Below are 53,913 nucleotides of genomic sequence, written 5' to 3' on the forward strand. Positions count from 1 at the left end.
CGCCCCGACCGACGCCGCGCCTGCGGCCCCCGCAACCGCCGCCGCGCCCGCCGCGCCGGCCGCTCAGTAAGAGAGACGCGAGAGCCCAGACCCATGGCCACCGCTGCTGTTCACGATTCACACGACCATAAGCCGGGCTTCTTCACCCGCTGGTTCCTGTCGACCAACCACAAGGACATCGGGATTCTGTACCTGGTGTTCGCCATCTTCACCGGCCTTGTCGGCGGCGCCCTGTCGGGCCTGATCCGCTGGGAACTGGCCGAGCCGGGCATCCAGCTGTTCAAGGAAGGCACGATCATCCAGCAACTGGGGATCGTCGAGGCGTCCAAGCATGGCTACAACGTCACGGTCACGGCCCACGCCCTGATCATGGTGTTCTTCGTCGTTATGCCCGCGACGATGGGCGGTTTCGGCAACTACTTCATCCCGATCATGATCGGGGCGCCGGACATGGCCTTCCCGCGCCTGAACAACATCTCGTTCTGGCTGATCTTCTTCGCCTTCGTGCTGCTGGTGCTGTCGATGTTCGTCGACGGCGGGCCGGGCCGCGGCTTCGGCGGGGGATGGACCTCCTATCCGCCGCTGTCGACCATGGGCCACACGGGACCGTCGTTCGACCTGGCGATCTTCTCGCTGCACGTCGCGGGCGCCTCGTCGATCCTGGGCGCGATCAACTTCATCACCACCATCTTCAACATGCGCGCGCCGGGCATGACCCTGCACCGCATGCCGCTGTTCGCCTGGGGCGTGCTGATCACGGCCTTCCTGCTGCTGCTGTCGCTGCCGGTTCTGGCGGGCGCCATCACCATGTTGCTGACCGACCGTAACTTCGGCACGTCGTTCTTCGATCCGGCCGGCGGCGGCGACCCGGTGATGTACCAGCACCTGTTCTGGTTCTTCGGCCACCCCGAAGTGTACATCATGATCCTGCCGGGCTTCGGCATGATCTCGCACATCGTCTCGACCTTCTCGAAGAAGCCGATCTTCGGCTACCTCGCGATGGCCTACGCCATGGTCGCCATCGGCTTCATCGGCTTCATCGTGTGGGCGCACCACATGTATACGGTCGGCATGAGCGTGAACCTGCGCGCCTACTTCGTGGCCGCGACCATGATCATCGCCGTGCCCACGGGCGTGAAGATCTTCAGCTGGATCGCCACCATGTGGGGCGGCTCCATCACCTTCAAGGCGCCCATGCTGTGGGCGATGGGCTTCATCTTCCTGTTCACCGTCGGCGGCGTGACCGGCGTGGTCCTGTCGAACGCCGGCATCGACTACAGCCTGCACGACACCTACTACGTCGTGGCGCACTTCCACTATGTGCTGTCGCTGGGCGCCATCTTCTCGATCTTCGCGGCCTTCTACTACTGGTACGAGAAGATGTTCGGGGTGAAGTACAACGAGTTCCTGGCTCAGGCTCACTTCTGGATCATGTTCGTGGGCGTGAACCTGGTGTTCTTCCCGCAGCACTTCCTGGGTCTGCAGGGCATGCCGCGTCGCTACGTCGACTATCCGGAAGCCTTCACCTACTGGAACCACGTCTCGTCGGTCGGCTATCTGATCACCATCATCGGCGTGGGCGTGTTCCTGGTGCTGCTGGTGGAATCCGCCATCCGTCGCCGCAAGGCCGAGGCCAACCCGTGGGGCGAAGGCGCCACCACGCTGGAGTGGACCCTGTCCTCGCCGCCGCCGCACCACCAGTTCAACGAACTGCCGGTGGTCAAGGCGGACAACCACTGATCCGTATCGGATAGACTCGGAGAGGCCGCCCTTCCGTAACCGGAAGGGCGGCCTTCGCGCTTTATGACCATGATCGAACGCCCCGCCCAAGAAACGCCCCTCGTCACCACGGCCCAGCCGGAAGACTTCTTCCAGTTGTTGAAACCGCGCGTCATGTCGCTTGTGGTGTTCACAGCGGTGACGGGCCTGGTCGTGGCGCCGGGACAGCTGAGCTGGGTCAACGCCGTCATCGCCGTTCTATGCATCGCCATCGGCGCCGGGGCGGCGGGCGCGCTGAACATGGCGGTCGAGGGCGAGACCGACGCCCTGATGCGTCGCACGCGCGGACGCCCGGTCGCGGCCGGACGCGTGCGCAAGAACGACGCCATCGCCTTCGGCATGGTGCTGTCGATCTTCTCGGTCATGCTGCTGGGCATGACGACCAATTGGCTGGCGGGCGGCCTGCTGGCCCTGACCATCGTCTACTACGCCTGGCTCTACACCCTGGTGCTGAAGCGCCGCACGCCCCAGAACATCGTCATCGGCGGCGCGGCCGGGGCCTTGCCGCCCGTGATCGGCTGGGCGGCGGTGACGGGCGACGCGCCGTGGCAGGCCTGGCTGCTGTTCCTGATCATCTTCATGTGGACGCCGCCGCACACCTGGGCCCTGACCCTCTATTCGGCCGGCGACTACGCCAAGGCGGGCATTCCGATGATGCCGGTGGCGCGCGGAGCCAAGTCCACCCGTCTGCAGATCATGCTCTACAGCCTGGCCTTCGTGCCCGTGGCGATTGCGCCCGCCTTCACCGGCCTGGGCGGCCCCATCTATCTGGTGGTCTCGGTCGCGGGCGGCTTGGGCTTCCTGGCCCTGGCCTTCCGCCTGTGGCGTTCGCGCGCCGGCGATCAGCCCGACAAGGCCGAGGCCGTGGGGCGAGAGGCCGCATTGTATGACGTCCGGGCCGAGGCCAAACCGGCCCGCAACCTGTTCGCCTTTTCGATCTTGTACCTGATGGCGTTGTTCTCGGCCCTGTTGGTCGAGCATCTGTCGGGCGTCGGAGTCTGAAGCCATGTCCAACCTCCAGTACCTGAAGCTGAACGATGAACAGGTTCGTGCGCGCAAGCGTCGCAACGTGGCCATCGCCCTGGGCCTGCTGGCCTTCATCGCCCTGGTCTACACCGTGACGGTGTCGCGCATGCACGCCAACAACCAGGCGCGACATGAAGCCGAGGCGGCGGCCCTGGCCACGCTGGAGAGGGCCGATCCGGCCCTGCCGGCGCCGGTCCAGCCGGACGCACCCGTTCCCGCGCCCGCAACCCAGGAGCCTTGAGGGCCGTGAAGAACAAGAATTCGGTCGCGCTGCTGTGCGCGGCCTTGGTCATTTTCATGACGGGCGCGGCCTTCGCCGCCGTGCCGCTGTACCGGCTGTTCTGCCAGGTCACGGGCTTTGACGGCACGACCATGAAGGCCGAGGCGGCGCCGACCGAGATACTGGATCAGGAAGTCCTGATCCGCTTCGACACCAACGTCCGCGACCTGCCGATGACCTTCAAGGCCGAGCAGTTCAGCCAGAAGGTCCGCATCGGCGAGACGGGCATGGCCTATTTCGAAGTGACCAACACCTCGAACCAGACGATCCACGCCACGGCGGCCTATAACGTCGTGCCAGAGCGGGCCGGTCCGTACTTCCAGAAGCTGCAGTGCTTCTGCTTCGAAGGGCAGGAGATCGCGCCGGGCGCGACCGTTTCCTTCCCGATGCAGTATTTCGTCGCGCCCGAGATGGCGACCGACGCCGAGGTGAAGGGGGTGCGCGAAATCACCCTCAGCTACACCTTCTTTCCAACCAAAGGCTTTCAGCAGGCCGTTGCGAACGACTCTGCTGTTGGCAAAGCCGGAGAGCGGGGGCTATAGCCCTCTTCAAACGACTCTCGCCTTAATTCAGAGACCTTGGGAATGGCTGACGCTCACGCGAAACCGCAACACGACTACCATCTGGTCGATCCGAGCCCCTGGCCGCTGATCGCCTCCTTCTCCGCCTGCATCATGTTCGTGGGCGCCGTGATGTGGATGAAGGGCCTGTTCGGTCTGCCGGAAGGCACCAAGTGGCTGTTCTTCGCCGGCCTCGCGGGCGTGCTGTTCACGATGTACGGCTGGTGGGCCGACGTCATCAAGGAATCCAAGAAGGGCGACCACACCCCGGTCGTCGGCATCGGCCTGCGCTACGGCATGGTGCTGTTCATCGCGTCGGAGGTGATGTTCTTCGTCTCCTTCTTCTGGATGTTCTTCGACATGGCGATCTTCAACGAAGCGCGCACGATCATCCCGGAAGTCGGCAACTGGGCCGACACGGCGACCGCCTGGCAGACCTGGCCGCCCAAGGGCGTCGAGCTGCTGGATCCGTGGAGCCTGCCGCTCATGAACACGGTCATCCTGCTGCTGTCGGGCACGACCCTGACCTGGGCGCACCACGCCCTGATCGGCGGCGACCGCAAGGGCGCCAAGCTGGGCCTGCTGATCACCGTCCTGCTGGGCGTGCTGTTCACCGGCGTTCAGGCCTATGAATATTACCACATCCTGCACGGCCACCTGTTCTTCAGCGAAGAAGCGGCCCAGTCGAAGCTGTACGGCTCCATCTTCTTCATGACGACGGGCTTCCACGGCTTCCACGTCCTGGTCGGCACCATCTTCCTGGCCGTCTGCCTGCTGCGTCTCTACGCCGGTCAGATGACCCCGCAGAAGCACTTCGGTCTCGAAGCCGCCGCCTGGTACTGGCACTTCGTCGACGTGGTGTGGCTGTTCCTCTTCGTCTTCATGTACGTCGTCTTCGGTTGATCGAACGCGACGAACAAATCGAGCTTTCGTCGGCGCGGGGCCCTAAGCCCCGCGCCGATTTGCTTGTCTGGCCCGCCGTTCGCGCGGGGCTGATGGGGCGCTGTCCGGCCTGCGGGCGCGGGCCTCTGTTCCAGGGCTTCCTGAAGCGCCGCGCTGTCTGCGAGGCCTGCGGCTATGACCTGGGCGCGGTCGAGACGGGCGACGGCGCGGCCACCTTCGTCATGCAGATCGCGGGCTTTCTGGTCGGCTTCTCCGCCCTGGCCGTCGAGATCGCCTGGAGCCCGCCGATCTGGCTGCACCTGATCATCTGGTTGCCGCTGGTGGCGGTTCTGGCCGTGGCCTTGATGCGGCCGGGCAAAGGGCTGATGACGGCCCTGCAGATGCTGCGCCAGCGCGGCGCCGATTCCCACCGAGAGACCCGATGACCGTCGCCGCCCGGCCTCGCTTTCCCATCATCCTGACCGTGATCGCCGTCCTGCTGTTGGGCGCCCTGCTGACGCTGGGCGTGTGGCAGGTGCAGCGGCTGCAGTGGAAGCTGGACCTGATCGACAAGGCCGAGGTCGCTGCGACCCAGGCGCCGCTTCCCCTGGCCGAAGCCCTGGCGCTGGAGGATCCCGAGTTCCGCCAGGTGGTCGTGACCTGCCGCGGCCTGAACGCGGCGCCCTTCGTCGAGCTTCAGAGCATCGAGGACGGCGACGCCGGGGTGCGGCTGATTTCGGCCTGTCCGGTCGAGGGGCGGGGGACGGTGCTGATCGACCGCGGCTTCCTGCCCGCCGAGACCGTCGAGCGTCCGGCCGTGCAGGCCGAGGCCGCCATGCCGGTCGTCATCGCGGGCGTGGTGCGCCAGGCGCCCGCTCCCAACGCCATGACCCCGCCGCCCTCGGGCAAGCTCTTCTACGGTCGCGACCGGGCGGCGATGGCTCAGGCCCTGGGCGTGACGGGGGCGGTGTCGTCCTACACCGTCTATGCCACCACCTCGGCCAATCCTGAACTGACGGCGTTGCGGCCGGTGGCGCCGCCCGCCGCCTTCAGCAACAACCACCTGGGCTACGCCCTGACCTGGTTCGGCCTGGCGATCACCCTGGTCGTCTTCTATGCGGCCCTGCTGCTGCGCCGCTATCGCCCCACGCCTTCCAAGGATCGCTGACCTGACTGCTCGTCTTCACACCCTGTCCAACGGCGTGCGCGTCGTGTGCGACCCCATGCCCGGACTGCGCACCATCGCCGTGACCGTGGCCGTCAACGGCGGCGCCCGCATGGAAGACGAAGCGCGTTCCGGCTGGTCGCACCTGCTGGAGCATCTGGTCTTCAAGGGCGCGGGCGACATGGGCGCGCGCGAGATCGTCGAGCGCATCGAGGCAGAGGGCGGCTCGATCAACGCCGCCACCGGCTATGAGCGCACCAGCTTCGACGTGCGCGCCCTGAAGGGCAGCCTGCCGCTGGCCATGCAGGTGCTATCCGACCTGGTGTTTCGCCCGACCCTGTCGTCCGAGGAGATCGAGCGCGAGAAGGACGTGGTGGCGCAGGAGATCGCCGAGGCCTTCGACACCCCCGACGATCATGTGTTCGAGATGGCCCAGACCCAGGCCTTCGCCGGCCAGGCCCTGGGGCGGCCGATCCTGGGCTCGATCGCCAGCCTGGCGCCCGCCGACCAGGCGGCCGTGGCCGACTGGCGCGCGCGCCTCTATTCGCCCGACCACATGGTGGTGTCGGTGTCCGGCGCGGTCGACGAGGCCGAACTGCTGACCCTGGCCGAGGCCTGGTTCGGCCAGGCGGTCGCCGCGCCGCATGAACCGACGGCGCCGGCCGTCTTCACCGGCGGCGAGGCGAAGCTGGCCCGCAAGATCGAACAGGCCAATCTGGTCTTCCAACTGCCGAGCCTGGGCGTGCGCGATCCGCGCCAGCCGGCCCTGCGCCTGTTCACCGAAATCCTGGGCGGGGGCATGGCCTCGCGCCTGTTCCAGAGCGCGCGCGAGGATCGGGGCCTGGCCTACGCCATCGACGCCTATCACGAGACCTATGACGAACTGGGCGTGCTGGGCGTCTACGCCGGGGCGGCGGCCGAGCGGTCGCTGGAGCTGGCCGAACTGTGCGCCGCCGAAATCCTCGACCTGGCCGACAAGGGGCCGACGGAGGCGGAGCTGGCGCGGGCCAAGGCCGTGCTGAACGCCAGCCTGTGGATGGCCGACGAAAGCCCGGCCAGCCGCTCGGGCCGTCTGGCGGGGCAGACGCTGGCGTTCGGCGCGCCCGTCTCGTCGGAAGAGAGCGCCGCCCGCATCGAGGCGCAGACGGCGCAGGATCTGCGCGCGGTGGGCCAGGCCATGACGAGCCAGGGACTGGCGGCGACGGCGATTCTGGGGCCCAAGGCCGCGGGCGGGGCGGGGCGCGTCTTCCGCCAGCGGATGGCGGCGGGCTGATCGCGGCCTGCTGACGCCGAGATCGCTTCGCGCTATCGTCTGCCCCATGGCCCTGTTCGATTGGATGGCCGAGGCGACCGGACCGGTCCTGAACGGGCAGGGGGTTCTGCTGCGCCCGCCGCGCCCTGCGGACTATGTGGCGTGGGCCTCCCTGCGTGAGGAATCGCGCGACTATCTGCAGCCGTGGGAGCCGGCCTGGGCCGAGGACGATCTGACCCGCGCCGCCTATCGCCGCCGCCTGGGCGTCTATGCGCGGGAGATGGAGCAGGGCACGGCCTGGCCCCTGTTCGTGTTCGATCAAGCCGACGAAGCGCTGCTGGGCGCCATCACCCTGTCCAACATCCGGCGCGGCGTGGCCGAGACGGGCACCCTGGGCTACTGGATCGGCCGCCCCTATGCCGGACAGGGCGTCGGCACGGCGGCGGCGCGAGCCATGTTGGGCCACGCCTTCAGCGCTCTGGGGCTGCATCGGGTCGAGGCCGCCTGCGTGCCGACCAACCACGCCTCGCGCCGCGTTTTGGAAAAGTCGGGCTTTCGGCAGGAAGGCGTGGCCCGTGCTTATTTGAAAATTAACGGCCGGTGGGCAGACCATCTGCTGTTTGGCGTTCTGCGTGATGAGTTCGCCGTCGGCGTCGCCCCTTCAGTCAGAGTATCGGACCCGTCTTGAGCACACGATCCAGAGCCCTGACGTGGGATCCGACCACGGCGATCGAAGCCCTCGCCGCGGCCGACGCCGCCCTATGGATCTGGACGCCCGCCGAGGATCAGATCCGCTTTACGGGGGCCACCCGGCCGCTGGGTCTGGGGCCGCTGGCGCCGCAATGCTCGGGCGCGGCCTTCACCGCCCTGGCCATGCCTCAGGACCGCGCCCTGGCCGATCGTCTGCTCAAGCCTCAGGCCGAGGGGACGGAGATCGCCGTGCGCCTGCGGATGCGCGGTTGCGAGACCTGCCTGTGGCGCGGCGTCTGGCTTGAGGACGGCTTGCGCGCGGCGGGCATCGTCGCGCTTGAAACCAAGTTCGCGGGCGCTGATCGCGACGCGCTGACGGGCCTGCTGGATCGACGCACCTTCCTGGTCCGCGTGGCCGAGACCCTGGCGGCGGCGGGCGACTATGAGATGGTGGTGGCCGACCTGGACCGGCTGCGTCGCCTCAACGAGGCCCTGGGTCATGAGCGCGCCGATCTGGTGCTGTCGGCCCTGGGCTCGCGTCTGTCGGCGGCCTTTTCCGAGGATTGCGCCCCGGCCCGCATCGGCGAGGACGAGTTCGCCGTCCTGGTGCGGCGCGGCGGCAGCGGGGCCAGCGGCAGCGAACGCCTGCGCGAGGCGCTGGAGCAGCCTCTGCGGCTGGCGGGCTTCGACATCTATCCGACCCTGTCCATCGGCGCCGTGACGGCCGAGGGCGGACCGGACGCGCCGGACGCCGCCGAGCTTCTGCGGCGGGTCGAACTGGCGGTGGAACAGGCCAAGCAGGCCGGGCGCGGCGGCGCGGCGGCCTATGGCCGGGCGCTGGAGACCGACAGCCTGTCGCGCCTGGCGCTGGAGGCGGACCTGCGCAACGCCTTCGTGCGCGGCGAGATCGAGCCCTTCTTCCAGCCGATCGTCAATCTGAACAGCGGCGCCGTGGCGGGCTTCGAGGCCCTGGCGCGCTGGCGCCACCCCCGGCGCGGCCTGGTGCCGCCGGACGAGTTCCTGACCCTGGCCGATGAAATGGGCCTGATGAACGAACTGGGCCTGCTGATGATGACCGAGGCGGCGCGTCAGCTGGCCGAATGGCTGCAGCGCCACCCCGGCGCCGGGCGGCTGTTCTGCAGCGTCAACCTGTCGGTGGGCGAGATCGAGCGCGCCCATCTGGTCGAGGACGTGGCCCGCATCATCAAGGAGGCGGGCCTGCCGCGCGGCGCCCTGAAGCTGGAAGTCACCGAGGGCGACATCATGCGCGACACCGCGCGCGCCGCCGAGGTGCTGAAGGCCCTGCGCGAGGCGGGGGCCAGTCTGGCGCTGGACGATTTCGGCACGGGGTTCTCGTCCTTGTCCTACCTGGCCAAGCTGCCGTTCGACACGTTGAAGATCGATCGCTACTTCGTTCTGACGATGGACAAGGACGAAGGCTCGGCCAAGATCGTCAAATCCGTCGTCAACCTGGGTCGCGATCTGGCGCTGGAAGTGGTGGCCGAGGGGGTCGAGAACGCCTCCCTGGCGCAACTGCTGCTCGATGACGGCTGCCATTACGGCCAGGGCTTCGGCTACGCGCCCGCTCTGCCGGCCCAGGAGGCCGAGGTCTATCTGAACGAGTCCCTCGCCGACGGCGCGGCGCCGATCAAGGCGCGGTCCGGCTGACTTCAGCAAGCTGCAGGTGAGAAGATGCGGCCGTGTCGCGTCTCTTCGTATAAAATAGATTTGCTTCGGGCGTTAAAGGTGACGCCGGATAGGCTTTATCTAAGTTATTTGTAACTTGAACCTGTTGCTGTCGAACTGATTGATCGCCTCTTGTTCTTACATTCAGGGGCGCACAGTCGATGCGTTTACAAGGTGAGTCTCAAACGAACGAGCGCCTTGATGTCAGCTTTGAAAAGCTGAAAGGCGCCTCGTCGGCGCCGCTCGCCGTCGGCGTACAGGATGGGGCCAGGCTCTGTTTCGCCGCCTTCCCCGATCATGAAATCGACCGACGGTTCGAGATCGGCTCCGTCACCAAGGTCTTCACCGGCTCCTTGCTGGGCGTCATGGTCGAAGCGGGAGACGTCGATCCCGAGGCGCCGGTGGATCATCTGTTCGGCAAGGCTCTGCCCTGGCCGGTCAGGCCGCCGACCCTGGTTGAGCTGGCCAGCCATCGCAGCGGACTGCCGAACACGCCCAAGCCCCTGTTCTGGCGCGAAAGCCTGGCCGCCCTGTCCCTGTCGGTGAAGGATCCGTGGCGCGGCGTGGATGCAGCGAAGTATCGCGCCATGCTCATGGCGGCGGTGAAACAGGCGCGGGTCGGCGAAGCGCCTCGGTATTCGAGCATGGGCGTCAGCCTGCTGGGCGACGCCCTGGCGCACGCCGCGGGGATGGACTTCGCCGATCTGCTGGATCAGCGCCTGCTCAGACCGCTGGGAATCCGACGCACGGACTTCCTGCGGCCGGAGGAAGAGCCCGATCTGGTGGCGATCAGCGTCAACGACTGGGATCGCCCCGTGCCCTATCTGCGCGACCAGATGGCGCCTGCGGGGATGCTGGCTTCCACGGTCGAGGATCAACTGCGTTTCCTGCGCGCCGCCTGGGGCGAGGGGCCGGACGAGATCGTCAAGGGCGTGCTCAGGGCTCAGACGCCTGTGGCCCAGATGGGCGCGGTCGCCATCGGCTATTGCTGGCTTCTGGCCCCGCACAAGGACGGAGAGGCCGCCTTCCACAACGGCGGGACATGGGGATCGCAGGCCGAGGTCGTCGTGGTGAAGGATCGACGGATCGCCGTCGCGGCCCTGTCCGCCAAACGCCGTCACACCGATGAGTTCGTCAGCGAGATGCTCGGAGCCTGAGGGCGTTCGACCGCCTTCAGGCCCGGCCGCTCTGGCTGGACAGGCGGGCGGCGTCGACGCCGAGCGCGGCCAGGGCGCGGCTCCATTTGGTGTCGTAGTCGGCGTCGAAGATCAGGGCCGGGTCGGCGTCCGTCGTCAGCCAGACGTTCTCGTTCAGCTCTTCCTCCAACTGCCCCTCGCCCCACCCGGCGTAGCCCAGCAGCAAGATGGCGCGGCTGGGGCCGTCCTCGGCGTCGGCCATGGCGGCCAGGGCGTCGCGGGTGCCGGTCAGGGCCAGGCCGTCGCCGAAGGTCAGGCTGGCGTCCTCGCTGGTCCAGTCGGCGGTGTGCAGGACGAAGCCGCGCTCGCGCTCGACCGGGCCGCCGATCAGCACCGAACGGTCGCGCGCGGCGTCGTCGACGGGGGTGTCCAGCTTTTCCAGAACCTCGGCCAGGGAGACGCCCGGCGCGGGCTGGTCCAGGCGCAGGCCCAGGGCGTGTTCGTCGTCGTGGGCGCAGATCAGGATGACGGCGTGGCGGAAGCGATCGTCGTCGATGCCCGGCATCGCCACCAGAAGACGCCCGGTCAGGGAGGAGAAGGCGGTCATGCCCCTATCATCGGGGCGGACGATGGCGGGCGCAAGCCATTCTCAAGGCCCACGCGCTTGGCGATCTCCTTACGGGTCTCTATCTGACTCCCATCGTCCTGGATCGTCCGGGCCGAACTCCCGGAGACCCCGACATGACCATCCAGATCGGCGACCGCATTCCCGACGCCACCCTGACGACCATGACGCCCGACGGCCCCAAGCCGGTCACGACGGCCGAGCTGTTCGGCGGCAAGACGGTCGCCTTGTTCGCCGTGCCGGGCGCCTTCACCCCGACCTGTTCGGCGCGCCATCTGCCGGGCTATGTCGACCATCGCGCCGATCTGGCGGGCAAGGGCGTGGACACGGTCGCCTGCGTCTCGGTCAACGACGCCTTCGTCATGGGCGCCTGGGCCAAGGCCAATGATCTGAACGGCGCCGACGACGTGGTCATGCTGGCCGACGGCAACGGCGACTTCACCCGCGCGGTGGGCCTGGCGCTGGACGCCAAGGGCTTCGGCATGGGCGAGCGTTCGCAGCGCTACTCCATGCTGGTCAAGGACGGCGTGGTCGACCAGCTCAACATCGAGCAGGGCGGCGAGTTCAAGGTCTCCTCGGCCGAGCACCTGCTGGCCCAGCTGTGACGACCCGCGTCGCTTATTGAACCATGGGCGACGTCTTCACCCCGGAAAAACGCAGCGCCGTCATGCGCCGGGTGAAGGGGCGCGACACCGCGCCCGAGATGAAGGTCCGGCGCCTGCTGCGGGGCGCCGGGATCGGCTATCGGCTGGGCGGCTGCGGCCTGCCTGGCCGACCCGATGTGGTGATGAAGGGGCGGCGCGTCGTCCTGTTCGTCCACGGCTGTTTCTGGCATGGCCATGACTGCCCGCGCGGGGCGCGCCAGCCCCGCTCCAACGCCGACTACTGGCTGGCCAAGATCGATCGCAACCGGGCGCGCGACGACCGCGTCACGGCGGAGCTGCAGGCGCAGGGCTGGCGCGTGCTGACCCTGTGGGAGTGCGAGCAGAAGGCGCCGGATTGGGGCGAGCGGCTGCTGGACGCGTTGCTGGAGAAGGCGACGACTTAGGCGACGGCCTGGGCGTCGATGTCCGCCTCGTCGGCCGCGCCCAGCACCTCGCTCAGGGCGGCCAACAGCACCGCCGGGGTCAACGGCTTGGCGACGAAGTGGTTCATGCCCGCGTCCAGGCAGGCGGCGATGTCCTCGGGCGCGGTGTCGGCGGTCACGGCGATGACGGGCGTCGCGACGTTCGGCCCATGGCCCGAGCGCAGGCGGCGGGTGGTTTCGCGGCCGTCCAGCTCCGGCATCCGCACATCCATGAAGATGACGTCGAAGACGCCGGATTCGCAGGCCTTCAGCGCGGCCAGGCCGTCCTCGGCCATGGTCAGCTCGCAGTCGAAGGCTTGCAGGATCACCTGAATGGCGCGGCGGTTGATGGCGTGATCGTCGACCACCAGCACTCTTAAGGGGCGTTCTGCGTCGCGCGGTGCATCCGTCTCAGTCATGACGGAGGGCGGCGTCGGGGCTGGAGCCAAGGTCGGGGCTGACGGCGGCATGGGCGCCCGTTCAGGCAGGCTGCGGACAGGGGGAGCGGCGACGAGGTCGGAGGCGAGCGCGGCGGCCTCTTCCACGCCTTCGGGCAGGGTCAGGGCGACAGTGAAGGTCGAGCCTTGGCCCGCCTGGCTGCGGACCGTCAGGCGGCCGCCCATCAGCTCGACCAGATCTCGACTGATCGCCAGGCCCAGCCCCGAGCCCCCGTAGCGTGCGGCGACGCCGTCGGTGGTCTGATCGAACGGGGTGAAGAGGCGGTCCATCTGACCGGCCGTCATGCCCGCTCCGGTATCGGCCACGTCGATCAGCAGGACATGCAGCCCGGCTTCATCACGCCAGGAGCGCAGCCGGATGGTGATGACGCCCGCATCGGTGAATTTGACGGCGTTGGAGATCAGGTTGTTCAGCACCTGGCGCAGGCGCATGGCGTCGCCCTGAACCACGCCCGGCATATAACGCGAGCCGTCCAGGCGCAGGCGCAGGCCCTTGGCCCTGACCGGGCCCTGCCACAGGCGGAAGGTGTGGTTGAGCAGGTCGCGCAGGTTGAAATCCCGTGTCTCGACCTTCAGGCGCCCGGCGTCGAGGCGGGCGTGGTCCAGCAGGTCGTCCAGCAGCCCCTTCATCATCAGCCCGGCGTCCTCGATCATGGCCGTCTGCTGGCGCGTCGCGGACGAGGGGGCGGCGACGCGCGTCAGTTCATGGGCGCCGGTCAGGATGGCGCCGATCGGGGTGCGCAGGTCGTGGGCGACGGCGGCCAGAAGAGCGCTGCGGCCGGCCATGACGCTCTCGGCCTGACGGCGCTTGCCGTCGGCTTCCTTCAGAGCGCGGGCTTCGGCTTCGCCGGCGGCGTGAAGGCGGCTGCGGGTCGTCAGGCAGAAGAAGATGAAGGCCACGACGCCGATGGCGACCGGCAGGATGAAGCGGCCCTCGACCCCCAGGCGGGCCATGAACAGCGGCGCCAAGGCCAGCACCGCCACCTGGGGCGCGACCGTCCAGAGGAAGACCCGCATATTGCCGGCCGAGGCGATGACCGAATTGATCGCGCCCGCCGCCAGAAGGGTGGTGGCGACTACGCCGCCGGGCAGACCGCCCATGATCCACAGCGGCACGGCGATGCTGGCGTAGACCCCGGCGTTGGCCGTGAGCGCCAGATCGCCCAGGGCGCCGCGCCAGCCCTGGGGCGCGGAGACCTGGCCGCGCGTCACGGGGGCGAAGGCGGCGGCCTCGGCCGCTTGCATCAGCAGATAGACCGCCAGCCAGCCCAGGCAGATGGGCAGGCCCAGGATAGGGCTGAACAACAGGGCGCAGGCCAACCCCACGACAAGCCGTTGGGGCAGCATCTTGTGCCGCTGTCGGATGGCGTAAGCCCACCCGTTCCGGGATGCGTCGGTCTGCGTCATGCGGCGTTCCGAACGGGCGATGGCGCCCCTCGGTTGCATCATGGCGACGGAGACCTAATGCTCCGTCAACGGCCGGAGGCGGTCGCCTCGGCCATGCTGGCGAAGCCGTCGGCGCGCAGACGGGCCGCCAGATCGCGCTTGATCCGGCCGACCATGCCCGGTCCCTCATAGATCAGGGCCGAATAGACCTGGACCGCCGAGGCGCCCGCCCGGATGCGGGCATAGGCGTCCGCGCCGTCGGCGATGCCGCCCACCGCGATCAGCGGCAGGCGCCCGCCCGCCGCCTCGGCCGCGGCCTCCAGCGCCTTCTGGGCGAAAGGTTTCAATGGAGCGCCCGACAGGCCGCCCGCCTCGCCCTTATAGGCGGACCGCAGGGAGGCGGGCCGCTCCAGCGTCGTGTTGGACACGATCAGGGCGTCGATGCGGTGGGCGATGGAGGCCTCGACGATCATGCCGATCTCTTCGCCGATCAGGTCGGGTGCGATCTTCAGGAAGACAGGCGCCCCGTCGGCGGGGCGGGCCTCATGAATGCGGCCCAGCAGGTCGTCCAGCGCCTCGCGGCCCTGCAGCGCGCGCAGGCCCGGCGTGTTGGGCGAGGAGATGTTGACGGTGAAATAGTCGGCCAGCCCCGCCAGTTGCCTCAGCCCCGCGACATAGTCGGCGGCCTTGTCTTCGGTGTCCTTGTTGGCGCCCAGGTTGGCGCCGATGGCCGTGCGGGTCGGACGCCGCGCCAGGCGGGCGGCGAAGGGCTCCAGCCCCTCGTTGTTGAAGCCCATGCGGTTGATGATCGCCCGGTCTTCGGCCAGTCGGAACAGGCGCGGCTTGGGATTGCCGGGTTGGGCGCGCGGCGTGACCGAACCGCACTCCACGGCGCCGAAGCCCAGGCGCGACAGGCCTTCCAGCGCCTCGCCGTTCTTGTCGAGGCCGGCGGCCAGGCCGACGGGGTTGGACATCTCCAGCCCGGCGATCGTGGTCTTCAGGATCGGATCGTCGGCGCCGGGCGCGGGCAGGGGCGTCATCTGCAGGGCGCGGATGGCCAGGCGGTGCGCGGTTTCCGGGTCGAGTTGGCGCAGCGCCCAGGCGCCGAGGTCGGTCAGGCTCATGTTCAGGCGGTCTCTTCGACGATCATGCGGCCGTCGGCCGTCACCGACAGGGCGCGGGCGGCGCGCGTCGCCGCGACGGGCAGGGGGCCGTAGATGTGGGGAAACAGGGCGCCGCCGCGCGACGGCTCCCAGATCAGGGCGTCGCCCAGGGTGGTCAGGTCGACCTCGACCAGCATCAGCTCGGTCTGGCCCGCGTAGTGTTTCGCCGCGGTGGCTTCCAACTGGTCGGCGGCCGACAGATGGATGTAGCCGTCGGCCACGTCCACGGGCGAGCCGTCGTAACGGCCCTCGGCCAGGGCGGCGCGCCAGTCGACGCGGCTCAGGATCTTGAAGGCGACGTCGGGCAGATCGGTCACGCCAGGGTCTCCGGCGTCAGCCAGCCTTCATAGGACGGGCGACCGGCGACATCGACGCTGAAGATCGCCGCCGCGCCGGTGGGGAAACCGCCGCTCATCTTGTCCAGCACCGAGGGCGAGGCGGCGCTCTCGATCAGATACTCGACCGCCAGCTGGTGCACGCCGGGGTTATGGGCGATCAGCAGCAGGCAGCCGGCCTGGTCCTCGGCCGCCTCGACCGCGCGGCGCAGCACGTCGGCGGGGGCGTTGTAGAGGGCGTCGGAGACGTGCAGCTCGACATCGCCGAAATGCTCGCTGACGCCATCCCAAGTGTCGCGCGTGCGCTGGGCTCCCGAGATCAGGGCCATGTCGGGCTTCAGACCCCGCTCGGCCAGGGCGCGGCCCATGGCGGCGGCGTCGCGGCGGCCGCGCTCGCTCAGGGGACGGGCCACGTCGCCGCCCGGCGCCGAGGCTTCGGCCTTGGCGTGACGCATCAGGATCAGTCTCTGCATGGCGAGGGCTTTACGGCTGTTTGCGTGCGGCGACCATAGGGTGCGCGGCGGACGCTTGATCGCGAGCGGCGGGCGAGGGGGTCAGGGCCGGGCGTCCGGCCAGCACGGCCTGGGCCGCGCCGCCGGGCTGCACGCGGGCGTAGGCCCTGCGCGAGGCTTCCAGCATGATCAGGCCCGCCGCGCCGGGAAAGAGCTTCGGCCCCACCTGCTCCAGACCGTCGGCCAGGGGCAGCATCGGCCGCCACGGCGGGACATAAAGGGCCTGCGACCAGGCGGCGGGCTCCAGTCCGACCTCGCGCACCAGCCGCTCCAACTGGCCGCGGGTGAAGGGGCGGCCGTGGCCGAAGGGGGTGGTTTCGGCGCGCGCCCACATGCCGCCGCGCGCCGCCGCCGCCAGGATGATGCGCCCGGCCGGGGCCAGGACGCGCACCGCTTCGGCCAGCAGCCCCTGCGGATCGTCGGCTTCCTCGAGGGCGTGGACCAGCAGGATGCGGTCGAACGTTCCGGCGGCGAAGGGCAGGCGCCGGTCGTCGACCAGGACGGTGCGGTTGCGTCCCGCCGCGGCCCACTGCTCGGCGCCCTGTCCGCCCGGCATGGCGGCGATCACCCGGCGCGCGCCGATGAAGCCGTCCAGCCAGGGCGTGGCGTAGCCCAGGCCCAGAACGTCGCAGTTGTTGGCCTCGCCCCAGGCGTCCTCCAGCCGTCGCGCCAGCATGCGCCGGGCCAGCGCGCCGGTCGGCTCGCCGTAGAAGGTGCGGAGATCGTCGATGCTGCGGCGCATGGGGGGCAGTATGGCTGAAAGTCTGCGCGACTTCATCCATTCTGGGCGGCGGAGGGTTCCTCTTCGCGTGGCTTAGGATAGGGTTTCGATAGGAGACCTCCCCATGACCCTGACCGTTCGCCAGTTTCCCTGTCTGTCCGACAACTACGGCTTCCTGATCCGCGATGAGGCGACGGGGCTGGTCGCCGCCGTCGACACGCCGGACGCCGAGGCCGTCCTGGCCGATCTGGAGGCGTCGGGCTGGGGGCGGTTGGATCTGATCCTGAACACCCACTGGCACGCCGATCACACCGGCGGCAACGAACGGCTGCAGGCCGAGACGGGCTGCGAGATCGCCGGGCCGGAAGAGGTGCGCCGCGCGGCGCCGCTGGATCACGTTCTGGTCGACGGCGAGGCGGTGCGCCTGGGTGAAACGACCTTCGATGTGGTGCTGTCGCCGGGTCATACCCTGGGCCATGTGGTCTATCATGCGGCGGAAGATGGGCTGGCCTTCGTCGGCGACGTCATCTTCGCCCTGGGCTGCGGGCGGCTGTTCGAGGGAACGCCGCAGCAGATGTGGGACAGCCTGAACCGCATCGCCGCCTGGCCCGAAGCGACGACGCTTTACTGCGCCCATGAATATACGGCCTCGAACGCCCGCTTCGCCCTGTCGCTGCCGGACGCCGATGAGGCGTTGAAGGCGCACGCCGAGGCCATCTTCGCCGCCCGTGAGCGCGGCGAGGCAAGCGTGCCGACCACGGTGGGGATCGAGCGTCGCTTCAACCCCTTCCTGCGCGCCCGCGACGCCGCCGACTTCGCCGAGCGCCGCGCCCTCAAGGACGGTTTCAAGGGCTAGGACGCCCGCCGGTTTTCCAGTCACCCATCATCGGAGATGTTCATGCAGTTGAAGGATCGGGTCGCCATCGTGACCGGCGCGGGCGGGGGGCTGGGCCGCTGTCACGCCCTCTATCTGGCCGGTCAGGGCGCCAAGGTCGTGGTCAACGACCTGACCGAGGCGGCGGCGCAGGGCGTGGCGGACGAGATCGTCGCGGCGGGCGGCCAGGCGATGGCGGCGGCGGGTTCCGTCACCGACGTCGACGCGGTCCAGGCCATGGTCGAGGCGGCGATGAAGGCCTGGGGCCGCATCGACATCCTGATCAACAACGCCGGCATCCTGCGCGACAAGAGCTTCTCGAAGATGAGCCTCGATGACTTCCGCCTGGTGGTGGACGTGCATCTGATGGGGGCGGCCATCTGCTCCAAGGCCGTGTGGGAGATCATGCGCGCGCAGACCTACGGCCGCATCGTCATGACGACCTCTTCGTCCGGCCTCTACGGCAATTTCGGCCAGGCCAACTATGGCGCCGCCAAGCTGGCTCAAGTCGGTCTGATGCAGACTCTGGCCATCGAGGGCGCCAAGCATAACATCAAGGTCAACGCCCTGGCGCCGACCGCCGCCACCCAGATGACGGCGGGCATCCTGTCCGAAGAGGTGCTGAAGGCGCTGGACCCGGCCCTGGTCAGCCCCGGCCTGCTGGCGCTGGTGGGCGAGGCCGCGCCGACGCGGGCCATCCTGTGCGCGGGCGGCGGGCATTTCGCCACGGCCAACATCACCCTGACGCCGGGCGTGCGGATCGGCGGGGGCGCGGATGCGGGCGAGCAGCTGATCGCGCGCTGGGCCGAGGCCACGAACCGCGAGGGCGAGACCGTGCCGGAGTTCGGCTTCCAGCAGGCGGCGCAGGAGATGGCCTCGGCGGGCGTGACGGCGCCGGTCGCTGCGGGATGAGCCTTCAGGCGCGGCGGCGGTCGTCGCCGCGCCACAGCCACAGGGCGCCGAAGACCAGCGCCAGGGCGACCAGCATCAGCGTCTGGGGCGCGACCTCGGCCAGGCTGGCGCCCATGGCGTTCATCCGCACGAAGGCCTGAACCGCCGCGGTCGAGGGCGACAGGTGCGCCAGCCAGACCAGCAGTTTGGGCATCATGAAGTGCGGCCAGGCCGCGCCCGCCAGGAAGAACAGCGGCGCTGACGTGCCGACCAGCACCTGCAACACCCGCTCATGCCGGTCGAACAGTCCGCCGAGCAGCAGGCCCAGCGCCGCAACCCCGGCCGAGAAGACCGGCGCCAACAGGATCACCCCGGCCATGTCGCCCGCGCGCGGATAGTCCTGAAGCCAGAAGACGAAGCCGAAATAGAACAGGCAGGACGCCGTGCCGATCGCGGTCAGCGCCAGCCACAGACCCAGCCGGGCGCTGCGCCGCAGGGGAGCGGCGCCGGTCTCGCGACGCAGGGCGGCGATGACGCCCGCGCCCAGCAGCAGGGTCTGTTGCAGGATGATCAGGCTGACGGCGGGCACGGCGTAGTCGCCATAGCCCTCGGTCGGGTTGAACAGGGAGACCTGTTTCAGGCTCGGCGCCAGCTTGGCCGCGCGGGCGGCCTCGGGCAGGCCCTCCAGCCGCGTCTCGGCGACATGGGCGGCGGCCGCCGCGACGGCCTTGCCGACCGAGGTGACGCGGACCAGATAGCCGCCGTTCAGCCAGACGGCCACGCCGTCGGGCGCGCCGCGCGCCAGATCGGCCTCGAACCGCTCGGGCAGGATGACGACGCCGTCGACCACGCCGCGCCGCATCAGGTCCGACGCCTCGGCGGTCGAGGGGATGACGGCGGCGACCTCGACCGCGTGGGAGGCGTTCAGGTCTTCGACCAGGGCGCGGGTCAGGGCGCTCTGCGTCGGCGTCACCACGGCGACCGGCAGGCCCGTCGCCGCCTGCCCGGCGTAGGCCGCCGGATAGTAGAAGGCGTAGAGGACCACGGCCAGGATCAGCAGGCTGCTGACCGGCCGGGCGCGCGGCAGGTTGCGGAAGGTCGCGATGAAGGCGGCGCCGACGCCCTGTTCGGGCAAAGGAAAGGCCAGCGCCTCGGCCTTGGGCGCGCGGCGGGCGCGCAGGCGGATCAGCACGACCGATGCGATCAGGGCGATCAGGGTGACGGCGCTGAGGATCGCCAGGTCGCGCCAGGCCCCGCCGGGCGCCGCGCCGGTCACCATCTGGCCGATCTGCAGCCGCAGATAGTGGGTGTAGGGCAGGATGTCGCTCCAGATCCGGGCGAAGCGCGGCCCGTGATCCAGCGGCAGGGTGCCGTTCGAGAAGGCGATGGCCGCGCCCGAATAGATGGCGGTGGCCGAGAAGGCCATGTCGACATCCCCCAGCAGGGCGACCAGCAGGGCCGACAGGGCGACGCTGACCGCCATCAGGGCGACCACGCCCAGCATCAGCAGGGGCAGCGACCCCGCCACGCCCCAGCCCCTGACCCCGCACAGCCAGCCGATCCAGGCCAGGCCCCACAGGGTGAAGACGACGAAGTGCGGCGTCAGCCGCCCGATCAGGGCAGCCGTGGTCCGCCCGCCGGTCTGCGCTCTGAACGTCTGGAACGACCCGCCCTGCATCAGCCGTCCGACCGCCAGCACCGCCGAACAGGCCGCCAGCAGGTGCAGCACGCCTGGCGCCAGCAGGCCGCCGAGGAACAGCTCGAAACTCAGCTGCGGATTGCCGATGATCGACACCTGGACGGCGGGCGGCTCCAACGCCGTGGCGGGCAGGCCCATCTGGCGCGCCCGTTCTTCCAGCCTCGGCGCGGCGGCCGAGGCGATGGCCGAGGACTGGCCCAGGGCCGACAGGGCGCCGACGGTCTGGAAGGCGCCGTTGAACGACACCGTCACCTGTTCCGGGCGGCGAAAGGCGCCTTCGGTGAAGCCTGAAGGGAAGTGGGCGATGCTGTAGACCTCGCCGCGCCGCATCAGGGCCACGGCCTCGTCCACTGTCGCCGGGGCGTGAGCCACGCGCACGCCAGGGCTGGCCTCCATGTTGCGGATGGCGGCGCGGCTGAAGGCCGAGTCATCCTGATCCACCACGGCGACCGGAGCCTGGCGGACCACGCCGGGCGCCAGCATGGCCGCGATCACGGCCAGCAGGATCAGCGGCAGGCCGAAGGCGACGAAGGCGTCCCACGGGCGGGTCGCCAGCCGCCGCGTCTCGTCCTGAACGGCCGCGAGGAAGACGGCCGCGCCGCGCGTCATCGCGACGACCAGTCGAACAGGACGCTCATGCCTGGCCGCAGGCCCTGGATCGGCCGGGCGGGCTTGGCCTTCACCTGGAAGCTGCGCACGTCATAGCCGCTGGACTGGCGGGTCGAGCGCCAGGTGGCGAACTCGCCCTGGGGGCTGATGGCGGTGACGCGGAAGGCGGCGCCCTTTAGGCCCAACGCGGGCACGTCGCCGCGCACGACGGCACCGATCTTCAGGTCGCGGAACTGGTCCTCGCGCACGCTGAAGGCGACCCAGGGATCGGCCGTGTCGACGATGGTGAAGACCGGCACCCCCGTCAGCACCAGTTCGCCGACATTGGCGAAGCGTTCGGACACCTCGCCGCCGTGCGGGGCGGTCAGGCGGGTCTCGCCTTGCAGGCTCTCGACCTCGGCGACGGCGGCGCGGGCGCCGCTGACGTTGGCGTCGGCGACGGACTTCTCCTGCGGGCGGGTTCCGGCCAGGGCCTTCAGATACTGCTGGCGAGCGGCCTCGGTCTGGGAGGCGGTGGCGGCGCGGGCGGCGACCGCCTCGTCGCGGCGCTGGGCCGAGATGACTCCCTCGGCGAACAGGTTCTCGGCGCGGCGGGCGGTCTGGTCGGCCAGGCGGGCCGTGGCCTGGGAGGCGCGCCAGATCGACTCGACCGTCCGGACGTCCTCGGCGCGGGCGCCCTCGCGGCTCATGGACTGGATGGCCTGCGTCGACTGTAGCAGGGCGCGGGCCTGGGCGTCCTTGGCCTCGACCTCGGGGCTGCTCATCAGGGCCAGTTCCTGCCCGGCCTTCACTTGATCGCCCTCGGCGGCCAGGAAGCGTTCGACGCGGCTGGGCACCTTGGTGGCGACGGTGAAGGTCTCGGCCTCGACCATGCCCTGCACCTGATCCGGCGCCGGGCGGGCGGCCAGGAACAGGCCCACGACGATGAAGGCGATCAGCAGGACCAAGCCCGCCGCGATGATCAGGGGCAGCGGCGAGCGGCGCGGCTTGGGCGGAGGCGCTTCGGCCGGCTGGGGCGGCGTATAGGCCGAGGAAGGCGTCTCGCTCATGGGGCGCTGATTCATGGGGCGCTGATCCGGTCGTCGCGTTGCAGATAGTCGTTCAGGGTCTGGTCGCTTCCCGCCGCCGCCAGCAGGGCCGACAGGCTGAGGTCGTACTCATAGGCCGCCGCCGCCCGTTGCAGCCGCGCCGTCCCCAGCAGGTTGCGGGCGTCGATGACCGAGGCGGCGGTCGCCTCGCCCTCGCGGAAGCCGACCTCCTGCACGCGCAGGTTCTCGCGCGCGGCCGCCAGGCTGCTGTCCATGGTCAGGAACTGCCGCCGCGCCAGCTCGACCTGGTTGTAGGCGCGCGTGACCAGCAGGCGGGCGTCGTCGCGGGCCTGGCGCTCGACCTCGCCGGCGGCCGAGGCCTGGGCGCGGGCGGCGCCGAGCATCCGCCGTCGGTCCAGCGATGACATCAGGGTGTAGCGGGCACCCAGCCCAAAGGCCCAGTCCGGCTCGGTCGGCAGGGCGTCGTCCGGGTTCATGTTGTAGGTGCCGAAGGCGTAGACCGACGGCTTCATCCGCGAGGCCGCCAGATCCGCTCCGGCCTCGGCCAGATCGCGCCCCGCCTGGGCTTGAACGAGGCGCGAATTCGACTGGCTCGCGCTGTCCAGGAAGACGGCGGCGGGGCCGACCGGATCGCGATTGACGAACAGAGGCGTGGTCGGGGTCACGCCTGTCTCGACGTCGGCGACGCGGGCCAGGGAGGCGACGGCGTTCTCATGCTCCAGCTCGGCGCGGTTGACCTGGCGCTGGGCGGCGTCGCGGGCGACCTCGACCTGAAGGGTTTGGGCGCGGCTGAGCATCCCTTCCTCTTCCATGCGGCGGGCGTTCTTCAGGTGCAGGTCGAAGCCGTCGCGGGTCTCCAGCGCGATCTTCAGCGCCTCGGCCGCCAGCACCTGGCCGAAATAGGCGCGGGCCAGGTTGACGCTCTCCAGGTTCAGGGCCTCCTGCCGCCGGGCCTCGGCCAGGTCGACATTGGCCGCCGCCGCCCGTCGCAGCGCGGGGATGGCCCCGCCGGTGTAGATCGGTTGCAGCGCCGTCACCGTCGGGCGGAAGGTCGTGTCGTCCACCTGCAGTCGGATGTCGTGGGGCAGGGCGGCGAAGATCTCCGGCAGGGCGGCCTCAAGTCGCTGGCCCACCGCGTTCAGCACGTCGCCCGGCACGCCCGGCAGGTCCGAAATCAAGCCGGGGATGGCGGCGCCGAGGTCGGACTGGGCGCGGTCCAGCGCGTCCGACAGCGACAGGTCGAAGGTCTTGCGATAGCGGATCAGCTGGGCGTCCAGCGACACCGTGGGCCGGTTCAGCCCGGCGGCGACTTGGGCCTGGGCCTCGGCGGCCTCGACCCCGTAGCCGGCGGCGCGCCCCAGGCTGGAGGTCGTGCGCAGCCGCGCCTCGGCCTCGGCATAGGTCAGGGGCGTGCGCGGCGTCTCGGCGGCGGCTTGCGTCTGAGCCAGGGCGGGGGGCGCGCAGGCCGTCAGAACGCCCGCAGCCAAGGCGACACGCCATCCGTTCCAAGCCCTAGCCATCGCTTCAACCCCGCAACCAGCTGTGAACAACGATCCTGAAGCGCGGCCGTTGCGTCAAGCAAGCGCGCCAATTGCAAAGGGCGCGCTCGCCGTGACGAACGCGCCCCCTTGGCTGAAGATGCAGCCTGTCCGGTCTTAGAGGCCCGGCAGCTTGAAGCGGCCGTCGCGGCGGGGGGCGATGGTGATGCCCTCGCGACCGCCGGTCAGGGCGTCCAGACGCGCGCGCTCGCTGGCGGCGTCGATGGTCTTGCCGCCTTCCGAGGTCTGGCTGACGGTTGCGGCCTGGCTGGCCGGATCGTCCTTGCGCCAGAACATGATGCGGTTGGCCCAGCTTTCTTCCTTGTGCGCCAGGCTGCCGAATTCGTCGTCGACGACGTAGCGAGCCAGCGGATCGGCGCGGTCAGCGCCGGCCTCGGCGGCCAGAATCTGTTCGCCCGGAGTGCGGGTCACGGCCTGGCGCTGACCCAGCAGAATCTGGCGGGCGGCGCTTTCAGGAGCCAGCTCCTGCGGGCGCGGGGCGCCGGGCGAAGGCGGGGTGAGGCCGTATTCCGGCGGCACCACCAGGGGGGCGCTGGCCACGGTGACGAATTCGTCCGGCACGACCTTGGACAGGCCGATGCTCTGCTTCATCGATCCGCAGGCGCTCAGGCTGAGGGCCGCGCCGGCGGCCAGGGTCACGATCAGGACGGGACGGATACGCATGGGTCGTTCGGCTCCGGGAGGCGCGCCGCACGGGCGCAGGCTCGGGTCGATAGTTAAGGGGGTGTGATTACGACTTTTCGTGGGCCGAGCCAACTGCGGAACGGCGCTCGGACAAGAAGCTGTCCAGGATCAGCAGGGCGACGCCTACGGTGATGCCGCTGTCGGCGATGTTGAAGATCCAGGGGAACAGGCCCGTGCCGGAAAAGTCGAGGAAGTCGACCACGCCGCCGAAGCGGATGCGGTCGATGACGTTGCCGACGGCGCCGCCCATGACCAGGCCGATGGCGGCGATCAGCAGTCGACGGTCCGCCCGCGTCGCCCACCAGGCCAGCAGGCCCGCCACCACGACGGAGAAGACGCTCAGGATCCAGCGCCCGGCGCCGCCTCCGAACAGGCCGAAGCTGACGCCGGTGTTCAGCACATAGGTCAGGTTGAACACCGGCGGCGCCACCTCGGCGATGCGGAAGCCGTCGGGAATGTGGGTGATGTGTTCGGCGCCGATGGCGCTCAACACCCAGGCCTTGGTCAGCTGATCCAGCACGATGACGGCGAGGGCGATCAGATAGGCGCCCAGGGCGAGACGGGAAATCTTCATGTCCTGCCGGTTAGCAGGAAGACGTTCGACGGCGAAGAGGGAAAGCGCAGGCGCATCGATCGCCGCACGGCCTTCCCCCCCGGTTTTCCCCCGCTATAAGCGGGGCATGACCCTGCCTCATCCGCTGCCCCGCCTGTCCGCCGTCGCCGACGACTACGACATCCTGCTCTGCGACGTCTGGGGCGTGATCCACAACGGCCGCGAAAGCTGGCCTGCGGCCTGCGAGGCCCTGACGAAGTTCAATGAGAAGGGCGGCCATGTCGTCCTGATCTCCAACTCGCCGCGCCCCTCGCCGGACGTGGTGGCGCAGCTGGATGCTCTGGGCGTGCCGCGCAGCGCCTGGAAGGCGTTCGTCACCTCGGGCGACGCCACCCGCATGGAACTGGCGCGCCGCGCGCCGGGCCCGGCCTGGATCATCGGGCCGGATCGCGACTTCGTCCTCTATGAGGGCCTGGACCTGACCAGCGCCCACGACGCGAACGACGCCGCCTTCATCTCCGTCACCGGCCCTTACGACGACACGACCGAGACTCCCGAGGATTATCGCGAGCGCCTGACGCCCGCCGTCGCGCGCGGACTGGAGCTGATCTGCGCCAACCCCGACCGCGTGGTGCAGCGCGGCGATTCCATCATCTACTGCGGCGGCGCCATCGCCGACCTCTATGAATCGATGGGCGGCCGCGTGGTCATGGCGGGCAAGCCGTTCGCACCCATCTACGCCCTGGCTCTGAAAGAGGCTGAGGGCCTGATGGGCCGCCCCGTCGATCGTTCGCGCGTCCTGTGCATCGGCGACGGCGTGGTCACGGACGTTTTGGGCGCCGCAGAACAGGCGCTGGACTGTCTGTTCATCGCCCAGGGCATTCACGGCGACGCCGCCAAGGCGGCGGACGGAACGCTCGATCCGGCGCGTGCGGCCGAACTGCTCCGCGCCGAGACGACCTTCGCCCGCTACGCCGCGCTGGAACTGACGTGGTGAGTCTCGCCATTTCGTCGCACCTGCCTTAAAGGCGGCTCATGGTTGATCTGGTCCAAGCGCACCCGTCGGGCGGTTATATCCTCGACGAACTCCACGTCGGCATGGCCGCCGAGAAGACGGTTCACGTCACGGAGGAGCGGATTCGTCTGTTCGCCGAGGCGTCCGACGACTTCAATCCGGTGCACCTGGATGAAGCCTTCGCGGCCAAGACGGCCTATCGCGGACGTATCGCCCACGGCCTGCTGTCGGCGGCTTTCGGTTCGGCGGTGGTGGGGACCATCCTGCCGGGCGCGGGCTCGATCTACATTTCCCAGACGCTGGCCTTCCATTTTCCGGTGCGGATCGGCGACACGGTGCGCATCGTCATCACCGTCATCGCCCTGGACCACGACAGCGCGCGCGGCGAGCTGCGCTGCGAGGGCTTTGTCGAGGACAAGCTGATCATGGACGGCGTGGCCGTCGTGCGCGTGCCGCGTCGTCGCAAGCCCTCGGCCCGCTGAAGGCTGGCGAGGTGGTCGAGGTCATTCGCGACTGGCGCGGCCTGACGGACGCGCAGAAGGGGGCGGCCGTCGCCGTCGGCGCCTTCGACGGCGTGCATCGCGGCCATCAGGCGGTCATCGCCTCGGCGCGCGAGGCGGCGGATCGCCTGGGCGCCCCCCTGGCCGTGGTCAGCTTCGACCCTCATCCGCGCCGCCTGTTTCAGCCCGAGGCCGCGCCCTTTCGCCTGATGACGCCGGACCAGATGGCGCGCGCCCTGGCGCCGCTGGGCGTCGACCGCCTGTATCTGTTGCCGTTCGACCGCGAGATGGCGGGCATGTCGGACGAGGAGTTCGCCCGCCGCGTCCTGTCGGAAGGCCTGGGGATTAGACACGCCGCCGTCGGCTTCGACTTCACCTTCGGCAAGGGCCGCTCCGGCTCTCCGGCCCTGCTGCAAGCCTATGGCGAGACGCTGGGCTTTACGGTCTCCGTCACCGACCGCATCGACGACGCCTCGGGCCTGAAGCTGTCGTCCAGCGCCGTGCGCGAGGCGTTGAAGGCGGGCGACATGGACCGCGCCGCCGCCATCCTGGGCCGCCCCTTCGCCATCCAGGGCGAGGTGATTCACGGCGACAAACGCGGCCGCACCATCGGCGTGCCGACCGCCAACATCGCCATGGGCGACTATATGCGCCCGGCCTATGGGGTTTACGCCACCCGCACCCGCCTGCCGGACGGGCGGGTGGTCAAGAGCGTCGCCAATCTGGGCGTTCGCCCGATGTTCGAGATCGAAGAGCCCCTGCTGGAAGTCTGGCTGCTGGACTTCGACGAAAGCCTCTACGGCCAGGTGCTGGAGACCGAGCTGGCCGCCTTCCTGCGCGGCGAGATGAAGTTCGACGGCCTGGACGCGCTGAAGGTCCAGATCGACGCCGACGCTGCCGCCGCCCGCGCGCTTCTGGGCTGAGGCCGTTCGCACGGTCTGCGCTATTGCAGGCGGACCAAGCAGCCCCCAGCTCTACGGAACAATGTTGGCGGGAGGGGCCGTGACAGACCGAAATTCAAACCTGTGGTTCGCCGTGGCGGGTGTTTGCGCCCTGTGGACCGTGGCGGCGGCGCTTGCTGGGACAGGCGTGTCGGCGCCGCTGTTGATCGGCGCTTTGGCCCTGATTTTCGGCGTCAACGGCGAGGCCCGGCGCTGGGTTGAGGGCAAGCTGTCGTGGGCCTTGTCTGGCTCGGCGTTGCGGCTCGTTCTGGTGATGATCGGCGTGATGATGCTGTGGCAGACCGTCGGCCTGGAACTGGCCCTGTTCGCCGCCGGTGACGTGCTGGCCTATCTCGAAGTCTTGACGGCGGTCAGCATGATGACCGCGCAGGCGCGGCTGGCGCCGGTCAGGGCGGCGATGGCGCGGCGCGTGACGGCGCTCATGCAGCCGTTGCGCCGTTTGAAACTCAGAAGTCGGGCGCGCCGTATCCGGCCGAAGACGCCGCCGTCTTCCAGCGACGCCGACGGAACGGCGGGCGTCTGGGCCTTCGCTTGAGGCTTTAGCTCTCCGCCTTCTCGGCGATGGCCATCAGGACGTCGTGCAGCGACTTGCCCTTGTCGTCGATGATGTCGGCGATGCGCCACATCGGGCCTTCCTTCACCAGTTTCAGCGTCTGGCGATGCTCGCGGCCGTGGTTGGTGAAGACGACGTCGGCGGTCGCGGCCTGGGGGCCGTCGGGCGTCATCGTCACCGTCTTCAGGGCGAAGCCGTCGGCGTCCTGGCAGGCGCAGACGGGATCATAATTCAGATAGGGGACTTCGTCGCGGGACTGAGCCTCGCGGAAGTCGACGCCGATCAGGGCGTTCAGGGTGCGTGAATAGAGGGGGTCGCGGCCGGGAGTGATCGCCGCCTCGGCGGGGTCCGGCGTCGTCTGCGGCGCCGCCGCGCGGGCGTAGAGGGCGCGCACGAAGGCTTCGGCGTCCTTTTCGCCTGCCGCATAGACGGCGGCGCGGCCGGTCAGGGCCGACGCGGCGGCCTCGGCCGGAGCGGGCGCCTCCTTTTCCGCCGAGCAGGCCGCCGCCGTCAGGGCCAGCACCGCCGCCGTCGCCAAGGCCTGAAGTCGCATCCGATCCGTCTCCCGTCTGTTCGCCTGGACTATGGCGCAGGGGGCGTGCGGTCTGCTAGAGCTTTCCCAGCATGACCGTTCGCGTGATCCGTCCGATTTCGATTAGCCGCCCGGCGTAGCGCTGCAGGGCTTGCCCCGCGCACGTCGGGATTTCTCGAAACATTTCGCCGAGACGACGCCGCCTTGAGCCATCAAGGCATGGGCCGTCCGGCGCCTTCACGCTAGACTGACGCTCGACGCCGTTTCCAAACGGCCGCGCGCGCAAAGACGAAAAGACATTCCATGGCCGACGCCGACACCCAGACCCCTTCCGGCCGCGACTATCGCGACACCGTCTTCCTGCCCGAGACGCCGTTCCCGATGCGCGGCGGCCTGCCCAAGAAGGAGCCGGAAATCCTGGCCCAGTGGGGCGACCTGTACGGAACCTTGCGCGCCCTGCGTCAGTCGCAGAAGGCGCCGCTCTATGTGCTGCACGACGGCCCGCCTTACGCCAACGGCGACATCCACATCGGCCACGCCCTGAACAAGACGCTGAAGGACTTCGTGGTCCGCTCGCGCTTCCTGCTGGGCTATGACGTCGACTACGTCCCCGGCTGGGACTGCCACGGCCTGCCGATCGAATGGAAGATCGAGGAGCAGTTCCGCGCCAAGGGCCGCCGCAAGGATGAGGTCTCCAAGGAAGAGTTCCGCACCGCCTGCCGCGAATACGCCGGCAAATACATCGACCTGCAGCGCGACCAGTTCCTGCGTCTGGGAATCACCGGCGACTTCGCCAACCGCTACGCCACCATGGATTTCGCCTCCGAGGCGGCCATTGTTTCAGAATTCCACAAATTCAAGAACTCGGGTCAGTTGTATCGCGGCTCCAAGCCGGTGATGTGGTCGCCGGTCGAGCGCACGGCGCTCGCGGATGCAGAAGTCGAGTATCATGACCACGTCTCGCCGACGATCTGGGTCAAGTTCCCGGTGGTCGGCGCGACCGACAGCCACCCGGACGACCTGTTGGCCTTCCGCGCGGCGACGCCCTCGATCGTGATCTGGACCACCACGCCGTGGACCATCCCGGCCAACCGGGCGATCAGCTACGGCCCCGAGATCAACTACGGCCTGTATGAGGTCACGGCCCTTGAGGAAGGGCTGGACTATGAGCCCTGGGCCAAGCCGGGCGACCGCTTCATCCTCGCCGACAAGCTGGCTGAAGAGGTGTTCAAGGCCGCCAAGATCGCCGCCTGGACGCGCGTCTACGACATCGACCCGTCGGGGCTGGAGTGCGCCCACCCGCTGGCCGCGCTGGACAGCGGCTATGGCTTCTCGGTGCCGCTGCTGGCCGGCGATCACGTCACCGACGACGCGGGCACCGGCTTCGTCCACACGGCGCCGGGCCACGGCGCGGACGACTTCGCCGTCTGGCTGGCCCACGGTCATCGCGAGGTGCCGGACACGGTCGATCCCGACGGCGCCTATTATGAGCACGTGCCCCTGTTCGCAGGGCTGAAGGTGCTGGAGACCGAGGGCAAGAAGACCGGCAAATTCGGTCCCGCCAACGGCGCGGTGATGGAAAAGCTGATCGAGGCGGGCAACCTGCTAGCGCGCGGCCGGATGGAGCACTCCTATCCGCACAGCTGGCGCTCCAAGGCGCCGATCATCTTCCGCAATACCCCCCAATGGTTCATCCGCATGGATGAGGAACTGGAAGACGGCGCGACCCTGCGCGACCGCGCCCTGAACGCCATCGACGCCACCGCCTTCCACCCGGCGGCGGGCAAGAACCGCATCCGTTCGATGGTCGAAGGCCGCCCCGACTGGCTGATCAGCCGTCAGCGCGCCTGGGGCACGCCCCTGGCCATGTTCGTCGACAAGCAGACCGGCCAGCCCCTGCACGATCCCGAGGTCGACGCCCGTATCGTCAAGGCCGTGGCCGAGGGCGGCGCCGACGTCTGGTTCTCGGCGCCTGACGCCGACTTCCTGGGCGCGCACGACCCCGAGCGGTTCGAGAAGGTCACCGACATCCTCGACGTCTGGTTCGACAGCGGCTCGACTCACGCCTTCACGCTGGACCCGCGCACGGCGGCGAGCGGCTACACGGGCGACCGCCCGTCGCACTGGCCCGCCGACCTCTATCTGGAAGGCTCGGACCAGCACCGCGGCTGGTTCCAGTCGTCGTTGCTGGAAGGCTGCGGCACGCGCGGCCGGGCGCCGTTCAAGGCCGTCCTGACCCACGGCTTCACCCTGGACGAGAACGGGGAGAAGATGTCGAAGTCGCGGGGCAACACCACCGATCCCCTGACCATCATCAAGGAGTCGGGCGCCGACATCCTGCGTCTGTGGGTGGCCCTGGTCGACTATTCGGACGACCAGCGCATCGGCAAGCAGATCCTGCAGACCACGGTCGACGCCTATCGCAAGCTGCGCAACACCGTGCGCTATCTGCTGGGCGCGCTGAACGGCTTCGATGAGGCCGAGCGCCTGACCGATTACGACCAGTTCCCGCCGCTGGAGAAGTTCATCCTGCACCGCCTGTGGGAGCTGGATGGGCAGGTGCGTCAGGCCTATGCCGAATACCGCTTCCAGGACGTGGTGCGGCCGGTGCTGGAGTTCTGCTCGGGCGATTTGTCGGCCCTGTATTTCGACGTGCGCAAGGACAGCCTCTATTGCGACCGTCTCGACAGCACCAAGCGCCGCGCCGTCCGCACGGTGATGGACGAGGTGTTCAGCCGCCTGACCGCCTGGCTGGCCCCGCTGACCCCCTTCACCATGGACGAGGCCTGGACCACGCGTTTCCCCGAAGCCGGCACCAACTGCGCGCGGGTGATCCCCGAGACGCCGGGTCAGTGGCGCAACACGGCCGAGGCCGAACGCTGGACCAATGTCGAGACGGTGCTGGAAGTGGTCAACGAGGCGCTGGAAGCCGCGCGTCGCGACAAGGTCATCGGCGGGGCGCTGGACGCCTGGCCGGTCGTGACGGCCCCGGCCGAACTGCTGGCGCCGTTCGAAGGACTGGACGCCGCTGAGGTGTTCCGCACCTCGGGCGCCGAGCTCAAGGCCGGCGGCGAGGCGGTGACGGTCGAGGTGAAGACGGCGGACTATCCCAAATGCGCCCGCTCCTGGCGACGCGTGCCGGACGTCGGCTCCGACGCCGACTATCCCGACCTGTCGGCTCGCGACGCCGACGCGGTGCGGTGGCTGGACGCGCAGAAAGCCTAAAGGATCAGGCCCCTCCGTTCTGACGGAGGGGCCTTTTTCTTCCTTCTTCCCTTGAGGGAGAAGGTGGCAGGCGGAGCCTGACGGATGAGGGGTGTGCGCGCAGCGGCCTAAACGACTGCCACGACGCACGAACCGCCAGAACGTCAAACGCTGCGCCGACACCCCTCATCCGAGCGCTTTGGGCGCCCACCTTCTCCCACAAGGGGAGAAGGGATCAGGCGGCGTCGTGGAAGATCAGGCCCAGCGTCATCCGCTTGCCCGCGCGCACCGTGCTGACGCCGTGGCGCATCTGGACGCGATAGTCGCCGCGCGTGCCGGCCACCGGGCGTTCGCGTACGGCGAAGATGACCGCCTGTCCCTGTTTCAGCGGCGCGATATGGGCCTGCGACTGCGACCGGGGCTTCTGCTCGACCAGAACGAACTCGCCGCCTTCGAATTCGGCCGGATCGCTCAGCAGGATGGCCGCCTGTAGCGGGAAGACCAGTTCGCCGTACAGATCCTGATGCAGCCGATTGTAGTCGCCGGGACCGTAGCGCAGCATCAGCGACGTCGGCCGGGTCTGGCCCGCCGCGCGGCAGCGGGCGGTCAGTTCGTCCAACTGTGCCGGAAAACCCGGCCGTCCCAGCCGCGCCGCCCAGTCGTCAGCGACCGGCGCCAGGCCTTCGTAAAGCCGCGCCCGCAGCCGGGGCAGGGGATCAGGCAGGGGATCGGCGAAATACTGATACTCGCCCTGACCGAAGCCGTGGCGCTGCATGACGATGCGGCTGCGGAACCGCTCGGGCTGGTCATAGAGGGTCTGCAGGGCCTTACAGGTCGCGGGCGTCAGCAGGGGGCCGGTTAGAGCCCAGCCCTGGGCGTTCAGGTCGGCGGCGATGCGGGGCCAGTTGAGGGCGGCGTCGGTCATACCCCATCAGAGCGGGCGGCGACCCGTTTGTCTGGCGGCTTTCGGCCGTGGGCCTAGAAGCGCACCCGCTGCTCCGCCGATTTCAGCGTCGAGCGGACGAAGTCGGCGGGCGGGTCGGTTTCGGCCAGGACGGCTTCCTTGATGGCGCGCGGTTCGCCGAACAGGTGGCCCTGACCCATGGCGATATCCAGTTCGAGGATGTCGACGACCTGTTTCTCGCTCTCGACCTTTTCAGCGATCAGCTCAAGGCCGTGACGGCGGGTCAGGGGGGCGAAGTCCCCGGCGCGGATGTCCGGCTGGCTGGGCAGGGGGGCGGCGCCGTCCAGGTCAAGAAGCTGCTCGATCAGCAGGTCGGCCGCCACCTTGATGAAGCGCACGTCCGAGCGTTGCAGGTCGGCGAAGTCCAGATCCAGCGTCTGCACCTTGTCGATGGAGAAGCGGAAGCCCAGGTCGGCCAGCTTGGCCATGTTGCGCGCCTCGATGGCGCCGCGCGCGTCGAACGTCGCCTGGCCCAGTTCGAAGATCAGGGCGTCCTTCAGGTCGCGGTTCTGGCTCAGGAAGTCGAGGAACTGCGGGAAGAAGGTCTCGTCCCCCAGCGACGCCAGCGAGATGTTGCAGAAGACCCCGACCTTGCGATCCTGCCCGGCCAGACGGCGCACGATCTGGGCGCAGCGGAACAGCAGCAGATTGTCGATGGCGGGCAGCAGGCCCTCGCCCTCGGCCACCGACAGGTATTCGGCGGGCATCATCACCCGGTTCGACGGGTCGCGCAGGCGGGTGAAGCTCTCATAATAGACCGTCCGCCGCTGGGGCAGGGTCACGACCGGCTGAAGATACAGGTCGACGCGGTTCTCGCTGAGAGCGTCGTGGACGGTCTTCAGCAGGGTGTTCGACTGGACCTGACGGCGCCCCTCGAAGGTGTCGGCGGTCAGGGTGGAGGCGGCCAGCCGCTCCTCGATCGAGGCGCTCATCTGCTGGACCAGGCCTTCCAGCATCCGCACCTCGCCGGTCAGGGCGTCGGTGCGCGACAGGGCGCCGGTCTCGATGGCCTGCGCCAGTTCGGTCAGGGCACCCTGGGTCGACTCCATCGCATCGGCCAGCAGGCGATGGGCTTCGCGCACCTTGCCGATCTCCAGACGCAGGGCGCGACGGTCGGCCATGCCGGTGACGAGGGCGTGGAGGCCGGCCATGATCCCCAGCGCGCCCAGCACCCCGGCCGCGCCCGCGCCGCCGCCCAGACCGGCGCGCCAGATCGCCGCCCCGATGGTCAGGGCGAGGAACAGGTAGCCGAAGAACAGGAAGCCGCCGGTGATCTTTCGCATGGGGCCGGTCAGAACCGCCTTTCCCTATAGAATCGATCAAGTATCACGTTAACGAAGGCTAACGGCTAGGGTCCGCGCGGATAAACGGGCGGTAAAAGGAGGTTAACGCATGGAATTGTTCGATCTGAGCGGCAAGGTCGCCGTCATCACCGGCTCATCCAAGGGCATCGGCAAGGCCATCGCCGAGCGTCTGGCCGAACACGGCGCGCGCGTCGTCATCTCCTCGCGCAAGGCCGGGCCGTGCGAAGAGGTCGCCGTCGCCATCAATGAGAAGCACGGCGAAGGCCGCGCCATCGCCATTCCCGCCAACATCGCCTCCAAGGAAGACCTGCAGCGGCTGGTGGACGATACGCGCACCGCCTTCGGCCGGATCGACATTCTGGTGTGCAATGCAGCGACCAATCCCTACGCCGGGCCGATGGCGGGCATCAGCGACGAGCAGTTCGAAAAGATCCTTCAGAACAACGTCATCTCCAACCACTGGCTGATCCAGATGGTCGCGCCGGAGATGGTCGAGCGCAAGGATGGGGCGATCCTGCTGATCTCCTCCATCGGGGGCCTGCGCGGCAACGCCCTGATCGGCGCCTACAACATCTCCAAGGCGGCGGACATGCAGCTGGCGCGCAATCTGGCGGTCGAATACGGGCCGTCGAACGTGCGGGTGAATTGCATCGCGCCGGGCCTGGTTCAGACCGATTTCGCCAAATACCTGTGGGAGAACCCGGAACTGCTGAAGACCGTCACCGACCCCGCGCCGCTGAAAAGGATCGGTCAGCCTGATGAAATCGCGGGCACGGCGGTTTATCTCTGCAGCCCTGCGTCGGCCTATGTGACCGGCCAGACCCTGGTGGTGGACGGCGGACTGACGATTGCCTGGTGAAGATCAAACGCGCTCAAGCAGCCCGAAGGGCGGCGGCGCCGCTAAAATGAGCCAGGATCTGGTCTGGCGGCTGGAGGCGGCGGCGTTTCGCGGGCTGTTCGGCTTCCTGCGCCTGCTGGGCGTCGAGCGGGCCTCGGGCTTCGGCGGCAAGCTGCTGCGGACGCTGGGGCCGTTGACCGGCACGCACAAGACGGTGACGCGAAACCTGCGCATCGCCTTTCCCGACATGGACGCCGCCGAACGCGACCGTTTGGCCGTGGATCAGTGGGAGCAGACGGGCCGCACCTTCGCCGAACTGGCCGTCATGGACAGGCTGACGCCGGAAAGCGGGCGCATCGACATCGTCGGGCTGGAGCGGCTGCACGCCGTGCGCGATAGCGGCAAGCCGGTGGTGCTGATCTCGGGCCACCTGGCCAATTTCGAGGTGATGGCGGCGGTCATCATGGCGGCTGGCGTGCCGTGTCAGGTGACCTATCGCGCGGCCAACAACCCCTATGTCGACGCCCTGATCCGCCAGAGCCGCGAGCGTTATGGCATCAAGCTGTTCGCGCCCAAGGGCGACGGCACGCGCGAGCTGATGGCGGGGATGAAGCGGGGCGAATCCATCGCCCTGCTGGTCGATCAGAAATACAGCCAGGGGCCGGAGGTCGAGTTCTTCGGCCAGCCGGTCAACGCCTCGCCCGGCGCGGCGCGCATGGCGCTGAAGTTCGGCACGGTGATGCAGCCTCTGTCGGTGGTGCGCCTGCCCGGCGTGTGCTTCCGCGTCACCGCGCATGAGCCGATCGCCGTGCCCGATACCGGCGACAAGGCCGCCGATGTGCTGGCGGGCGTGCAGGCCGCCAACCGCTTTGTGGAGGATCGGGTGCGCGAGCATCCCGTCGACTGGTTCTGGGTCCACAAGCGCTGGCCGCCCCAGGTCTATGAGGCGCTGCGGGCGTCTGACGCCTAATCCAGCACGCCGTCATCGGCGCGGCGGAAAGGACCGGCGTAGTCCTTCGTTCCTGTGCGCCGGCGATCCGGCCCGAAATAGCTGGGCGAACGCACGAAGGGGCGGGGACGCAGGATCACCGCCTCGATCCGCGTCAGCAGGGTCTGGGCCTTCACCGGCTTGGCCACGAACTCGGTCACGCCCGCGTCGCGCGCCTCGGTCACGCGGCTCTTTTCGGAGTGCCCCGTCATCATGATGACCGGCAGATAGGGGTTTGTGCTGTCGCCTTCGCTGCGGACAGCGCGGGTGAATGCGGCGCCGTCCATCGGCTTCATGCGGAAATCGACGATGGCGATGTCGATCGCTTCGCGGCGCAACAGCTCCAGCGCCACGACGCCGTCCTCAGCCTCGCTCAGGCGGCCGACGCCGACGGACTTGAGCATGGCGGCGACGATGGCGCGCATATTGGGATTGTCGTCGACCAGCAGGACGTGGACCGAACTCAGGGCGGACATCTAAGGACACCGAGAAACAGGGCGACCGGAAACGATCCGGCCATGACATCGGAAAGGGCTCAGCGCCCGGCGGCCGTCAGATACTCGCGCGGTCCGGCGTAGGCTTCCTGCTTCTCGACCGACCAATAGCGCAGTGCGGCCAGAGGGATGGCCGCGCCGCTGACGGCGCACCGCACGAAGGCGCCGGCCGACAGAACGGCGAACTCGCCGTCGCCGTAGTGCAGGCAGGCCGTTTCGCTGGGCGCGGAAGAAGGAGGCTGGGTGCTCATGCCGCCATCATAACGCGAAGCTTGTGCGGGACGACAGGCGAATCGCCGTCATCTGAGCGTCTGTCTTCACAAAATCGGATGTTCCATGTCTCGATCGCCCGCCGACATCCTGGCCGCCGCCGTTTCCGCGGCCGTTCTGGTCGCCGCGCCTGGCGCGAATGCTCAGGACGGAGCGGCCGAGCGGCCGACCATTCGCGACCTGGGCCGGGCGCCGGGCATATTGTCGCCGGGGCCGCTGAACGCCATCACCGACGTGGTCGGGGTGAAGGTGGGGCAGGTGACGCTGCGTCCGGGCGACAGCGGCCGCACCGGCGTCACCGCCATCGTGCCGCACGGCGGCTCCCTGTTCCGCGACAAGGTTCCGGCCGGGCTGTCGGTGGCCAACGGCTTCGGCAAGCTGGCGGGCGCGACCCAGATCATGGAGCTGGGCGAGATCGAGACGCCGATCGTCCTGACCAACACCCTGTCGGTGGCGCGGGGGATCGACGGCGTTCTGGACTGGACGCTGAAACAGCCGGGGCATGAGGACGTCCGCTCGGTCAACGCCGTGGTGGGCGAGACGAACGACGGCGGGCTGAACGACATCCGCGCGCGCGTCGTCACGGCCGCCGACGTGGTGCGGGCCATCGAGACGGCGACGCCAGGGCCGGTGGAGCAGGGCGCGGTCGGCGCCGGGACAGGAACCATCGCTTTCGGCTTCAAGGGCGGGATCGGGACGAGTTCGCGCAAACTGCCCGACAGTCTGGGCGGCTTCACCGTCGGGGTGCTGGTCCAGTCGAACTATGGCGGCGTGTTGAGCATCGACGGAGCGCCGGTCGGGGTGCGGCTGGGCCGCTACTACTTGCGCGAAGAGGTGGAGAATGAGCGCGCCGACGGCTCCATCATGATCGTGGTGGCGACGGACGCGCCTTTGTCGGACCGCAATCTGGAGCGGCTGGCCAACCGCGCCTTCGCCGGTCTGGCGCGGACGGGGGCGGCGTTCTCGAACGGGTCGGGGGACTATGCGATCGCGTTTTCCACGGCGGAGGGCGTGCGGCGGACGCCTGAGCGCCGGGCGGGGCAGGCGATGGTTGCGGACTGGCCGAACGACCGCATGTCGCCCCTGTTCGTCGCGGTCGCCGAGGCGACGGAGGAGGCCATCCTCAACTCCCTGCTGAAGGCGCAGACGACGACCTCGGTGATCGACGGCAAGACGGTGACGATCGAGGCGTTGGACATCGAGGCGGTGAAGGCGGTGCTGGCCGAGACCGCCCGCCGCTAGGGCGTCGCCCCTCTAAACCCGCTCATCCCGGCGGACGCTCGGGATGAGCGGAATTTTCAGGGGTCAGAACAGGTCGCCTTGGCCTGCGGGCGGGGCCTTGGGGCGCGGGGCAGGCTTAGGCGTCGGACGCGGCGCGGCGCCCTCGCCGTCGATGGTCGCGTCCTTGGCGCCGTCGCTGAAGACGATCCGCACCGCCTGCCCCGGCGAAAGGGCGGCGGCCGAGGCGATCATGGCGCCCTCGGCGTCTTCGATGCGGGCGAAGCCGGGCTTGGGCGTCTTGGGGTTCAGCGTCGTCAGGGCGCGGGACAGGGCGGCGAGGCGGTCCTCGGCGCGCTCCAGCCGACGCGGCATGACGCTGTCCAGACGTAAGGTGAGCGCCTCCAGCCGCGCCTGCCGCTGATCGAGGCGGCGGTGCAGGGGCGCAGGGCTGAGGCGGCCCGCCGTCTGCAGCAGGCGGCGCTCGTTGCGGGCGACGCCGGCCTGAAGCGCAGCGCCCAGACGGTCGGCGGCGCCGCGCAGGCGGTCCTGACCGCGCTCGACGCGGGCGCGCAGCAGGCCGGGCGTCAGCCGACCCGCCGCGACCGCCAGCTGGCGCTCATGCACGGCGACATTGCGGTGCAGGCCGGAGCCCAGACGGCTGGCGGCGTGGTCCAGTCGTTGCTGCGGCAGGGCCAGCAGGTCTTCGGGCCGGGCGGGCAGGCCGCGCGCGGCGGCGTGCAGGCGGGTGCGGCGGTCTTCCAGCATCCGCGCCCCGGCGCGCGACAGCCGCCCCTCCAGATCGCTGAGCGCCCAGCGCAGGTCGGCCAGAACCGGCGTGGCGATCTCGGCCGCCCCGGTCGGGGTCGGGGCCCGGCGGTCCGACACGAAGTCGATCAGTGTGGTGTCCGTCTCGTGCCCCACGGCCGAGATGATGGGGATGCGGGCGGCCGCGACCGTGCGCGCCAGAGCCTCGTCGTTGAAGCACCACAGATCCTCGACCGAGCCGCCGCCGCGCGCGACGATCAGCAGGTCGGGGCGGGGGATCGGGCCGCCCGGCGTCATCTGGTCGAAGCCGCGGATGGCGTTGGCGACCTGACCGCTGGCGGCGTCGCCCTGAACCACCACCGGCCAGACGATCACGCGGCAGGGCCAGCGCTCGGCGATGCGGTGCAGGATGTCGCGGATGACGGCGCCGGTCGGGCTGGTGATGACGCCGATGGTCGCGGGGAAGGTCGGCAGGGCCTTCTTTTTCGCCGGATCGAACAGGCCTTCGTCGCGCAGCTTGACCTTCAGCCGCTCCAACTGGGCCAGCAGGGCGCCCGCGCCCGCCGCCTCCATGCTCTCGATCACGATCTGATAGGAGGACCGCGCCGGGTAGGAGGTGATCTTGCCGGTGACGATGACCTCCAGCCCCGTCTCGGGTTGGACGCCCAGACCGCGCACCACGCCCTTCCAGATCACGCCGTCGATGGCCGATTTGTCGTCCTTGAGCGTCAGATAGACGTGGCCCGAGGCGTGGCGGTTCACTTTGGAGATCTCGCCGCGCAGCCGTACATGGCCGAAGCGTTCCTCCAGGGTGCGCTTGAGCGCGAAGCTCAGCTCCGAGATCGACAGCGGCGGATTGTTGTCGCGCGCGGGCTGCGTGGCCGCGCCCTCGAAGGCGTAGTCGTCGTCGGAGGTCATGGCGCGCACCCTAGCCGTCGCCGCCGCGCCCGCAAAGACATGGCGGGCAAGCGTGGCGGAACGGGCGCGTCCCCGCGCGCGTTCGCCGATCATGGTGCAGTCTCCAGACCCGTTTTCGGAAGAGCCGACGGCCGACGACCTGCCGCCCGATCAGGCGCGCGAGCGCGAACTGGCGCGTCGCAGTAACAATCCGACGCTCAGCCCGTGGCTGGTTCTGGGGCTGATTCTTCTGGCCGGCGCCGGCGTCTATGTGGTCTCGGCCCTGATCTAGAGACAGGAGGGTTCGATGATGAAGACCTTGTTCGCGGCCGCCTCGGCCGCGGCCCTGCTGGCGTCCTGTTCGCAGCCGCCGGCCAAGCCCGATAAGACGCCTGAGGCCTCGCCCGACGCCGCCTCGGCGCCGACCATGGCTGGCGCGCCCGCCGCGGCGCCTGGGGCCATGGCGCTGGGCCTGACCGTGGCCCAGTTGGAGGACGCCGACCTCATCACGCCGGCGGGCGTCGATCTGGGCGATGTTCAGCGGGTCGATGTGGACGCCTCGGGCGCCGTCACCGGCCTGATCATCGAGCCGGCAGGCGAGGGCGGGCCGCACTGGGTGCGCATTCCGCTGGATGGTCTGACGCCCCGGAAGGAGGGCGACGCCTACGACCTGGTGTCGACCATGACGCTGGCGCAGTTGAAGGCCTTGCCTGCCTGGATGCCTTGATTTCCAGGAGGCGAGGGGCCGCTAACCCTTTCCGGCGCTTGACCGGGACGGCGCGTGCGGCCATTCCGCCTTCATGAACATTCTGCTCGTCGGATCGGGAGGGCGCGAACACGCCCTGGCCTGGAAGATCGCCCAGTCGCCGCTGGTGACGCGGCTCGTCGTCGCGCCCGGCAATCCGGGCATGGCCAAGCTGGGCGAGATGCGCCCCGACCTGAAGGCGACCGACGCCGAGGGCCTGGCGGCCCTGGCGCGCGAGATGAAGGCGGATCTGGTCGTCGTCGGCCCGGAATCGGCGCTGGCCGAGGGTCTGGCCGACCGGCTGAACGCGGCGGGCATCCCCTGCTTCGGCCCGACGCAGGCGGCGGCGCAGCTGGAGACGTCCAAGGCCTTCTCCAAGGCCTTCCTGCAACGTCACGGCATTCCGACGGCGGGCTATGGCGTCTATGAGGACGTCGCCTCGGCCAAGGCGGCGCTGGATCAGTATTCGGCCCCCTATGTCATCAAGGCCGACGGCTTGGCGGCGGGCAAGGGCGTGGCCATCAGCCCCGATCGCGCCGACGCCGAGGCCGAGATCGAGCGGATGCTGGGCGGCCGGTTCGGCTCGGCCGGGTCGCGCGTGGTGATCGAGGAATTCATGGACGGGGAGGAGGGCTCCCTCTTCGCCCTATCGGACGGGACGCGGGCCGTGCTGTTCGGCGGCGCCCAGGACCACAAGCGCGCCTTCGACGGCGATCTGGGCCCGAACACCGGCGGCATGGGCGCCTATTCGCCTGCGCCGGTCTTCACGGCGGCCTTCACCCAGGCGGCGAACGACCGCGTGGTCGTTCCGACGATTCAGAAGATGGCCGAGGAAGGCGCCCCCTATCGCGGCGTCCTCTATGTCGGGCTGATGGCGACGGCCGAAGGCCCCAAGGTGGTCGAGTTCAACGCCCGCTTCGGCGACCCGGAATGCCAGGTGCTGATGATGCGTCTGGACGGCGACATCGTGCCGTTGCTGCTGGCCTGCGCGCGCGGCGACCTGACCCAGGCGCCGGCGCCGGCCTTCAAGCCGGGCGTGGTGATCTGCGTGGTGCTGGCGGCCAAGGGCTATCCCGACAGCCCGTTGGAAGGCTCGGTCATCCGGGGCGCGGACCAGGACTTCGGCCCCCACGTCCAGGTCTTCCACGCGGGGACCAAGCTGCGCGACGACGGCGCCCTGGCGGCGGCGGGCGGCCGGGTGCTGAACGTCTGCGCCTATGGCGATGACGTGGCCCAGGCGCGCGAGCGCGCCTATGAGGCCATCGCCAAGATCGACTGGCCGGGCGGTTTCCACCGCACCGACATCGGCTGGCGGGCGCTGGAGCCGCGCTAAGCGGCTCCGCCGTGCTTTAGGTCATGGCGAACAACAGCCGGCCTTCGCCCATGCGTTCGCGCAAGGGGACCAGGTCGGCGTGGGACACCGAGAAACAGCCGTAGGACCGGCCCAGCTTGCCCTGGCGCGCCAGGAAGGCGGGATCGGCGTAGTCGGCGCCGTGGATGATGATGGCCCGTTCGCGCGCCAGGTTGTTGGAATACTCCAGCCCGTCCAGCAGGACGTTCGGCCCCTGCTGGCTGCCCCAGCTGGCGCCCGCCGTGGCGTAGGCGCCGATGGACGACATATGGCTGTCCGGACGGTTCGAGAACTGCTGCGCATAGCCTGAATGCGCCGGGTCCGAGCCGCGCCCGTGGCTGGTGCGATAGGCCGTGACCCAGCCGCCTTCCAGATCGACCTCGTAGAAGCGGTCCTCGCCCGAGAACTTCTGGAAATCGACCAGATACATGCGGTCTCGCTGGCTGATCTTATGGCCGTGCACGTCCATGGCGGCGCGGGCGCGTTCGAGCAGATCCTTGCGGACGACGCCGTGGGGATCGATCGTCGCTCCAGCCTCAGCGACCTGGACATGAGCCGCCGCCGCCCGCTCAGGCAGGGTCGGAAGCGTAGGCGCGACGGCTCCGGCGAGCTGAAGGCTGGTGGTGGTGGAGGCGGCGGAGGAACACCCCGCCAACAGGGCCGAACCGCCCAGGATCAAGCCACGTCTGGAAAGCCGCATGCGACGCCCCTCGCACGTTAAACAACTGTATCGGCTTGTTTCATGAACCATCCGTGCAAGGCAACCTTGGCCTTGGCGCAAAGATTGGAACGGTTATGTTGCGCGCCTCAGTAACGGGAGGGATGAATGAAAAAGCTTGCCCTGATTGTGACCGCGGCCGTTCTGGCCGCGACCGGCGCCGAAGCGCGCCAAACCCCGACGCCGGCGTCGGTTTCGGCCGAACAGCCGACGAAGTTCGTTCAAGTGGGGCGGCTTTTGGCCGATCCGGCCAGCGGTCGGGTGCTGCGCGATAAAACTCTCGTGATCAGAGGGAACCAGATCGTCGAGATCCGCGACGGTTTCGTCGGCGAGGGCGACGTCGTCGATCTGCGCTCGGCCTTCGTCCTGCCGGGACTGATCGACAGCCATGTCCATCTGACCTTCGAATCGAACCCGAATTCGCGCCTCGACGGACTGACGCAATCCAACGCGGCCCAGGCGATGGTCGGCGCGCGGTATGCGCGGCGCACGCTCAATGCGGGCTTCACCACGGTGGCGGACCTAGGCGCGACGAACGAATCCATCTTCGCCCTGCGCGACGCCATCCGCAGCGGCGACGTGCCCGGACCGCGCATCATCGCCGCCGGCTCGGCCGTTTCGGTCCACGGGGGCCACGGCGACGTCAACGGCTATCGCGACGACATCCTGCACCTGATGTCGCCCGAGAGCATCTGTTCGGGGCCGGAAGACTGCCGTCGCGCGGTACGTATGCAGGTGCGCGCGGGCGCCGACATCATCAAGATCACGGCCACGGGCGGCGTGCTGTCGAATACGGCGGCGGGCCTGGCGCAACAGTTCACCGAGGACGAACTGGCCTCCATCGTCGAGGTCGCCCACCGCATGGGCCGCCAGGTCACCGCCCACGCCCACGGCGGCGACGGCATCAACGCCTTCCTGAAGGCGGGCGGCGACTCCATCGAGCACGGGACCTATCTGGATGATGAATCCATGCGCCAGTTCAAGGCGAACGGCGCCTGGCTGGTGCCGACCCTGATGGCGGGCGACTTCGTGGCCCGCGTCGCCTCCAGCCCGGACAACTTCTTCACCCCGGCCCAGACGGCCAAGGCGCTGGAAGCCGGACCCAAGATGCTGGACATGGCCGCGCGCGCCCATCGCGGCGGGGTCAAGATCGCCTTCGGCACCGACTCGGGCGTCTCGGCCCACGGCGATAACGCCCAGGAGTTCGCCCTGCTGGTCCGCGCCGGTCTGACGCCGCTTCAGGCGATCCAGTCCGCCACGGTCGGCGCCGCCGAGCACCTGCGCATCTCCAACGAAGCCGGTCGTCTGGCGCCGGGCATGCCCGCCGATCTGATCGCGGTGGGCGGTGACCCGCTGACGGACGTCACCGAACTGGAGCGCGTGCGCTTCGTGATGAAGGGCGGCCAGGTCTTCCGGGCCGACTGATCCGATCGCCTAGGAAGAGGCCGCCGCTCAGCCCTTGTCGCGGGCGGCGGCCTTGGCGGCGCGCTCGGCCTGGCCGCGCCAGCCGTAGCCGTCGCCATGCTTGCCGACGCTGACGAAGGTGGCTTCTTCCGCCTTGTGGAAATACTGCTCGGACACCATCCAGCCCTTGAAGGGGCGCAGCACCGACAGGCACATGGCGGCCAGGATCGGGAAGGTCACGACGAAGTGGACCCAGATCGGCGGGTGCACGGTGAACTCGAAGATCATGAAGGCGACCATGCCGACGACGCCGACCGCGCACATGACGAAGAAGGCCGGGCCGTCCGCCGGATCGGCGAAGCTGTAATCCAGACCGCACTCCGGGCAGGACTCGCGCAACTGCAGATAGCCCTTGAACACGGGGCCTTCGCCGCACCGCGGGCAGCGGCCCCGCAGGCCGGTCTTGAGCGGGCTCAGCGGAGGATAGACAGGGTCGGACACGGGACTGTTCCTGAAAAGAACGATGGCTGACGGTTTCGGCCTTCGGGCGCCCCGACGCAAGCGGGTGTTTTGTCCTATCCGCGTGGGAAGGTTGTGTTTTTCTGCGATTCAAGCCCCGTTAACCGCGATTAAAGCCCTTCGCGCGAGCATGCGCGCGATATGTCCGGGGCCCCCGCCAAGAAGCGCGTTCTGCAGACGACCGTGGCGGCCGCCGCGGCGGGCGTCGTCGTCTTCGCGCCCCTGGCTCCGGCGCCGTCGCTGGCCCAAGGACAGCCTCAGGCGGGCGCGCCGGTCGAGATCCGCATCGGCGCCAACGCAGGCTTCACCAAGATCGAGTTCGCCGGGATCGTGGGATCGCGCGCGCGGGTGCGCCAGGACGGCCGCACCGTCGTGGTCCGCATCGGCACGACCGCCGCCCCCGACGTCAGCCGCCTGCGCGTCGATCCGCCCAAGGGGCTGGAGAAGATCGAGACCCGCGCCGCCCAGGGGGCGACCGAACTGGTCCTGACCCTGGCCGAGGGGGCGGGCGCGACCAGCGGGATCGCCGACGGCGCCGTCTGGTTGAACCTCTATGCGCCGGGCGCGCGGGCGGACGGCTCGCGCCCCTCGCCCGTGCCGATCGGCGGGGCGGTGCCGGTGGCGGCCGAGGTCAAGGGCCAGCAGACGGTGATGCGTTTCGCCTGGAACGGGCCGGTCGGCGCCGCCGTCTTCCGGCGCGGCGAGGCGGTCTGGGCCGTCTTCGACCACGCCGCCCGCATGGAGATGAAGGGCGAAGGGCTGAACGGCGCCCGCTGGGCCGCCGGACCCGACTTCACCGCCGTACGCATTCCGGTCGAGCCGGGCCAGGCCGTGGCCGCCCGCGCCGAAGGCTCCACCTGGGTCGTGACCATCGGCGGAACCGCGCCTTCGCCCAGCGGGGTGGACATCGAGCGCGACGACGCGGTCAAGGCGTCGTTGACCGCGCGCATGGCCGGGGCCACCCGCACCGTCTGGCTGACCGACCCGATGATCGGCGATCGCTTCGCCGCCGTCACCGCCCTGGCCCCCGGCAAGGGGTTGAAGACCGCACGCCGCACGGTGGACGCGGGCTTCCTGCCCACCGCTCACGGCCTGGCGATCGAGACGCCGACGGACGATCTGAGCGTCACCGCTGACGGCGATCTGGTGACGGTGACGCGGCCGCGCGGTTTGACCCTGTCCTCGCCCACGGCCGGGTTGGAGGCGGCGGTCGAAGGCGGCGACGCGCCGCGCGCCGCGTCGCGCCCGGCCCTGATCCTGGCCGACTGGTCCGCCGATGCGGGCGAGGGCGGCTTCACCGCCCGCCACCGCGCCCTTCAGGACGCCGCCGAGCGTGAGAGCGGCCGCGCCGTCGACGATCCGCGCGCCCCGATCGAGGCGCGGCTGGCCTACGCCCGCTTCCTGGTGGGGCACGGCTTGGGGTTCGAGGCGGTCGGGGTGCTGAACGCCCTGATCAAGCAGACGCCCGCCATGCAGGGCGTGGCCGAGGTGCGCGGCCTGCGCGGCGCCGCCCGCGCCTCCATCGGCCGTTTCGCCGAGGCCGAGGCCGACTTCTCGTCCGGCGCCCTGGCCGGGGATCCCTCGACCAAGGTGTGGCAGGGCTACATCGCGGCTCAGCAGGGCGACTGGGCCAACGCCCGGCGGCTGTTCGCGGCCGGCGCAGGCGTGGTCGACGGCTTCGCCCCCGAGTGGCGCGCGCGCTTCGGCGCCGCCCACGCCATGGCGGCGGTCGAGACCGGCGACGCCGACGCCGCGCGCGAACTTCTGGCCTATGTCTTCAGCCAACCGAACGTCTCGGCCCCCGACCAATTGACCGCCCGCCTGGTGCAGGCCCGGCTGTTCGAGCTGGATCAGAACCCCGAGCGCGCCCTGGCGATCTACAAGGCGGTGGCGCGCGCGCCGCTGGACGGCATCGCCACGCCCGCGCGTCTGGGCGTCATCAAGCTGGAGATGGCCAAGGGGACGCTGAAGGCCGACGCCGCCGCCGCCCAGCTGGAGGCGCTGAAATGGCGCTGGCGTGGGGATGCGACCGAGCTGGCGGTGATCCGCACCCTGGGTGAACTGTATCTGTCGCAGGGTCGCTATCGCGAGGCGCTGACCACGCTGAAGACGGCGGGATCGAAGATCGTCACCTTACCGGGCGGCGACCGGCTTCAGGCCGATCTGGACAACGCCTTCCGCGCCCTGTTCCTCGAAGGCGCGGCCGACGGCCTGCAGCCGGTGCAGGCGCTGGCCCTGTTCTTCGACTTCCGCGAACTGACGCCCGTCGGCGCCGACGGCGACGAGATGGTGCGGCGTCTGGCCCGACGCCTGATCGACGTCGACCTGCTGGATCAGGCGGCTGAGCTGCTGAAGTATCAGGCCGAGAACCGACTGGACGGGGTGGCCAAGGCCCAGGTCTCGACCAATCTGGCCGCCGTCTATCTGATGAACCGCCAACCGGAAGAGGCGCTGAAGGCCCTGGGGTCGTCGCGCACGACCCTGCTGCCGACGGAGATGAACCTGGAGCGCCGCGCGCTGGAGGCCCGCGCCCTGATGGAGCTGGGTCGCTACGATCACGCTCTGGAGGTGCTGGGCAAGGACGCCTCGCCCGCCGCGCGCGACGTGCGCGCCGATATCCTGTGGAAGCAGCAGCAGTGGGGGGCGGCCGCCGCCCTCTACGAACAGCGCCTCGGCGATCGCTGGAAGGAGACGGCCGTGCCGCTCAGCGAGGTCGAGGAGACGCGCCTGATCCGTGCAGGCGCGGGCTATTCCCTGGCGCGCGACGCGGCCGCGCTGAACCGACTGTCGAAGAACTACGCCCGCTTCGCCGAGGGGGCGCGTTCGCCCGGCGCGATTCGGGTGGCTTTGGCGGGACTGGACGGCGCCGACGGCTCGGGCCGCCCGCAGGACTTCGCCGCCCTCAGCGCCGGGGCCGACGCCTACGCCGGCTGGATCGCCCAGACCAAGGCCGAGTTCCGGGCGAAGAGCGGCGCCGCCCAATAAAAACCCCCCTCCCGGCGGGAGAGGGGTCTTTTGCGTCTATCCCCGCAAGGAGGATCGAACGCGCCTGAAAGGCTTAGCCGTTGACGGCGTCCTTCAGCGGCTTCGACACGCGGAAGCGCACGGCCTTCGAGGCCGGGATCTTGATCGTGGCGCCGGTGGCCGGGTTGCGGCCTTCGCGCTCGGCGCGCTCGGCGGTGTCGAACACGCCCAGGTTCGAGATGCGGACGTCGCCGCCCGACTTCAGCGACTTGTGGATGTTTTCGACAATGGCGGTCAGCACCTTGCCGGCGTCAGCTTGCGAAACGCCCGCGTCCTTGGCGACGGCGGCGATCAGTTCAGCTTGAGTGGTCATGAGGGTATTTTCCCAATGGTGGTCGCCCGGAAAGAAGCGCCGGACGAGGACCGGGGGATCAACGACGGTTTTGGGGAGCTTGGCAAGTGCGCATCGGCGCGCAGGCCTTGCAGGCTGGGGATTTATCCGGTTCCGGAGGCTCTCTGGAAGCTCTCGACCAGGCTTCCGGCGACCAGTCGCCACCCGTCCACCAGCACGAAGAAGATCAGCTTGAAGGGCAGGCTGACCACCACCGGCGGCAGCATCATCATACCCATGGACATGAGCACGCTGGCGACCACCAGATCGATCACAAGGAACGGAACAAAAAGAAGAAATCCGATCGTGAAGGCGGTCTTCAACTCACTGATCATGAAGGCCGGCGTGACCACGCGCAGGGGCAGATCCTGCACGTCGGCCGGGGCCTCCACACGCGACAGGCGAGTGAACAACGCCAGGTCGTCCGGCTTCACCTGGGCCAGCATGAAGGTTTTTACCGGTTCGGACGCCGCATCGAAGGCCTGAGGCAGCTCCATCTGCTGATCCATGAGGGGGCGGATGCCCGAATCATAGGCGTCCTGCCAGGTCGGACCCATGACGATGGCGCTCAGAAACAGGGCCAGGGACACCAGGACGGCGTTCGGCGGCGACTGCTGCATCCCCAGCGCGGTGCGCAGCAGGGACAGCACCACGACGATTCGCACGAAGCTGGTGGTCATGATGACGATGGACGGCGCCAGCGACAGCACCGTCATCAGCCCGACTAGCTGCACCACGCGCTGCGTCAGGCCGGCGCCGCTGCCCAGGTCGATGTTGATGGCCGATCCGCCCTGCGCCGCCTCCTGCGCCAGAGCGCCCAGCGGCCAGATCAGGCACAGGGCGGTGGTGATCAGGGACAGCAGGGCCGCGCGCTTCAGCTCGTCGCGGGTCGGCATGCCGAACAGGGCGGGGCGTTTCATTTCACGCCTCCCGGCTGGCGGGGCTCGATCAGTTCGCGGCCTTCGCCCAGCAGGATCAGCCGTTCTTCGTCGTCGACGCGGATCAGCACCAGGCGGCGCGACGGGTCCAGCACCAGGGTCTCGACCACCTTCATGCGCCGCACCTGGCCCTGCGGTCCCTGGAAGCGGGCCAGAATCTCGGGCGCATAGCGCCGCGCCGCCCAGGCGGCCAGGCCGATGATGCCCAGGGTGATGGCCAGGCCGAAGATCGCCCGGAACAGATCGAGGAAGTTCATGCGGATGCAGCCCCAGACGCATACGGCGGCGGCGCGCGGACGCGGCGCTTCGGGGGCATGTTTCAACGGACGTGGTTAACGGCGCGTTTAGGGATACGAGATATTAACCATGCAGGCGGCAAATTCTGCCGATCACCGTCCGAGGGATTCGCGTGTCCGTCACCGACCTGCCGCTGCTGAATCAGATCAAGGGCCGCCTGGGCTGGCTGGACGACCGCCAGCGGGTGATCGCCCAGAACGTCGCCAACTCCGACACTCCCGGCTATGTCGCCCGCGACCTGAAGACGCCGACCGACTTCGCCGAGGCGATGCGGACGGGCGGCGGCCTGCGCATGACGGCGACCAACGCCCGGCACATCTCGCCGCCCGGCCAGGCGGCGCGGTTCGAGGCGACCCGCGCCCCGGATTCCGAGACCACGCTGGACGGCAACTCGGTCGTGGTCGAGGAGCAGATGCTCAAGATGGCCGAGAGCCGCATGGCCTATGACGCCGCCATCGGCTTCTACCAGAAGTCGATGCAGATGATCCGCCTGGCGGCCAAGAAGCCCGCGGCCTGAGGGAGAGTGAGCCATGCCTGATCCGATCAACGGTCGCCCCGTCACTCCGCGCAACACCGCCATGGCCGTCGCCTCCAGCGCGCTGAAGGCGCAGCAGTCGCGGATGCGCATCATCGCCGAGAACATCGCCAACGCGGAATCCACGGCCAACGTCGCGGGCGGCCAGCCCTATCGCCGCCAGACTCCGGTGTTTCAGGCCCGCAACGTCGACGGCGCGACCGGCGTGGTCCTGGCCGAGGTGCGGCCGGACCAGAGCGACTTCCGCATGGATTACGACCCCTCGCACCCGGCCGCCAACGCGGAAGGCTACGTGCAGCGGCCCAACGTCGACACCCTGGTCGAGGCGATGGACATGCGCGAGGCGCAGCGCGCCTATGAGGCCAACCTGAACGTCATTGAGACGGCGCGGAACATGGACTCCCGCACGCTCGACATCATCAAGAAGTAAGAGGGTCTAGGGCATGAACCCCATCATGGCCGCCCGCGCCTACGCCGCCGTTCAGGGCGGGGGCGGCGTCAATGTCGCCACCTCGGCCAATGCGGCTGCAAGCACCGGCCCGAACGCGGCCGGAGGCTTCGCCGACCTGCTGCAGAACGTCATGACCCAGACGACGCAACAGACCCGCGCCGCCGAGACGCAGATGGCCCAGTCGGTCCAGGGGCAGGGCAATTTGATCGACGTCGTCACCGCCATCTCCTCGGCCGAGGCCTCGCTGGAGACGGTCATGGCGGTGCGTGATCAGGTGATCTCCGCCTATCAGGAAATCATGCGGATGCCGATCTGACGGCGCCTTGCGGTCAGAACCCCAGCTCCGCCCTCAGCGCCTCGGGCGTCAGGCCGCCCTCCCTCAGTTCCGCCAGCGTGACCGAGCGGTCGCGCTTGGCGTAGCGGCGGCCGTCGGGCCCGGCCAGCAGGCGGTGGTGGCGATAGACGGGCGCAGGCCAGTCCATCAGCGCCTGGATCAGCCGCTGGATATGCGTCGCCTCGAACAGATCCTGCCCCCTGATGACATGGCTGATCCCCTGCAGGGCGTCGTCGTGCGTCACGGCCAGATGGTAGGCGGTCCCAGCGTCCTTGCGCGCCAGCACCACGTCGCCCGCCGTTTCGGGCCGCGCCTTGACCCGGCCGGTCTCGCCATCGGGGCCTGAGCCTTCCTCGATGAAGCTGAGTGCGTCCCAGACCGCGCCGCCCAGCGCCTCCTTCGCCCGCTCCAGCGACAGTCGCCAGGCGAAAGGGCGTCCCTCGGCCAGCAGGCGGGCTTCTTCCTCGGCCGGATGCGGACCGGGGCGCGCCGCCTCGGCGGGGCCGTGGGGGGCGTCGCCGATGGCGTCCAATATCTCCTTGCGGGTGCGGAAGCAGCGATAGAGCAGGCCGCGCCGGTCCAGCGCCTCGACCACGGCGGCGTAGTCGGCCAGGTGATCGGACTGGCGCCGCACCGGCGTCTCCCAGTCCAGCCCCAACCAGGCCAGGTCTTCATAGATGCCTGCCTCGAATTCCGGTCGGCACCGCGTTGGGTCGATATCCTCGATCCGCAGCACGAAGCGCCCGCCCGCCGCCTTCGCCGCCCGCCACGCCGTCAGGGCCGAAAAGGCGTGCCCCTTATGCAGGCGGCCGGTGGGGGAAGGGGCGAAGCGGGTGGTGAACATGGCGCCAGACTAGCGGTTTCCGGCCGCGGTCAGAACCGTGCGGCGAACGTCTCTTTTCGAGGGATGAGGCGGAAGGCTAGCATGGCCTCATGGCCCTTGCTCCGTCTCCCGCCTCCGTCGCCGCCGCCCGTGAGGCCCTGGCCGCCGCCGATCCGGCGCTGGCGCGCGCGCACGCCTCGACGCCCGTGTTCGAATGGCGGCTGCGGACCGGCGGCTATGAGGGCCTGTTCCGCATGATCGTGGAGCAGCAGGTGTCGGTGGCGGCGGCGGCCTCGATCTGGAAGCGGGTGGTGGAGGGGCTGGACGGTCAGGTGACGCCCGAGGCCGTGCTGGCGCGCGATGTAGAGACGCTGCGCACCTTCGGCCTGTCGGGGCAGAAGGCGAAATACGGCCATGAGATCGCCCGCGCCCATGCGGAGGGCCACATCGACTTCGATCATCTGGAGCGGCTGGACGACGCCGAGGCTATCGCCGCCCTGGTCACCATCAAGGGGGTGGGCAAGTGGACGGCCGAGACCTTCCTGATGTTCTGCGAGGGGCGAGGGGACGTTTTTCCCGGCGGCGACGTGGCGCTTCAGGAAGCCATGCGTTGGGCCGACCGCGCCGAGGCCCGTCCGAACGAGAAACAGGCCTATGCCCGCGCCGAGATCTGGCGCCCGCATCGCGCGGTGGCGGCGCATTTGCTCTGGGGGTGGTATGGTGGCGTTCGGCGCGGCGAGATCGCGCTGGACGAAGGCCTCTAGCCTTCGGCATTGATGAAGGCTGGGGGCGACCCCGAAGACGGCGCCGCGCGGCGCCCTGGGGATGATGACGATGTTGGAGCCGATCGCGGGCGCAGACCTGGTTCGTCCGGCTGCGGTTCTGCCGTTGCTGGATTTCGCGGGCGTGGCCGTGTTCGCCGCCACCGGGGCCCTGGCCGCCGCGCGCGAGAAGCATGACGTCCTGACCTTCGCCTTCTTCGCCGCCGTGACCGGCATGGGCGGCGGCACCCTGCGCGACCTGCTGATCGGAGCGCCGGTCTTCTGGGTGCAGGACTGGCGCTATGTCGCCGTCTGCATGGTGGCGGCCGTCGGCTTCTGGATGCTGGGCGCGCGGTCGTGGCGTTTCCGCGCCCTGCTGTGGCTGGATGCGGTCGGGCTGGCGGCCTATGGCGTCATGGGGGCGGCCAAGGCGGCCTCCTATGGCGTGACGCCGCTGATCTGCATCGTCATGGGCGTGCTGACGGCCTGCTTCGGCGGCATCGTGCGCGACGTGCTGGCGCACCAGCCCTCCATCCTGCTGCGGCGCGAACTGAACATCACCGCCGCCCTGGTGTCGGCGGCCCTGTTCGTCGGCCTGAAGGCCGTGAGCCTGCCCACATGGCCCGCCGTGGCGGTGGCCGTCGTGGCCGGGTTCGGCGTGCGCGCCGGCGCCCTGAAGTGGGGCTGGAGCCTGCCCGCCTTCCCGACCGCCGCTTCGCGATATTGAATCCAACTGACGAGAATGCAGATGAACGATATTCCCCCCGCCTATGCGGCCGCGCCCCGTTGGCCCTTTGGCGACAGCCCCGAACTGGCCGATGAATTGCTGGCCCTGGTGCTGGCGGGCGGCAAGCGCGCGACCTGTTCGTCGCTGGCGTCATGCGAGGCCGACATCATGCCGACCGTGGGAGAGATCAGCGTCATCCTCGACGGCGCCGGCGCTCCTCGCTGTGCGATCCGCACGACCGAGGTCGAGATCATGCCTTTCGAGCAGGTCAGCGAGGACTTCGCCCGCGCCGAGGGAGAGGGCGACCTGACCTACGAATGGTGGCGCGACGCGCATGAGGCCTATTACCGACGCGAAGGCACCTGGGCGCCGGGCATGAAGGTGGTCTGCGAACGATTCGAGCTGGTCGAGGTCTTCTGACGGCGATTTTCTACTGGCGCTTCGCTTCGACGACCTGGTCAGGGCTGTGTAGCGGAGCGCCGTTGATGTGGCCGCCTTCATGAACAAGTTCGCCGCCTGTCCTGGCGCCGCAACCCGTTGTTGAGTTCTCCATGACCGATCTTCCCAACATCTATGCCGCCGTGCCCCGGTGGGCGTTTGGCGACAACCCCGGCTTGGCTGATGAACTGCTGGCCTTGGTGCTGGACGGACGCAAGCGCGCCACCTGTTCCTCCCTGGTCTCCTGTCAGGCGGACGTGATGCCGGCTGTGGGCGACCTCAGCGTCATCCTCGACGGGGGCGGTCGTCCGACCTGCGTGATCCGCACGACCGAGGTCCGTATCCTGGCTTTCGATCAGGTCGACGAGGACTTCATGCGAGCCGAGGGCGAAGGCGACCTGTCGGCCCAATACTGGCGCGAGGGCCATCAGACCTATTTCGAGCGCGAGGGCGTGTTCGCGCCGGACATGCCGCTCGTGTGTGAGCGGTTCGAACTGGTCGAGGTCTTCTGACGGGGGCGTCACGAACGGGGGCGTCACGAAAACGCGTCGTATCCGTCATGGCGATGCGGGGGAATCAGGCGTAGGGTTTTCGCATCAGACCAAGGAAGGAGACGTGTCTTCAGTCCTGTCGCGTCGATAACCCCCCGTATGAGCGGGAGGGCCTGATGCAGGTCCTGTCCCGCCCGCCGTCCGGCTTTCCAGCCCTGGTGCTGAACGCCGATTTCAGGCCCTTGTCCTATTTCCCCTTGTCGCTGTGGCCGTGGGAAGAGGTGGTCAAGGCCGTGTGGCAGGATCGCGTCGACGTGGTCGCCACCTATGACAAGGTCGTGCGCAGTCCTTCGCTGGAGATGCAACTGCCCAGCGTGGTCTGCCTGAAGTCCTATGTGGATCAGGACCGCAAGCCGGCCTTCACCCGTTTCAACGTCTTCCTGCGCGACGGTTTCGCCTGCCAGTATTGCGGCGAGCCGGGCTCGTCCCAGGATCTGACCTTCGATCACGTCATCCCCCGCTCGCGCGGCGGGCGCACGACGTGGCAGAACATCGTCGCCGCCTGCGGTCCCTGCAACCTGCGCAAGGGCGGCCGCACGCCCGGTCAGGCCCAGATGCCTCTGCGCCGCACCGCCCACCAGCCCAGCGCCTGGCAGCTTCAGCAGGCGGGGCGGCGTTTCCCGCCCCACTTCCTGCACCAGAGCTGGCTCGACTACCTCTACTGGGACATCGAGCTGGAGCCTTAGGCGGTTCCGGTCAGATCCGCTCCAGCGGCAGGCGCATTCCCGCCACGATCAGGCAGGCCGTATCGGCGACGGCGGCGATGCGCTGGTTCAGGCGGCCGGCCTCGTCGCGGAAGCGGCGGCCCAGCGGGTTGTC

Annotated in this window: 60 protein-coding genes (1 of these 60 only partly in view); 36 read left to right on the forward strand and 24 right to left on the reverse strand. The window is 69.2% G+C overall.

The genetic code is table 11. The annotated features are described in order from the left end of the window. Window positions 1-93 precede the first annotated feature (93 nt). The 11 genes from ctaD to ACU5AP_RS12000 all read left to right on the forward strand — a co-directional run bounded on the left by ctaD (window position 94) and on the right by ACU5AP_RS12000 (window position 10,477). Window positions 94-1,740 (forward strand): cytochrome c oxidase subunit I, encoded by a 1,647-nt coding sequence (ctaD, locus tag ACU5AP_RS11950; RefSeq protein WP_046652139.1) that lies wholly within the window; start codon window positions 94-96, stop codon window positions 1,738-1,740. A gap of 63 nt (window positions 1,741-1,803) precedes the next feature. Beyond that, window positions 1,804-2,781 (forward strand): heme o synthase, encoded by a 978-nt coding sequence (gene cyoE, locus ACU5AP_RS11955; protein ID WP_003165977.1) that lies wholly within the window; start codon window positions 1,804-1,806, stop codon window positions 2,779-2,781. A 4-nt stretch (window positions 2,782-2,785) separates the two neighbouring features. Next, window positions 2,786-3,046: a hypothetical protein gene (locus tag ACU5AP_RS11960; RefSeq protein ID WP_003165976.1), complete on the forward strand. Its 261-nt coding sequence runs from the start codon at window positions 2,786-2,788 to the stop codon at window positions 3,044-3,046. A 5-nt stretch (window positions 3,047-3,051) separates the two neighbouring features. After that, window positions 3,052-3,627, forward strand: coding sequence for a cytochrome c oxidase assembly protein (locus ACU5AP_RS11965; protein WP_003165975.1), 576 nt, complete (start codon window positions 3,052-3,054; stop codon window positions 3,625-3,627). 42 nt (window positions 3,628-3,669) lie between these two features. Continuing rightward, on the forward strand, window positions 3,670-4,548 hold the full coding sequence (locus tag ACU5AP_RS11970) for a cytochrome c oxidase subunit 3 (protein WP_046652137.1): 879 nt from the start codon (window positions 3,670-3,672) through the stop codon (window positions 4,546-4,548). Further along, the gene (locus ACU5AP_RS11975) at window positions 4,545-4,973 is read left to right on the forward strand and encodes a DUF983 domain-containing protein (RefSeq protein WP_446681286.1); all 429 of its coding nucleotides are present in this window, start codon (window positions 4,545-4,547) and stop codon (window positions 4,971-4,973) included. Before ACU5AP_RS11970 ends, ACU5AP_RS11975 begins: the two co-directional genes overlap by 4 nt. After that, window positions 4,970-5,695, forward strand: coding sequence for an SURF1 family protein (locus ACU5AP_RS11980; RefSeq protein ID WP_446681287.1), 726 nt, complete (start codon window positions 4,970-4,972; stop codon window positions 5,693-5,695). Before ACU5AP_RS11975 ends, ACU5AP_RS11980 begins: the two co-directional genes overlap by 4 nt. Window positions 5,696-5,750: 55 nt before the next feature. Then, a complete protein-coding gene (locus ACU5AP_RS11985) occupies window positions 5,751-6,965 on the forward strand; it encodes a M16 family metallopeptidase (protein ID WP_446681288.1) in 1,215 nt (404 codons plus the stop codon). A gap of 46 nt (window positions 6,966-7,011) precedes the next feature. Next, window positions 7,012-7,632 carry a GNAT family N-acetyltransferase gene (locus ACU5AP_RS11990; RefSeq protein WP_046652135.1) on the forward strand — a complete coding sequence of 207 codons (621 nt, stop codon included), beginning with the start codon at window positions 7,012-7,014 and terminating at the stop codon, window positions 7,630-7,632. Further along, on the forward strand, window positions 7,629-9,302 hold the full coding sequence (locus tag ACU5AP_RS11995) for a putative bifunctional diguanylate cyclase/phosphodiesterase (RefSeq protein WP_003165967.1): 1,674 nt from the start codon (window positions 7,629-7,631) through the stop codon (window positions 9,300-9,302). The genes ACU5AP_RS11990 and ACU5AP_RS11995 overlap by 4 nt, the downstream gene beginning before the upstream one ends. A gap of 179 nt (window positions 9,303-9,481) precedes the next feature. After that, window positions 9,482-10,477 carry a serine hydrolase domain-containing protein gene (locus tag ACU5AP_RS12000; RefSeq protein ID WP_313391984.1) on the forward strand — a complete coding sequence of 332 codons (996 nt, stop codon included), beginning with the start codon at window positions 9,482-9,484 and terminating at the stop codon, window positions 10,475-10,477. 16 nt (window positions 10,478-10,493) lie between these two features. Here the strand turns inward: ACU5AP_RS12000 and ACU5AP_RS12005 are convergent, their stop codons facing one another. Then, window positions 10,494-11,063, reverse strand: a complete 570-nt coding sequence (locus ACU5AP_RS12005; protein ID WP_003165965.1) for a YqgE/AlgH family protein — start codon at window positions 11,061-11,063, stop codon at window positions 10,494-10,496. Between the two features lie 134 nt (window positions 11,064-11,197). On the opposite strand from ACU5AP_RS12005, the gene ACU5AP_RS12010 reads away from it, so the two are divergent. Further along, a complete protein-coding gene (locus ACU5AP_RS12010) occupies window positions 11,198-11,686 on the forward strand; it encodes a peroxiredoxin (protein WP_088410358.1) in 489 nt (162 codons plus the stop codon). Window positions 11,687-11,709: 23 nt separating this feature from the next. Then, window positions 11,710-12,129, forward strand: a complete 420-nt coding sequence (locus ACU5AP_RS12015; RefSeq protein WP_128720635.1) for a very short patch repair endonuclease — start codon at window positions 11,710-11,712, stop codon at window positions 12,127-12,129. Here the strand turns inward: ACU5AP_RS12015 and ACU5AP_RS12020 are convergent. The 5 genes from ACU5AP_RS12020 to ACU5AP_RS12040 form a co-directional block, all read right to left on the reverse strand. Continuing rightward, entirely contained in the window at window positions 12,126-14,012 is a 1,887-nt protein-coding gene (locus ACU5AP_RS12020) for an ATP-binding protein (RefSeq protein WP_223850891.1), read from the reverse strand. The genes ACU5AP_RS12015 and ACU5AP_RS12020 overlap by 4 nt on opposite strands. 65 nt (window positions 14,013-14,077) lie before the next feature. After that, window positions 14,078-15,115, reverse strand: a complete 1,038-nt coding sequence (locus ACU5AP_RS12025; RefSeq protein WP_128720633.1) for a quinone-dependent dihydroorotate dehydrogenase — start codon at window positions 15,113-15,115, stop codon at window positions 14,078-14,080. A 2-nt stretch (window positions 15,116-15,117) separates the two neighbouring features. Continuing rightward, a complete protein-coding gene (locus tag ACU5AP_RS12030; protein ID WP_128720632.1) occupies window positions 15,118-15,471 on the reverse strand; it encodes a DUF952 domain-containing protein in 354 nt (117 codons plus the stop codon). Next, window positions 15,468-15,962 (reverse strand): SixA phosphatase family protein, encoded by a 495-nt coding sequence (locus ACU5AP_RS12035; RefSeq protein WP_046652130.1) that lies wholly within the window; start codon window positions 15,960-15,962, stop codon window positions 15,468-15,470. Before ACU5AP_RS12035 ends, ACU5AP_RS12030 begins: the two co-directional genes overlap by 4 nt. A 10-nt stretch (window positions 15,963-15,972) precedes the next feature. Beyond that, complete coding sequence (locus ACU5AP_RS12040) at window positions 15,973-16,743, reverse strand: class I SAM-dependent methyltransferase (RefSeq protein ID WP_076223677.1); 771 nt, start codon at window positions 16,741-16,743, stop codon at window positions 15,973-15,975. A 103-nt stretch (window positions 16,744-16,846) separates the two neighbouring features. Here ACU5AP_RS12040 and gloB point away from each other — a divergent pair, with 103 nt between their 5' ends. Continuing rightward, the gene (gene gloB, locus ACU5AP_RS12045; protein WP_046652128.1) at window positions 16,847-17,578 is read left to right on the forward strand and encodes a hydroxyacylglutathione hydrolase; all 732 of its coding nucleotides are present in this window, start codon (window positions 16,847-16,849) and stop codon (window positions 17,576-17,578) included. Window positions 17,579-17,620: 42 nt separating this feature from the next. After that, on the forward strand, window positions 17,621-18,508 hold the full coding sequence (locus tag ACU5AP_RS12050; protein ID WP_446681289.1) for an SDR family NAD(P)-dependent oxidoreductase: 888 nt from the start codon (window positions 17,621-17,623) through the stop codon (window positions 18,506-18,508). 4 nt (window positions 18,509-18,512) lie between these two features. On the opposite strand, the gene ACU5AP_RS12055 is transcribed toward ACU5AP_RS12050, so the two are convergent. From ACU5AP_RS12055 to lspA, 5 genes are all read right to left on the reverse strand, one after another. Then, window positions 18,513-20,795, reverse strand: a complete 2,283-nt coding sequence (locus tag ACU5AP_RS12055) for an ABC transporter permease (protein WP_446681290.1) — start codon at window positions 20,793-20,795, stop codon at window positions 18,513-18,515. After that, on the reverse strand, window positions 20,792-21,844 hold the full coding sequence (locus tag ACU5AP_RS12060) for an HlyD family secretion protein (protein WP_446681291.1): 1,053 nt from the start codon (window positions 21,842-21,844) through the stop codon (window positions 20,792-20,794). The genes ACU5AP_RS12055 and ACU5AP_RS12060 overlap by 4 nt, the downstream gene beginning before the upstream one ends. Window positions 21,845-21,855: 11 nt before the next feature. Then, window positions 21,856-23,331 carry a TolC family protein gene (locus ACU5AP_RS12065; protein WP_446681292.1) on the reverse strand — a complete coding sequence of 492 codons (1,476 nt, stop codon included), beginning with the start codon at window positions 23,329-23,331 and terminating at the stop codon, window positions 21,856-21,858. Between the two features lie 168 nt (window positions 23,332-23,499). Further along, window positions 23,500-24,066, reverse strand: coding sequence for a DUF3035 domain-containing protein (locus ACU5AP_RS12070; protein WP_446681293.1), 567 nt, complete (start codon window positions 24,064-24,066; stop codon window positions 23,500-23,502). Between the two features lie 67 nt (window positions 24,067-24,133). Further along, the gene (gene lspA / locus ACU5AP_RS12075) at window positions 24,134-24,661 is read right to left on the reverse strand and encodes a signal peptidase II (RefSeq protein WP_003165948.1); all 528 of its coding nucleotides are present in this window, start codon (window positions 24,659-24,661) and stop codon (window positions 24,134-24,136) included. A gap of 106 nt (window positions 24,662-24,767) precedes the next feature. Between lspA and ACU5AP_RS12080 the strand changes: the two genes are divergently transcribed. The 4 genes from ACU5AP_RS12080 to ACU5AP_RS12095 all read left to right on the forward strand — a co-directional run bounded on the left by ACU5AP_RS12080 (window position 24,768) and on the right by ACU5AP_RS12095 (window position 27,652). Next, window positions 24,768-25,637 (forward strand): TIGR01459 family HAD-type hydrolase, encoded by an 870-nt coding sequence (locus tag ACU5AP_RS12080; protein ID WP_446681294.1) that lies wholly within the window; start codon window positions 24,768-24,770, stop codon window positions 25,635-25,637. A gap of 38 nt (window positions 25,638-25,675) precedes the next feature. Next, a complete protein-coding gene (locus ACU5AP_RS12085; protein ID WP_046652125.1) occupies window positions 25,676-26,137 on the forward strand; it encodes a MaoC family dehydratase in 462 nt (153 codons plus the stop codon). 11 nt (window positions 26,138-26,148) lie between these two features. Then, entirely contained in the window at window positions 26,149-27,078 is a 930-nt protein-coding gene (locus ACU5AP_RS12090) for a bifunctional riboflavin kinase/FAD synthetase (protein WP_446681295.1), read from the forward strand. A 79-nt stretch (window positions 27,079-27,157) separates the two neighbouring features. Further along, on the forward strand, window positions 27,158-27,652 hold the full coding sequence (locus tag ACU5AP_RS12095) for a hypothetical protein (protein WP_446681296.1): 495 nt from the start codon (window positions 27,158-27,160) through the stop codon (window positions 27,650-27,652). 4 nt (window positions 27,653-27,656) lie between these two features. Here the strand turns inward: ACU5AP_RS12095 and ACU5AP_RS12100 are convergent, their stop codons facing one another. After that, a complete protein-coding gene (locus ACU5AP_RS12100; RefSeq protein WP_446681297.1) occupies window positions 27,657-28,223 on the reverse strand; it encodes a DUF3828 domain-containing protein in 567 nt (188 codons plus the stop codon). 282 nt (window positions 28,224-28,505) lie between these two features. Here ACU5AP_RS12100 and ileS point away from each other — a divergent pair, with 282 nt between their 5' ends. Beyond that, window positions 28,506-31,427 (forward strand): isoleucine--tRNA ligase, encoded by a 2,922-nt coding sequence (gene ileS / locus ACU5AP_RS12105; RefSeq protein ID WP_446681298.1) that lies wholly within the window; start codon window positions 28,506-28,508, stop codon window positions 31,425-31,427. 214 nt (window positions 31,428-31,641) lie between these two features. On the opposite strand, the gene ACU5AP_RS12110 is transcribed toward ileS, so the two are convergent. Further along, complete coding sequence (locus ACU5AP_RS12110; protein ID WP_446681299.1) at window positions 31,642-32,331, reverse strand: 2OG-Fe(II) oxygenase; 690 nt, start codon at window positions 32,329-32,331, stop codon at window positions 31,642-31,644. Window positions 32,332-32,384: 53 nt separating this feature from the next. After that, window positions 32,385-33,653, reverse strand: coding sequence for a flagella assembly cyclic-di-GMP phosphodiesterase TipF (gene tipF / locus ACU5AP_RS12115; protein WP_046652116.1), 1,269 nt, complete (start codon window positions 33,651-33,653; stop codon window positions 32,385-32,387). A 109-nt stretch (window positions 33,654-33,762) separates the two neighbouring features. Between tipF and ACU5AP_RS12120 the strand changes: the two genes are divergently transcribed. Further along, on the forward strand, window positions 33,763-34,533 hold the full coding sequence (locus ACU5AP_RS12120; RefSeq protein WP_046652114.1) for an SDR family NAD(P)-dependent oxidoreductase: 771 nt from the start codon (window positions 33,763-33,765) through the stop codon (window positions 34,531-34,533). A 46-nt stretch (window positions 34,534-34,579) separates the two neighbouring features. Further along, the gene (locus ACU5AP_RS12125; RefSeq protein WP_446681300.1) at window positions 34,580-35,482 is read left to right on the forward strand and encodes a lysophospholipid acyltransferase family protein; all 903 of its coding nucleotides are present in this window, start codon (window positions 34,580-34,582) and stop codon (window positions 35,480-35,482) included. Here ACU5AP_RS12125 and ACU5AP_RS12130 read toward each other — a convergent pair. Both ACU5AP_RS12130 and ACU5AP_RS12135 read right to left on the reverse strand, forming a co-directional pair. Continuing rightward, window positions 35,479-35,976: a response regulator gene (locus tag ACU5AP_RS12130; RefSeq protein ID WP_128720623.1), complete on the reverse strand. Its 498-nt coding sequence runs from the start codon at window positions 35,974-35,976 to the stop codon at window positions 35,479-35,481. The two genes, ACU5AP_RS12125 and ACU5AP_RS12130, sit on opposite strands and share 4 nt — an antisense overlap. Before the next feature lie 59 nt (window positions 35,977-36,035). After that, window positions 36,036-36,245, reverse strand: coding sequence for a DUF2093 domain-containing protein (locus ACU5AP_RS12135; RefSeq protein ID WP_128720622.1), 210 nt, complete (start codon window positions 36,243-36,245; stop codon window positions 36,036-36,038). A gap of 85 nt (window positions 36,246-36,330) precedes the next feature. Between ACU5AP_RS12135 and ACU5AP_RS12140 the strand changes: the two genes are divergently transcribed. Next, on the forward strand, window positions 36,331-37,506 hold the full coding sequence (locus ACU5AP_RS12140) for a P1 family peptidase (protein WP_128720621.1): 1,176 nt from the start codon (window positions 36,331-36,333) through the stop codon (window positions 37,504-37,506). Window positions 37,507-37,569: 63 nt separating this feature from the next. Here ACU5AP_RS12140 and xseA read toward each other — a convergent pair whose 3' ends face one another. Continuing rightward, entirely contained in the window at window positions 37,570-39,168 is a 1,599-nt protein-coding gene (gene xseA / locus ACU5AP_RS12145; protein ID WP_446681301.1) for an exodeoxyribonuclease VII large subunit, read from the reverse strand. Between xseA and ACU5AP_RS12150 the strand changes: the two genes are divergently transcribed. The 3 genes from ACU5AP_RS12150 to purD all read left to right on the forward strand — a co-directional run bounded on the left by ACU5AP_RS12150 (window position 39,167) and on the right by purD (window position 41,225). Next, window positions 39,167-39,439 (forward strand): hypothetical protein, encoded by a 273-nt coding sequence (locus ACU5AP_RS12150; RefSeq protein WP_312990617.1) that lies wholly within the window; start codon window positions 39,167-39,169, stop codon window positions 39,437-39,439. The genes xseA and ACU5AP_RS12150 overlap by 2 nt on opposite strands. A gap of 15 nt (window positions 39,440-39,454) precedes the next feature. Next, window positions 39,455-39,874 carry a PRC-barrel domain containing protein gene (locus ACU5AP_RS12155; protein ID WP_128720619.1) on the forward strand — a complete coding sequence of 140 codons (420 nt, stop codon included), beginning with the start codon at window positions 39,455-39,457 and terminating at the stop codon, window positions 39,872-39,874. A gap of 73 nt (window positions 39,875-39,947) precedes the next feature. Beyond that, window positions 39,948-41,225 carry a phosphoribosylamine--glycine ligase gene (gene purD / locus ACU5AP_RS12160; protein WP_128720618.1) on the forward strand — a complete coding sequence of 426 codons (1,278 nt, stop codon included), beginning with the start codon at window positions 39,948-39,950 and terminating at the stop codon, window positions 41,223-41,225. Window positions 41,226-41,241: 16 nt separating this feature from the next. On the opposite strand, the gene ACU5AP_RS12165 is transcribed toward purD, so the two are convergent. Next, window positions 41,242-41,943, reverse strand: coding sequence for a murein L,D-transpeptidase catalytic domain-containing protein (locus ACU5AP_RS12165; RefSeq protein ID WP_128720617.1), 702 nt, complete (start codon window positions 41,941-41,943; stop codon window positions 41,242-41,244). A 126-nt stretch (window positions 41,944-42,069) separates the two neighbouring features. On the opposite strand from ACU5AP_RS12165, the gene ACU5AP_RS12170 reads away from it, so the two are divergent. Continuing rightward, window positions 42,070-43,386 (forward strand): metal-dependent hydrolase family protein, encoded by a 1,317-nt coding sequence (locus ACU5AP_RS12170; protein WP_003165931.1) that lies wholly within the window; start codon window positions 42,070-42,072, stop codon window positions 43,384-43,386. Between the two features lie 27 nt (window positions 43,387-43,413). On the opposite strand, the gene ACU5AP_RS12175 is transcribed toward ACU5AP_RS12170, so the two are convergent. Then, on the reverse strand, window positions 43,414-43,785 hold the full coding sequence (locus tag ACU5AP_RS12175) for a DUF983 domain-containing protein (protein ID WP_003165930.1): 372 nt from the start codon (window positions 43,783-43,785) through the stop codon (window positions 43,414-43,416). Window positions 43,786-44,025: 240 nt separating this feature from the next. Here ACU5AP_RS12175 and ACU5AP_RS12180 point away from each other — a divergent pair, with 240 nt between their 5' ends. Beyond that, a complete protein-coding gene (locus ACU5AP_RS12180; protein WP_446681302.1) occupies window positions 44,026-46,869 on the forward strand; it encodes a tetratricopeptide repeat protein in 2,844 nt (947 codons plus the stop codon). Between the two features lie 73 nt (window positions 46,870-46,942). On the opposite strand, the gene ACU5AP_RS12185 is transcribed toward ACU5AP_RS12180, so the two are convergent. The 3 genes from ACU5AP_RS12185 to ACU5AP_RS12195 form a co-directional block, all read right to left on the reverse strand. Next, window positions 46,943-47,221, reverse strand: coding sequence for an HU family DNA-binding protein (locus tag ACU5AP_RS12185; protein WP_003165927.1), 279 nt, complete (start codon window positions 47,219-47,221; stop codon window positions 46,943-46,945). Window positions 47,222-47,343: 122 nt separating this feature from the next. Then, complete coding sequence (gene fliP / locus ACU5AP_RS12190; RefSeq protein ID WP_046652104.1) at window positions 47,344-48,159, reverse strand: flagellar type III secretion system pore protein FliP; 816 nt, start codon at window positions 48,157-48,159, stop codon at window positions 47,344-47,346. Next, on the reverse strand, window positions 48,156-48,434 hold the full coding sequence (locus tag ACU5AP_RS12195) for a FliO/MopB family protein (protein WP_046652103.1): 279 nt from the start codon (window positions 48,432-48,434) through the stop codon (window positions 48,156-48,158). The genes fliP and ACU5AP_RS12195 overlap by 4 nt, the downstream gene beginning before the upstream one ends. A gap of 152 nt (window positions 48,435-48,586) precedes the next feature. Here ACU5AP_RS12195 and flgB point away from each other — a divergent pair, with 152 nt between their 5' ends. From flgB to fliE, 3 genes are read left to right on the forward strand one after another with little or no spacing between them, the layout of a single operon-like run. Continuing rightward, window positions 48,587-48,991, forward strand: coding sequence for a flagellar basal body rod protein FlgB (flgB, locus tag ACU5AP_RS12200; protein ID WP_046652102.1), 405 nt, complete (start codon window positions 48,587-48,589; stop codon window positions 48,989-48,991). Window positions 48,992-49,004: 13 nt separating this feature from the next. Further along, a complete protein-coding gene (flgC, locus tag ACU5AP_RS12205) occupies window positions 49,005-49,439 on the forward strand; it encodes a flagellar basal body rod protein FlgC (protein ID WP_003165923.1) in 435 nt (144 codons plus the stop codon). A 13-nt stretch (window positions 49,440-49,452) separates the two neighbouring features. Further along, window positions 49,453-49,776 carry a flagellar hook-basal body complex protein FliE gene (fliE, locus tag ACU5AP_RS12210; protein ID WP_003165922.1) on the forward strand — a complete coding sequence of 108 codons (324 nt, stop codon included), beginning with the start codon at window positions 49,453-49,455 and terminating at the stop codon, window positions 49,774-49,776. Between the two features lie 13 nt (window positions 49,777-49,789). On the opposite strand, the gene gluQRS is transcribed toward fliE, so the two are convergent. Further along, window positions 49,790-50,638: a tRNA glutamyl-Q(34) synthetase GluQRS gene (gluQRS, locus tag ACU5AP_RS12215; protein ID WP_128720614.1), complete on the reverse strand. Its 849-nt coding sequence runs from the start codon at window positions 50,636-50,638 to the stop codon at window positions 49,790-49,792. 89 nt (window positions 50,639-50,727) lie between these two features. Between gluQRS and ACU5AP_RS12220 the strand changes: the two genes are divergently transcribed. From ACU5AP_RS12220 to ACU5AP_RS12240, 5 genes are all read left to right on the forward strand, one after another. Beyond that, window positions 50,728-51,381, forward strand: a complete 654-nt coding sequence (locus ACU5AP_RS12220; protein WP_446681303.1) for a DNA-3-methyladenine glycosylase family protein — start codon at window positions 50,728-50,730, stop codon at window positions 51,379-51,381. Between the two features lie 61 nt (window positions 51,382-51,442). After that, window positions 51,443-52,105: a trimeric intracellular cation channel family protein gene (locus ACU5AP_RS12225; RefSeq protein WP_003165917.1), complete on the forward strand. Its 663-nt coding sequence runs from the start codon at window positions 51,443-51,445 to the stop codon at window positions 52,103-52,105. 21 nt (window positions 52,106-52,126) lie between these two features. After that, a complete protein-coding gene (locus ACU5AP_RS12230) occupies window positions 52,127-52,525 on the forward strand; it encodes an ASCH domain-containing protein (protein WP_278448776.1) in 399 nt (132 codons plus the stop codon). A 131-nt stretch (window positions 52,526-52,656) separates the two neighbouring features. After that, window positions 52,657-53,055, forward strand: coding sequence for an ASCH domain-containing protein (locus ACU5AP_RS12235; RefSeq protein WP_003165912.1), 399 nt, complete (start codon window positions 52,657-52,659; stop codon window positions 53,053-53,055). A gap of 152 nt (window positions 53,056-53,207) precedes the next feature. Continuing rightward, window positions 53,208-53,780: an HNH endonuclease gene (locus ACU5AP_RS12240; protein ID WP_172575529.1), complete on the forward strand. Its 573-nt coding sequence runs from the start codon at window positions 53,208-53,210 to the stop codon at window positions 53,778-53,780. Between the two features lie 10 nt (window positions 53,781-53,790). Here the strand turns inward: ACU5AP_RS12240 and cobU are convergent, their stop codons facing one another. After that, window positions 53,791-53,913, reverse strand: partial view of a bifunctional adenosylcobinamide kinase/adenosylcobinamide-phosphate guanylyltransferase gene (cobU, locus tag ACU5AP_RS12245; protein WP_446681304.1) — the end only. It continues 399 nt past the right edge of the window; the window shows 123 of its 522 coding nt (coding positions 400-522); its start codon lies beyond the right edge, outside the window; its stop codon occupies window positions 53,791-53,793.

This window comes from Brevundimonas sp. RM1, from assembly GCF_052907225.1.

Bases quoted from the DNA above. Each gene is read 5' to 3' on its own strand.
- ctaD (WP_046652139.1), top strand. From the start codon at position 94: ATGGCCACCGCTGCTGTTCACGATTCACACGACCATAAGCCGGGCTTC.
- cyoE (WP_003165977.1), top strand. From the start codon at position 1,804: ATGACCATGATCGAACGCCCCGCCCAAGAAACGCCCCTCGTCACCACG.
- ACU5AP_RS11960 (WP_003165976.1), top strand. From the start codon at position 2,786: ATGTCCAACCTCCAGTACCTGAAGCTGAACGATGAACAGGTTCGTGCG.
- ACU5AP_RS11970 (WP_046652137.1), top strand. From the start codon at position 3,670: ATGGCTGACGCTCACGCGAAACCGCAACACGACTACCATCTGGTCGAT.
- ACU5AP_RS11980 (WP_446681287.1), top strand. From the start codon at position 4,970: ATGACCGTCGCCGCCCGGCCTCGCTTTCCCATCATCCTGACCGTGATC.
- ACU5AP_RS11985 (WP_446681288.1), top strand. From the start codon at position 5,751: ATGCCCGGACTGCGCACCATCGCCGTGACCGTGGCCGTCAACGGCGGC.
- ACU5AP_RS11990 (WP_046652135.1), top strand. From the start codon at position 7,012: ATGGCCCTGTTCGATTGGATGGCCGAGGCGACCGGACCGGTCCTGAAC.
- ACU5AP_RS12000 (WP_313391984.1), top strand. From the start codon at position 9,482: ATGCGTTTACAAGGTGAGTCTCAAACGAACGAGCGCCTTGATGTCAGC.
- ACU5AP_RS12005 (WP_003165965.1), bottom strand. From the start codon at position 11,063: ATGACCGCCTTCTCCTCCCTGACCGGGCGTCTTCTGGTGGCGATGCCG.
- ACU5AP_RS12010 (WP_088410358.1), top strand. From the start codon at position 11,198: ATGACCATCCAGATCGGCGACCGCATTCCCGACGCCACCCTGACGACC.
- ACU5AP_RS12015 (WP_128720635.1), top strand. From the start codon at position 11,710: ATGGGCGACGTCTTCACCCCGGAAAAACGCAGCGCCGTCATGCGCCGG.
- ACU5AP_RS12020 (WP_223850891.1), bottom strand. From the start codon at position 14,012: ATGACGCAGACCGACGCATCCCGGAACGGGTGGGCTTACGCCATCCGA.
- ACU5AP_RS12025 (WP_128720633.1), bottom strand. From the start codon at position 15,115: ATGAGCCTGACCGACCTCGGCGCCTGGGCGCTGCGCCAACTCGACCCG.
- ACU5AP_RS12035 (WP_046652130.1), bottom strand. From the start codon at position 15,962: ATGCAGAGACTGATCCTGATGCGTCACGCCAAGGCCGAAGCCTCGGCG.
- ACU5AP_RS12040 (WP_076223677.1), bottom strand. From the start codon at position 16,743: ATGCGCCGCAGCATCGACGATCTCCGCACCTTCTACGGCGAGCCGACC.
- gloB (WP_046652128.1), top strand. From the start codon at position 16,847: ATGACCCTGACCGTTCGCCAGTTTCCCTGTCTGTCCGACAACTACGGC.
- ACU5AP_RS12050 (WP_446681289.1), top strand. From the start codon at position 17,621: ATGCAGTTGAAGGATCGGGTCGCCATCGTGACCGGCGCGGGCGGGGGG.
- ACU5AP_RS12055 (WP_446681290.1), bottom strand. From the start codon at position 20,795: ATGACGCGCGGCGCGGCCGTCTTCCTCGCGGCCGTTCAGGACGAGACG.
- ACU5AP_RS12060 (WP_446681291.1), bottom strand. From the start codon at position 21,844: ATGAGCGAGACGCCTTCCTCGGCCTATACGCCGCCCCAGCCGGCCGAA.
- ACU5AP_RS12070 (WP_446681293.1), bottom strand. From the start codon at position 24,066: ATGCGTATCCGTCCCGTCCTGATCGTGACCCTGGCCGCCGGCGCGGCC.
- lspA (WP_003165948.1), bottom strand. From the start codon at position 24,661: ATGAAGATTTCCCGTCTCGCCCTGGGCGCCTATCTGATCGCCCTCGCC.
- ACU5AP_RS12080 (WP_446681294.1), top strand. From the start codon at position 24,768: ATGACCCTGCCTCATCCGCTGCCCCGCCTGTCCGCCGTCGCCGACGAC.
- ACU5AP_RS12085 (WP_046652125.1), top strand. From the start codon at position 25,676: ATGGTTGATCTGGTCCAAGCGCACCCGTCGGGCGGTTATATCCTCGAC.
- ACU5AP_RS12100 (WP_446681297.1), bottom strand. From the start codon at position 28,223: ATGCGACTTCAGGCCTTGGCGACGGCGGCGGTGCTGGCCCTGACGGCG.
- ileS (WP_446681298.1), top strand. From the start codon at position 28,506: ATGGCCGACGCCGACACCCAGACCCCTTCCGGCCGCGACTATCGCGAC.
- ACU5AP_RS12110 (WP_446681299.1), bottom strand. From the start codon at position 32,331: ATGACCGACGCCGCCCTCAACTGGCCCCGCATCGCCGCCGACCTGAAC.
- tipF (WP_046652116.1), bottom strand. From the start codon at position 33,653: ATGCGAAAGATCACCGGCGGCTTCCTGTTCTTCGGCTACCTGTTCCTC.
- ACU5AP_RS12120 (WP_046652114.1), top strand. From the start codon at position 33,763: ATGGAATTGTTCGATCTGAGCGGCAAGGTCGCCGTCATCACCGGCTCA.
- ACU5AP_RS12125 (WP_446681300.1), top strand. From the start codon at position 34,580: ATGAGCCAGGATCTGGTCTGGCGGCTGGAGGCGGCGGCGTTTCGCGGG.
- ACU5AP_RS12130 (WP_128720623.1), bottom strand. From the start codon at position 35,976: ATGTCCGCCCTGAGTTCGGTCCACGTCCTGCTGGTCGACGACAATCCC.
- ACU5AP_RS12135 (WP_128720622.1), bottom strand. From the start codon at position 36,245: ATGAGCACCCAGCCTCCTTCTTCCGCGCCCAGCGAAACGGCCTGCCTG.
- ACU5AP_RS12140 (WP_128720621.1), top strand. From the start codon at position 36,331: ATGTCTCGATCGCCCGCCGACATCCTGGCCGCCGCCGTTTCCGCGGCC.
- ACU5AP_RS12150 (WP_312990617.1), top strand. From the start codon at position 39,167: ATGGCGCGCACCCTAGCCGTCGCCGCCGCGCCCGCAAAGACATGGCGG.
- xseA (WP_446681301.1), bottom strand. From the start codon at position 39,168: ATGACCTCCGACGACGACTACGCCTTCGAGGGCGCGGCCACGCAGCCC.
- ACU5AP_RS12155 (WP_128720619.1), top strand. From the start codon at position 39,455: ATGATGAAGACCTTGTTCGCGGCCGCCTCGGCCGCGGCCCTGCTGGCG.
- purD (WP_128720618.1), top strand. From the start codon at position 39,948: ATGAACATTCTGCTCGTCGGATCGGGAGGGCGCGAACACGCCCTGGCC.
- ACU5AP_RS12165 (WP_128720617.1), bottom strand. From the start codon at position 41,943: ATGCGGCTTTCCAGACGTGGCTTGATCCTGGGCGGTTCGGCCCTGTTG.
- ACU5AP_RS12170 (WP_003165931.1), top strand. From the start codon at position 42,070: ATGAAAAAGCTTGCCCTGATTGTGACCGCGGCCGTTCTGGCCGCGACC.
- ACU5AP_RS12180 (WP_446681302.1), top strand. From the start codon at position 44,026: ATGTCCGGGGCCCCCGCCAAGAAGCGCGTTCTGCAGACGACCGTGGCG.
- ACU5AP_RS12185 (WP_003165927.1), bottom strand. From the start codon at position 47,221: ATGACCACTCAAGCTGAACTGATCGCCGCCGTCGCCAAGGACGCGGGC.
- fliP (WP_046652104.1), bottom strand. From the start codon at position 48,159: ATGAAACGCCCCGCCCTGTTCGGCATGCCGACCCGCGACGAGCTGAAG.
- ACU5AP_RS12195 (WP_046652103.1), bottom strand. From the start codon at position 48,434: ATGAACTTCCTCGATCTGTTCCGGGCGATCTTCGGCCTGGCCATCACC.
- flgC (WP_003165923.1), top strand. From the start codon at position 49,005: ATGCCTGATCCGATCAACGGTCGCCCCGTCACTCCGCGCAACACCGCC.
- fliE (WP_003165922.1), top strand. From the start codon at position 49,453: ATGAACCCCATCATGGCCGCCCGCGCCTACGCCGCCGTTCAGGGCGGG.
- gluQRS (WP_128720614.1), bottom strand. From the start codon at position 50,638: ATGTTCACCACCCGCTTCGCCCCTTCCCCCACCGGCCGCCTGCATAAG.
- ACU5AP_RS12220 (WP_446681303.1), top strand. From the start codon at position 50,728: ATGGCCCTTGCTCCGTCTCCCGCCTCCGTCGCCGCCGCCCGTGAGGCC.
- ACU5AP_RS12225 (WP_003165917.1), top strand. From the start codon at position 51,443: ATGATGACGATGTTGGAGCCGATCGCGGGCGCAGACCTGGTTCGTCCG.
- ACU5AP_RS12230 (WP_278448776.1), top strand. From the start codon at position 52,127: ATGAACGATATTCCCCCCGCCTATGCGGCCGCGCCCCGTTGGCCCTTT.
- ACU5AP_RS12235 (WP_003165912.1), top strand. From the start codon at position 52,657: ATGACCGATCTTCCCAACATCTATGCCGCCGTGCCCCGGTGGGCGTTT.